The sequence below is a fragment of the Naasia sp. SYSU D00057 genome (genome assembly GCF_017916505.1).
Taxonomy (GTDB): Bacteria; Actinomycetota; Actinomycetes; order Actinomycetales; family Microbacteriaceae; genus Naasia.
The window spans coordinates 1-56103 of sequence record NZ_JAFMSZ010000002.1; the positions used below are offsets into that span (position 1 = coordinate 1).

The window sequence follows — 56103 nt, forward strand, 5'->3', positions numbered from 1 at the left end:
TTCCTCCACCGCGTCGAGCGCAGCGGGGAGGGAGGGACCGGAGACCACGGGTCCGTGGTTGCTGAGGAGCAGGGCGCGATGGTCGGCGGCCACCTGCTCGGCCAAGGGCTCCAGAGAAGAATCCCCAGGCGCGTGGAACGGGATCAGGGGCAGCCGGCCGATGCGCATGACGAAGTAGGCGGTGAGCGGCGGCAGCGCGTTCTGCGGGTCGAGCCCGTCGAGGCACGAGACGGCAGCGGCATGCGTGGAGTGCGTGTGCACGACGGCGCGGTCGCCCGGCCGGGCGCGCAGCATGGCGGCGTGGAGGAACGCCTCCTTGGACGGCTTCGGGCCGTCGACGTGCCGGCCGCGGACATCGATGGTCGAGATGTCGTCCTCGGCGAGACTCCCGAGGCTGCCGCCCGTGGGAGTTACGAGGATGCTGTCGCCGTCGCGCACGCTGACGTTCCCGGTGCTGCCATGGGTGAGACCACGGGAGAAGAGCGAGTGTGCGGCCTCGACCATCGCCTCCCGCGGGTCGCGGACCCTCATGCGCGCACCTCCTGGTCGGACGGGATGGAGACCGCGCGCACGAGGAGCTCGGGGTCCCCGAAGTTGCCGGACTTCAGCAGCAAGGCGAGCCCGTCCGGTGTGTAGATCCACGGGACGCCGGGCGCGGCCTCCGCGCCGATCACTCCCCCGGTCGCGCCGAGGGCGCCGACGACCGCGCCGGAGGTCTCGCCGCCGGCGACGACGAGCCGACGGACGCCGCGTGCGACGAGCCCTGTCGCAATCCGACCGGCCGCGTCCTCGAGAATTCGTGATGCGGCGTCCACACCGAGTTCGTCCTGCACCCGGCGCAGCTGTTGAGGTGGGACGGAGGAGTAGATCAGCGGCGGAGTGCTGCGCTCGGCCGAGTCGTACCAGGCGAGGGCGCGGCGAGCGAGCTCCGCCGCATCGGGCACTCCGGCGGCGTCGAGGAAGTAGGAGTCATGCGACGAGAGCATGACGGCGACCTGCTCGAGTGTCCGGTACGAGCAGCTCCCGGCCAGCACGACGGCCGGCACCTGCCCCACCGGATCCGGGGCAAGGGTCTCCGGGACGGCGCGACCGGCGGCGGCGAGCGCCCGCCCCAGCCCCCCAGCCAGTCCGGCGCCACCACCGATGAGGACGTGGTCGACGACTGCGCCGCCGATGGCGACGAGGTCGGCGGCCTCGATCGCGTCGATCACCGCATACCGGTCCCCGATGTCAGCGTGGCGCGCCAACTCCGCGGCCACGGCGTACGGTCCCCGACGCACCACGTCGTGAGCGATCAGGCCGACGCTGCCGCTCGTCTGCGGTTCGAGCACACGAGGGATGAACGAGTCGGTCATCGGTGTGAGCGGATGGTGGCGCATCGGCGACTCCGACAGCAGCACTGGCCCGACGAAGAGGTACCCCAGGTACTGGGTCCGCCCGTGCTCGGGCGAGGCGGGGACCATCGCGACGAGTCCCGCCGCGAATCGCTCCGCGAGCGCGTCGGCCACCGGGCCGATATTGCCGTCGGGGCGGGAGTCGAAGGTGGAGCAGTACTTGAAGTAGAACTGCCGGGCGCCGTGAGTCTCCAGCCAGTCGGCCGCCGCGAGCGACTGATCCACCGCGTCCGCTGTTGGGATCGTCCTCGTCTTGAGGCCGACGACGACGGCATCGTGCTCGGGCAGGTCGAGGTCACCGGACGGGAGCCCGAAGAGCACCACCGTTCTGAGTCCCGCCCGCCGGAAGGCGACCGCAACGTCGGTCGCACCAGTGAAGTCGTCCGCGATCGCGCCGATCACGAGCGGAGCCGTTCCCCGAGCAGACTGGCGGCCTTGCCGGGCCCTGTCAGGACCGGGAGGCCGAGGCGCTGCTCCAAGAGCTGCGCTGCCGGTGCGAGCGAGTACTGGGCGAAGATGACAGCGTCCGCGGACCCGACGGTGTGCTCGACAGCGTCGGCGATGGCCGACGCCGCACCGGCCGCGTCGCCCGCCCGGCTCGGTGCGAGGGCGGCGGGTGCGAACACCGGGTGGATCTCGAGCCCGTCCGCCGCGTCGCCGAGGTGCTCACGCAGGCGAGTGGTCGAGTCGGCGAGGGCCAGTTCGACCGAGGAGACGAGGTAGATCGACGAGTAGCCGCCCGTCCGCACCGCCTCGAAGGCTGCGTCGTCCGGTCCGAGAACCGGGATTGTCGCGCCGGCCGCAATGTCGCGGGCGACGAAGCCGTAGAGCGAGCATGTGAGCAGCACGGCGTCGGCGCCCTCGCGGATGGCGTGGTCGATGAGCCGGCGCATGCGCGCGTCCAGCTCACCGGTCACCCCGCCGGCCTCGTTCGCGTCGTCGATCAGCCGGTCATCGAGAATGTTCCACACACGCGCGTCCGGCATGGCTTCCTCGAGTGCGGCGACGGCGGGCGGGATCGCCGCGGGGACGGCGCTCACGAGGGCGACGAGGGGACCGGTTCGCATCTTGGCTCAGGCTCCCTGGGCGGCGGGGACACCGGATCGCGTGGCGGCGACGACGGCGTCGGTGAACTCGGTCGTGCTGGCCGACCCGCCCATGTCCTTCGTCGCGGTCCCCTCGACGACGGTCCGCTCGACGGCGTCCTCGACGATGTCGGCGGCGGCGAGGATCGCGTCGTCCTGGAACTTGGCGCCGAGCCAGCGCAGCAGCATCGCCGACGAGAGGATCATTGCGATCGGGTTGGCGATGTTGCGTCCCGCGATGTCGGGGGCGCTGCCGTGCGACGCTTGCGCCATCGCGTGCGTGTCCGAGGAGTTGATCGACGGGGCGATGCCGAGAGATCCGGCCACCTCGCCCGCCAGGTCGGAGAGGATGTCGCCGAACATGTTCTCCGTGACGATGACGTCGAAGCGGTTCGCGCGGCGCACCAGGTGCACGGTGGCGGCGTCGATGTGGAAGTCGTTGACCTCCACGTCCGGGTATTGCTGGGCCACCTCGCGGGTGACGTCGCGGAACAGGCCGGTGGTCAGTCGTAGCACGTTGGCCTTGTGCACGATGGTCACCTTCTTCGACCGCGTGCGCGCCAGCTTGAACGCCTCGTGCGCAATGCGCTCGGTGGCCTTGCGGGTGATGATGCCGTGGGCGATCGCGACGTCCGGGGTCGGCATGAACTCGCCAGTGCCGGCGAACGTGTTGCGGTCGGCGTAGAACCCCTCGGTGTTCTCGCGCACGATGACGAGGTCCGTGCCTGGCACGATCGCGTTTCCGCCCGGGAACGCCTTCGCGGGGCGGATGTTGGCGTACAGCTGGAAGTGCTTGCGGATGGTGCCGCTGGGGTTGAGCTTCGACTTGTGTGGCTCCGGGTAGGAGGCGCTGTCGTGCGGGCCGAGGAGCCAGGCGTCGACGTTGTCGAGGGCTTCGAGGGTCGCCGACGGAACGGCGTCGCCGTACTCGTCGATCGCGGCGCGGCCGAGCGGCAGCTCGGTCCACTCGATCGGGGACGCGCCCGCTGCCGCGACCGCGGCGTCGAGGATGGCGACGGCGGACGGGACGATCTCGGGTCCGATGCCGTCGCCCAGGAGGACGCCGAGGCGGTACTGGTTGGTGGTCACAGGGGTTTTCCTCTCGTGGTGGCTTCGCTGATCAGACCGTGACGGCCATGAGCTCTTCGACGTCCTCGGGGACGACGTCGGTTCGGGGGTAGAGGCGGACCGCGTCCTCGGGGAGGGCCACGTTGACCGGGCCGGTGAACCCGCCGCGGTAGTGGTCGACGAGGAGGGTGCGCTTGCCGAAGCGGACGGTGTACTCGACGCGGGAGCCGACGTACGCCGTGGCGAGGATGTCGCCGGGCAGGAGGACCGACGCGTCCGGGGCGGCCGCCGAGGCGTCCACGAGAGTGGCGCGCTCGGGACGGAACGCGACGGTGACGGCGTCGCCGGCCGCGAAGCCGCGATCGGCGTGCACCTCGAACTCGGCGGTGGCGTCCTCCACTACGACCCGTGCCTTTCCTTCAACGACTGAGCGGATGGTGCCGTCGATGAAGTTGGATCGTCCGATGAACGCGGCTACCTCGGCGGTGGCGGGGCGCTCGTAGATGTCCTCGGGAGAGCCCACCTGCAGCAGATGACCGGACGACATGACCGCGATGCGGTCGCTCATCGCCAGCGCCTCCTCCTGGTCGTGGGTGACGTAGATGGTGGTGATGCCGAGCTCCGACTGCAGCCGCTTGAGCCACACCCGGGCCTGCTCGCGGAGCTTCGCGTCGAGGTTCGACAGCGGCTCGTCGAGCAGCAGGACGCGCGGCGAGTACACGAGCGCGCGGGCGAGGGCCACGCGCTGCTGCTGGCCTCCGGAGAGCTGGTGCGGGTAGCGGTCCGCCAGGTGTGCCATGCCGACCTTGTCGAGCGCGTCGTGGATCAGCGTCTGCTGCTCGCCCTTGGGCACCTTGCGCAGCTTGAGCGGCATCGCCAGGTTCTGCGCCAGCGTCATGTGCGGCCACAGCGCGTAGGACTGGAACACCATCCCGAGGTTGCGCGCCTCCGGCGGGACGAACTTGTTCCGCTCGCCGTCGAAGAACGTTTCCTCTCCGATTGAGATCACCCCCGAGGTGGGCTTCTCCAGGCCGGCGAGGCAGGACAGCGTGGTGGACTTGCCGCAGCCGCTGGGGCCGAGGAGGGTGAAGAACTCCCCGTCCTTGATGGTCAGGCTGACTTCGTGCAGCACGGTGTTGCCGCCGAATTCCTTCTTCAATTGCGAGACGACGACGTCAGGCATCGATCTTGTTTCCCTTCATGAGCAGGCCGGCGACACCGACGAAGACGGCGGTGATGACGATCTGGATGGTGGCGAGAGCGGCGACGGAACCCGAGTTGCCCTGGACCCAGAGCTCGAGCATCGTCGTGCCGATGACATTGGTCTTGGCGGACCCCAGGAAGATCGCGGGCGAGTACTCCTTGAGCATCGTGACGAACGAGAGCACCAGGGCGGCACCGAATGCGGGGGTGATGAGCCGCGAGAGGATGCGGGTGAAGGTCCGCAGCCAGTCCGCGCCGGAGACGCGGGCGGCGTTGTCGAGCTCCTCCCCCACCTGCATCACCGCCGGTGAGATGGACCCGAAGGCGCTCGGCAGCGCGCGGAGGCCGAAACCGATGATGATCGCGGCCAGGGTGCCCTGGACAATGGCGCCGAGCCCGAACGGCGCGAACGCGAACGCCCAGAACAGGCCGATTCCGATGATGAGTCCGGGCATCGCCTGCGGGGCGAGGGCCAGGTACTCGATCAGCTTGCGGTAGCGGAATGTCGAGCGGCGGGCAACGACCACGGCGATCGTGGCAAGAACGCTGACGAGCACGGCGCCTACGGCTGCGACGATCAGGCTGTTGCGGATCGAGGCGAGGTAGACCGGGAACTCCCAGATGCGCTGGTAGTTCGCGAGGGTGAGTGCGTTGAACGGGTTGGCCAGCGGGGTGAAGAAGGCCGTGAAGGACCGGAACACGAGTCCACCGATGGGGATGACCGCACCGAAGAGGAGGTAGATCACGATGAAGACCACGGCCGGCCACTTGATCCAGCCGAGGTCGAGCAGTCGCGGCCGCGTTGCCTTGCCACGCACGGAGACGAACCGCTTCGCCTCCCGCAGCAGCTTCCCCTGAATGACCACGAGGAGAACGGTGACGAGCAGGATGATCGTCGACGCGGCGCCGAGGATGCCGTAGTCCGGGTTGATGGACTGCAGGCCGTTCTTGTAGAGGAACGTCGCGAAGACGGTGATGCCGACCGGCTGGCCGTACAGCAGCGGCACACTCAGCGTCTCAACGGACATCGAGAACACGAGAATCGAGCTGTAGACCACCGGCGGCCGCAGCATGGGGACCACCACGCTGCGCAAAATCTGGAACGGGCCGGCGCCGACGGTCTGCGCCGCGCCCTCCAGGCTCGCGTCCGCATTGCGCAGTGCGTTAGCGCAGAAGAGGTAGGCAATTGGGGCCAGGGCAACCGCCTCGGTCAAAGCCATGCCGGGGATCGTGTAGAGGTCCCAGGGCACTGTGCCTACGGCGGAGCGAACCCACGTGCTGACGAAGCCGGCGGGCCCGTACATCGTGATCCAGCCGAAGCCGAGGATCAGGGAGGAGATGAAGAAGGGCCACTGCATGCCGACGCCGAAGATGCGCCGGCCGGGGATGTCGGTGCGGACCACGACGATCGCCATGGGAACGGCGATGAGGATGGTGAGTATCGTCGTCAGGCCGGCGAACGCCAGTGTGGTCAGGGCGACCATGCCGAAGTCCGCCTCGGTGAACAGCCGGACGAAGTTGTCGAGGGTGAAGACGCCGCCCGACTCGTAGAGCGGCCGATCCGAGAGCGCCTGGATCAGCGTGGGAACCACCGGGGCGAGGACGAGCACCGCGAGGACGATGATCGTGGCCCAGTAGAGCCAGCTGCTGCGGTCCGCGCCGAGGAGGCTGCGATAGCGAGGGGCGGGATACTGCTCGGGGCCGTTGGGGGCGGCGTCCGCGCCGCGGGGCCGGGTCAGCACGTTCGTCATGACGCGCTCCCTCCGGTCCGGCTGGGCTTCGACATGTCATCTCTCCTTCGAGTGCAGTGCTGGGTTCGTGGGTGGGCGGGAGGGCCCTGTGGTCAGACGGTGGGAGTAGGCGAACCTGGGACGCCCAGCCGGAAGGCGGCCTTTGCGCCGAGGCTCGCGCCGATGTGCTTCCGCATCGTCTCGGCGGCGAGCTCGCCGTCGCCGGCGATGATGCTGTCGAGCAGGAGCTGGTGCTCCGAAGCGCGCTCATCGCGCTCCGGCTGGTCGCGCGGCACCTGGAGGCCGACGAGGCGGTAGCGGTCCGCCTTGTCCCAAAGGCCGTCGAGCGTCGCGGCGAGGATGTCGTTGTGCGCCGCGAGATAGATCGCGCGGTGGAAGCGCCGGTGCGCGATCAGCTGCGAGAGCGCGGGGTCGTTCGGCAGCGGCACCATCCCGGTCGCCGCCGCGCGGAGTTCGGCGATGTCCTCCCGGGTGCGGCGCTGCGCCGCGAGGGACGCGGCCAGCGGGTCGAGCGCGAGGCGGATCTCGACGAGATCCCTGGCCTCCTCCGAGGAGAGGTCGGTGACCCGCGCGTCCCGGTGTGACTGCAGCTCGACGAGCCCCTCAGTGGACAGCCGGCGCAGCGCCTCGCGCAAGGGGGTGGTGCTGATGCCCAGCTCCTTCGCGAGGGTCGCCTGGTTGAGCACCTGACCTGGGCCGTACTGATGGGCCAGGATCCGGTCGCGCACGAGCCCGTAGGCGAACTGGCTCTTGGTCGAGTAGGACTCTGCGGTCGTCATTGTCAGCACCTCCGCGATGGACTGTAACAGCATCGAGGCGAGGTTATAACCTCCGATTTCCGTGCGCCGCGCGACGCAGGCGGCTACACCCGCCCGGCTGCCTTAGAAACATGCGGAAGTTCCCTCCCGTCGCGCAGTGAAAACTTCTTGAGGGCTGCAGGTGTCACATCTTCGTTATAACCTTCCCTGCAACGCGGCGATGATCCGTCTCCGCGTCGCCACCGCCGTCGTCGGCGAGAGAAGGAGCGATGATGCCTCAGCCCACCGCGGACCTGTACGACGAGTTCGGGGAGGAGCTCCAGTCCGTCTGGACGCAGTTCCGCTCGTTCGGCGGAGTCGCCGACTTCTCCGGTCCCGTGCGAACCGTCCGCTGCTTTGAGGACAACGCCCTGCTGAAGGAGGTCGTCTCCACCCCCGGTGACGGAGCGGTTCTGGTCATCGACGGAGGCGGCTCGCTCGAGCGGGCGCTCATGGGCGACCAGATCGCTCTCCTCGCCGCGCAGAACGGCTGGGCCGGCGTCGTAATCAACGGCGCCATCCGCGACCAGGTCGCCATCTCCCGCATCGAGCTCGGCGTGAAGGCGCTGGGCACGAACCCGCGCAAGAGCACCAAGGAGCGCACCGGCGAGGTCGACGTGGAGGTGGAGTTCAGCGGCGTCCGATTCCGCCCGGGCGCCACGCTCTACAGCGACCTCGACGGCATCTTGGTCGAACGGTGATGTTCCGAGCGATCAACCCCGCAACCGGGGAAGCGCTCGGCGAGTACCCCGCGCACACCCGCGAGGAGGTCGATCGCGCGCTCGACGCCGCCGTCGCGGCACAGCGAGCATGGCGCCGCACGTCCCCGACGAGCCGGGCAGCGCTATTGAGGGCGGTAGCCAACCGGCTTCGCGACGGGCACGAGCAGTACGCGCAAACGATCACCTTGGAGATGGGCAAGCCGATTGGCGAGGCTCGCGCCGAAGTCGAGAAGAGCGCCGTCACCCTGGACTACTACGCGGAGAACGCGGAAGCGTTCCTGGCATTCGAGGCGATCGAGTCTTCGGCATCCGAAAGCGGCGTCAGCTACGAACCACTCGGGGCCGTTCTTGCGATCATGCCGTGGAACTACCCGTTCTGGCAGTTCTTCCGCTTCGCGGCACCCGCCCTCGCGGCCGGCAACGCGGCCATCCTCAAGCACGCGGCGAACGTGCCGGGGTGCGCACTGCTTGTGGAGCAGATCATCCGCGACGCCGGCGCGCCCGAAGGACTCGTCTCCTCTCTGCTGATCGACTCCGCCGAGGTGGCGGGGCTCATCGCTGACGAGCGCATCGCCGCCGTCACACTCACGGGATCTACTGAAGTCGGCAGGATCGTGGCAGGCCAGGCCGGGCGGCACCTCAAAAAGCAGGTCCTCGAGCTGGGCGGCTCGGACCCGTTCCTCGTGCTGGCCGACGCCGACCTGGAGGCAGCGACGACGGTCGCCGTCAAATCCCGGTTCACCGCGAATGGCCAGAGCTGCGTGAACGCGAAGCGCTTCCTCGTCGTCGAGGAGGTCGCTGACCGCTTCGTCGAGCTGTTCGCCGAGAAGGCCGCCGCCCTGAAGCTGGGCGACCCACTGGAGGAGTCGACGACGATCGGCCCTCTCGCGCGCGCCAACCTCCGGGATGCCCTGCACGACCAGGTGCGCCGTACCGTCGACGGGGGCGCGACTGTGGTGCTGGGCGGCGAGCCCATCGACGGTCCGGGCTACTTCTATCCGCCGACGATCCTCGACCATGTGACCCGCGACGGCGTCGCGTTCACAGAAGAGACGTTCGGCCCCGTCGCCAGCATCACTCGAGTGCGGGATACCGAAGAGGCGATTGAGCTCGCCAACGCCACCGAGTACGGTCTCGGCGCTGCCGTATGGACCGCGGACCTCGACGAGGCACGGCGCATTGTCCCGCGCATCGACGCGGGCGCCGTGTTCGTCAACGGCATGGTGGCCTCGGACGCGCGCCTCCCCTTCGGCGGCATCAAGAACTCCGGCTACGGGCGCGAGCTGAGCGTCTTCGGCCTCCGCGAATTCGTCAACATCAAGACCGTCTGGATCGGACCTGCACGATGAGCACCACCGACACGCAACGGCCCCGGATTTTCCGGCCGGACGAGCTTCCGGCGAACGACCGCGGCAACGGTGCGAGGACCATCCCCCTCGTCACCGCCGCGCGCGGAGGAACGACCTACCTCAACGGGATCACCGAATTTGGGCCGGGCTCGTCCATCGCGCACCACACGCACAACGTCGCGGAGTCCGTGATGGTCATCGAGGGCGACGCGATGGTCGACATCGACGGGGTCGAGACGCGTCTCCGCACCTTCGACACGACGTTCGTCCCGGCGAACATCCCGCATCATTTCACGAACGCGTCCGCGACCGCGTCTATGCGGATCTTCTGGACCTACGGCTCTCTCGACGCGACACGGACCATCGTTTCGACCGGGAAGCACGGTCGCGTCGACGACGAGAAGGCCTCACGCGACCACGAAGTGAAACCGGTTCGCGAGATCGCGCAGTTCGACGTCCTGCCGGGCCACGGGGCCGACTTCGAGGAGGCGGTGCGCACGGCCGTCCCGCTGTTCCAAGCCGCACGCGGCTCCCGGACGCTCACGCTCGAGAAGTCCGAGGAACAGCCGCAGCGCTACACGCTCCTGGTGGGCTGGGAGACGGTGGAGGACCATATGGTGCACTTCAGGGAGTCGGACGCCTTCCTAGAGTGGCGCGCGCTCATCGGTCCGCACCTCGCCGCACCCCCGCAAGTGGAACACGTCCGCAACGTCCTCACGGGTTTCTAGCCGGCGTACCCGGCGCGGTGGTTGGCGGGGAACTGGCGCAAATTCTGCGACAGTTGCCCGCCGACCAGGGCAGTCTGCGTGGAACCGGTTTCCGACGGGCATGGAGGCTCTCTGCGAGTGAACGTGGACGACGCTCCCTCCCTATAGGTCGTGGGCGAGCGCCGCCAGAACGCTCTCGTACTCGTCCACGCCGCGCGTCAGGAGCTGGAGCAGCGCCGCCTCCCGGACCTCGCCTTCGGGATCTGTGGCAAGGATGTGAAGGTTGAGCGTCGAAACAAGCGGGTGTCCCGCGGCAGCCGCCCGCACGGCCGACGAGAAGTGCGACACGCTGACCTGGAGCATCGCGTGGAACCGCGTCAGCGGCCGGTACTTGGCCTGCGCCTTCGCGAAGTCCCGAGCCGGGTCGAACTGCGTCTGATAGGTGAAGCGTTGCGCCCCATCGTTGGTGTGCGCCCAGAACGAGATCGCGGAGGTACTGCAGCAATTTCTTGGAGAGGAACCCTCGGTCCGCCGTGATCATCGAGAGTTCTTCTCGATGGCGTCGCTGGCGGCGCGCACTTGCCCTTCGAGGGTCGCCATCAGACGATCCGCTCGTGGCAGCGAAGGCCACAGGGGCTGGCTGCTCTAGTCCATCCCCTGGACAGAGAGAATGACAGAAGGCCCGAAACCATGCGGTTCCGGGCCTTCTTTTTCGTTGCGGGGACAGGATTTGAACCTGCGACCTCTGGGTTATGAGCCCAGCGAGCTACCGAGCTGCTCCACCCCGCGGCACGTCTTCTACTTTACCAGACTCAACGAGCAGGTCTGACCGCCGCGGGCGAGGACGGGCCGGAACGGCACTTCCGGGCCACCTAGGAGGCCCGGATCCGCCGATCCGGCCCGGATTCCTCAGGCTGCCGTGGTCGCCCGGTCGACGAGGGCGTAGTCGTCGTCGGTCAGCTCGAGGGTCGCCGCCGGCAGCCAGCCGTCGATCTGCTCCGGGCTTCGGGCGCCGACGATGGCGCCGGTGACGCCGCGGAAGCCGAGCGTCCAGGCGGCGGCAGCGGCGGCAGCGCTGACCCCGTGGCGCTCCCCCACCTCGCCGAGTGCGGCCGCCACGGCGAGGTTGCGGTCGAGGTTCTCGGTGAACTCGGGGCTGCGGCGGCGCCAGTCGTTCTCCGCCAGCGCGTCGAAGCGCTCGCGGCTGAACGCACCGGTGAGCAGCCCGGAGCCCATCGGGCTGTAGACGATGACGCCGGTCTCGTGGTCGGCGCACCAGGGCAGCAGCTCGTCGGCGGTCGCCCGGCGGATCGCCGAGAACGGCGGCTGGAGGGAGTCGACGTGGCCGATCGCCTCCGCTCGCTCGAGCTCCGGCACACCGTGGTTGCTGAGGCCGATCGCGCGCACCTTGCCGCTCTCCCGGAGCTCGACGAACGTCTGCCAGTACTCCTCGACCGGGGTGCCGTCCTCCGGCGGCCAGTGCAGCTGGTACAGGTCGATGCGGTCGACGCCGAGGCGGCGGAGGGAGTCCTCGACGCCCTGCCGGATCGCGGCGGCATCGCCGACGCGGCGCGAGGCGGCGCGGCGGTTCTGCTCGTCCCAGACGAGCCCGCCCTTCGTGAAGACGAACGGCCGGTCCGTCTCGGGCAGCTCGCGGAGAGCGCGGCCGACGACCTCCTCGGAGTGGCCGGTGCCGTAGATGGCGGCGGTGTCGATCCAGTTGACGCCCTGCGCGATCGCGTGGTGGATGGTCGCGACCGACACGTCGTCGTCCTGCGGCCCCCAGCTGTTGGCGCCCTCCATGCCGCCGAGCGCCCACGCGCCGAAGCCGACGCGCGTGATGTCCAGGTCGGTGCGGCCGAGTCGGCGGGTGGGCAGCGAGGTCTTCATCGCGGTCACTCCCCGGACAGCTCGGCGACGTCCTCGGCGGTCAGCTCGAGGTCGGGGGCCTGGGCGGAGTCGCGGATGCTCTCCGGGCGCGAGGCGCCGGGGATCGGGATCACGACCGGCGCGAGCGCGAGCTCCCAGGCGAGGCAGACGCGCTGCGGGCTCACGTCGTACTTGCGGGCGATCCGCTGGAACGCGGCGAAGCTCGTGCCGAGGCCGCCGGCGCGGGCGATGCCGCCGAGCGGGCTCCAGGGCAGGAACGCGATGCCGAGCTCGGCGCACAGCTCGAGCTCCGGCTCGCTGCTGCGGAAGGCGGGCGAGAACTGGTTCTGCACCGAGACCAGGCGGCCGCCGAGGATCTCCTGCGACAGCCGGATGCGCTCCGGGTTCGCGTTCGAGATGCCGGCCATCCGGATGACGCCCTCGTCGAGCAGGTCGCGGATCGCGCCGACCGAGTCCTCGTAGGGCACCTCCGGGTCGGGGCGGTGGAACTGGTACAGCCCGATCGCGTCGACGCCGAGGCGCTGTGCGGACGCCTTCGCCGCCTTCTTGAGGTAGTCCGGGCGGCCGTTGAGCGTCCAGGACCCGTCGCCCGGGCGGAGATGTCCGCCCTTCGTCGCGACGAGGACGCCCGAGGTGTCGCCGCCGTAGCTGCGCAGCGCCTTCGCGATCAGCTCCTCGTTGTGGCCGACCTCGTCCGCCTTCAGGTGGTACGAGTCGGCGGTGTCGATCAGCGTGATCCCCGCGTCGAGCGCGGCGTGGATCGTCGCGATCGACCGCTCCTCGTCGGGCCTGCCCTCGATCGACATCGGCATCCCGCCGAGTCCGATCGCTCCGAGCTCGGTGTCGCCGATCCGTCGCTGCTGCATGCGTGAGTCCTCCCCGTTGTGACCGTTCGACGCTACCCGGCGAGGTCGCAGCGAGTTGAGGGGTCGCGCAGTGGAGGACGGCGGGATATGGGAGCGGGCCGATTCGGCTCATCCGGGTCTCCTAGGTGACCCGGATGAGCCGAACCGGCCCGGATGGATGTTCCGATCAGCCGCCGGAGGCGGCGAGGGCGCGCTCCACCGCGTCCTGGAGGCGGGCGTCGGCCTCGGCCGCCGCCACCAGGTCGTTGCTGCGGTACGCGGCCTCGCGATCCTGGAGCGCCTGGTTGGCGTCCTCCAGGGCCTGCTGCAGCTCCGGGTTGTCGCTCGGCGTCGTCGGCGTGGTCGGCGCCTCGTCCGTCGGCTCCTCGGCCGGGGTGTCGGTGCCGCCGTCCGTCGCCGGCTCGTCGGTCTCGGGCGGCACGTCGGTGTCGCCGGCGTCCGCACCGGAGTCGCCTCCGAACAGCTGGTCGAGCGCCTGGTCGAGGGTGTCCTCGAATGCGATCTGGTCGCCGAAGGAGACGAGCACCTTGCGCAGCAGCGGGAACGCCGTCTCACCGCTCGACCGGACGTAGACCGGCTGCACGTAGAGCAGCCCGCCGCCGACCGGGAGGGTCAGCAGGTTGCCGCGGTCGATGGAGGTGTCACCGCGGGTGAGCAGCGCCAGCTGGTTCGCCACGTCGGTGTCCGAGTTGAACGCGTTCTGCACCTGGCCGGGGCCCGGCACGTTGTTCGGCAGCGTCAGCAGCCGCAGCGCGCCGTAGCCTTCGGCGACCTCGCCCTTCGTGGCGCCGGCATCCGAGTCGACGGCCAGGTAGCCGGTGAGGATGCTCCGGCTCTCGGCGCCCTGCCGGTTCGGGATGAACGTCGAGTACAGCGTGTACGACGGGCCGTCCGACTCCGGGATCTGCATCGTCAGGTAGTACGGCGGCTGCAGGGTCGGGTTGGAGGCCGGCGAGGTCGGGTCGTTCGGCGCGCGCCAGGCGTTGTCGCGCTGGTACCAGGAGCCGGCGTCCTCGACGTGGTACTGGCCGAGCACCGAGCGCTGCACCTTGAACAGGTCGGCCGGGTAGCGGACGTGGCTCATCAGCTCCGCCGACATCTCCGTCATCGGCCGCAGCTCGTTCGGGAACACCTTCTGCCAGGACTGGATGATCGGGTCGTCCTGATCCCACGCGTAGAGGGTGACCTCGCCGCTGTACGCGTCGACCGTCGCCTTCACCGCGTTGCGGATGTAGTTGATGTCGTCGACGGCATACGCCGGGGCCGGCGTGTACGTGTCGGCGATCGACTCGCTCAGGCTTCGCGTGCTCGAGTACGGGTACGACGACGAGGTCGTGTAGCCGTCGATGATCCACTGGATCCGGCCGTCCACGACCGCCGGATAGGCGTCCGAGTCGAGCGTCAGATACGGGGCGACCTTCTCGACGCGGGTCTTCGGGTCGCGGTCGTAGAGGATCTGCGACTCGTTGTTCACCGCGTTGGAGAGGAACACCTGCTCCGACTGGAACTTGAGGGCGTAGATGAGGCGGGTGAACCAGTTGTTCAGCTGCGGCCCGCCGTCGCCGTCGAAGGTCGTGTAGACCTGGTTGGCGTCGCTCTCGGCGTCGCCGCCGCCCGACGGATAGTCGAGCTCGATCGGCTCGGTGCCCTCCGGAGCGCCGACGATCGAGTAGGCGGGCGAGTTCTCGCCGAAGTAGATGCGCGGCTCGTAGTCGCCGAGGTTGTTGCTCGTCGGGATGCCCGACTCGAGGAACACCGGCTGGCCGTCGGCGGAGCGCTGGTTGCCGTAGGCGGCGACCACGCCGTAGCCGTGCGTGTAGACGACGGTGCGGTTGTACCAGGTCTGCCCGTCCCCGAGCCCGTCCTGGTTGAGCTCGCGGACCGCGACGACCGTGTCCTGCGTCTGCCCGTCGATCTCGTAGCGGTCGACGTCCAGGTCGCGGGCGAACGCGTAGTACTGCCGGAACTGCTGCAGCTGGCCGAACGACGGCGACACGATCGCGGGGTCGAGGATGCGGATGTTCGCGGTCGTCTCCGCGTCGGCGCGCAGGGCGCCCGGCTCCGCCTCGGTGGTCGCCTCGTACGGGATCTCCTGGACGTCGTCGACGCCGTAGGCGACGCGCGTCTGGTCGATGTTCTTCTGGATGTAGGGCCGCTCGAGGCTCAGCTCGCTCGGGTCCACCTGGAAGCGCTGGACGACCCACGGGTAGATCGAGCCGGCGACGAGGCTCGTGATGATGAGCAGGACCGTGCCGATGACGGGGAGCCGCCAGCGGCCGATGATCGCCGTCACGATGAAGAGCAGCGCGACGAGCCCCGCCACGATCGAGATGATCACGCGGGCCGGGATGGTGCCGTTCACGTCGGCGTAGCTCGCGCCGGTGATGAGGCTGCCGGTCTGGCTCAGGGTCAGGAACTGGTCCAGGTAGATGCTGACCGCCTGCAGCGCCAGGTAGATGGCGGCGGTGACGGCGATCTGGACGCGGGCGGCCTTCGCGAGCCGCACCTCACGCCCGGTGACCCGGAGGGCGCCGTAGAGGTAGGTGGTCGCGATGCCCGCGATGCCGGCGACCAGGACGACCGCCGAGGCGAAGCCGACGAGCCCGTGCAGGAAGGGCAGGTCGAACAGGTAGAAGGAGATGTTGAGGCCGAACTGCGGGTCGGGCTCGGCATCCGACGGGGTGCGGTTGAGGTAGAGCAGAACCGTCTGCCAGCGGGTCGCCGCGGAGACCCCCGCGAACAGGCCGAGGACGCCGGGGACGGCGAGCATCGCGAGCCGGCGCAGCGGCTCGATCACCTGCTGGTAGCGGTCGAGCTGCGAGTTGAGGCGCGCGTAGATCGGGCGGAACCGATACGCGAGGTAGATCGACAGGAAGACCGGGACGGCCATCCCGAGGAACCCCGCGAAGAAGAGTCCGATCCCCCAGCCCCACTGCGTGAGCAGGACGTTGAGGAAGCCGAGCTGGTCGAACCAGAGGATGTCGGCGTAGAGCCCGGCGAAGATGAAGAAGAGGATGAGGAGGCCCGCGACGATGCCCGCGGTGATCGCGAGGGTTGCGCGGTTCCTCCGGCGTGGTGCGGCGGCTGTGGTCGTCACGGTGCAGAGCCTACCGGGCGGTGCATGTGGGCAATCCGGACGTCCGCTGACCGTCCGCGATGGCCTCCACCGCGGCGAGCGCGTCACTGAGCGTCCCGACCGCGACGACGTTCATGCCGTCCGGGACATGTCCGACGACCGCGTCGCAGTTGGCCTCCGGCGCGAGGAACCAGTCGGCCCCTGCCGCCTGCGCGCCGTACAGCTTCTGCCGGATGCCGCCGATGGCGCCGACAGTGCCCTCCGCGTCGATGGTGCCCGTGCCGGCGATGCGCTCGCCGCCCGTCAGCGAGCCCGGCGTCAGCTTGTCGTAGATGCCGAGCGCGAACGCCATCCCGGCGCTGGGGCCGCCGACGTTCGGCAGCTCGATCTCGACGTCGAACGGGAACTCGTAGGCCACTCCGACTCCGACGCCGACGACGGTCTGCCCCTGCTGAGTGGTCGGCGTCACCTCGATCGTGCGCTCCTCGCCGTCGCGGACGATGCCGATCACGGCGGGAGCGTCGGTGCCGTTCGCCGCGATGGCCTCGCGCACCTCGGTGAGGTTCGCGACCTCGGACCCGTTGATCGAGACGACCTCGTCGCCCTGCTCGAGCAGGCCCTCCGCGGGAGCCCCCTCGACGACGCCCTCGACGGTGAGGGTGCGCGGGATGTCGTAGCCGAGCTCGGTGAGGGCCGCGGCGACGGCCTCCTGCTGCGAGTTCTGCATCTGCAGCCTGCTCTGCTCGTCCCGCTCCTCGGAGGAGACGCCGGCGGGGAACGCCGCCTCCAGCGGCTTCACCGACTTCCGCGGGTCGAACCAGGCGAGCGCGGTGCGGATCAGGTCGGGGGTGCCGCGGGGCGAGCCGACCACCGTGACGGTGGTGAGGTCGAGACTGCCGTCAGTCGGGTACGTCTCCGCGCCGTCGATGCGGATCAGCGGCTCGCCGTCCGCCCCCTGGCTGCCGAGGGTGTCGTAGACCGGGCCCGGCTGCTCGATGACGTAGCCGGACGGGCTGAGCCCGAGGAGCACCACGAGGGTCAGCGCGATCGTGAGCAGGGTCCAGCCGATGCTGCTCCGGTCGGCGGGACGACGCGGCTCCGGACGGCGGGCGGCCCGGGGACGCTGGACGGTCGGGGTGGTCACGGACATCCGATCTCGGCGCGCGGCTCACGCGAGGCTGACGCGCTGTTCGCGCGAGGCTGACAGGGGCGGGGCCCTCGCGGACCTTCCGGCCCCGGCTCCCGCACTACCGTAGATCCTGCGTGAGTGCCGCTGGGAAGGCGCCCCGAGGCGGGCGCCGACGGAAGGAGCCTCGATGGCCGCGGACGATCAGGAGCCCGAGGACGAGCTGCGCGAGATGCTGCGCGAGCTGCTCTCCGGCGGAGCGGGCGTCGACCCCGCCAAGCTGGCGGCATCGGCCGGCCTGCCGGCCGACCCGGCGAGCATGGCCCGCCTCTTCGCCCAGCTGCAGGGCGCGCTGAGCGGCTCCGACGACGGCATCAACTGGCAGGTCGCCACCGACCAGGCGAAGGCGGTCGCGTCGCGCACCAGCTTCACGCCGACCGACCAGCAGCGCCGTGACCTCGACCAGGCGATGCACCTCGCCGCGCTGTGGCTCGAGGAGGCGACCAGCGTCGCCGATCTGCCCGAGGCACCGAAGCTGATGACGCGCGTGCAGTGGATCGAGCAGACGATGCCGTTCTGGAGCCAGCTGGCCGAGCCGGTCGCCTCGAGCATCGCCGACGCCCTCACCTCCGTGCTGAAGGAGCAGGCGCCCGAGGAGGTCGCGGGCATGCTGCAGCACGCCGGGCGTCTCGTCCGCGGCATCGGCGGCACGCTCTTCGCGGTGCAGCTCGGCCAGGTGGTCGGCGCGCTGAGCGCCGAGGTGGTGTCCGGCGGCGACGTCGGCATCCCGCTGCTCGAGGACCGCGCCGCCGTGCTGCCGCAGAACCTGCAGGCGTTCGGCGAGGGCCTCGACATCCCGGCCGATCAGATCGCGCTGTACCTATCGGTGCGCGAGATCGCGCACGCCCGGCTGTTCCGGCACGCCCGATGGCTGCGCATGCAGCTCGTCTCCTCCATCACCGAGTTCGCGCGCGGCATCCGCATCGACACCAGCCGCGTCGAGGAGCTCGCCGCCAACTTCGACCCGAACGACCCCGAGAACCTGCGCGAGGCGCTCTCGAGCGGCGCCCTCATCCCGCCGAAGACACCCGCCCAGCAGGCGGCGCTCCAGCGGCTCGAGACGATGCTCGCGCTCGTCGAGGGCTGGGTCGACGTCGTCACCGCGCACGCGACAGCCCGGCTGCCGAAGTCCGACGCGATCGCGGAGACGGTGCGCCGTCGCCGTGCCGCGGGCGGGCCGGCGGAGCGCGCCTTCGCGACCCTCGTCGGCCTCGAGCTGCGACCTCGCCGGCTCCGCGAGGCGGCCGCGATGTGGCAGATCGTCGGCGACTCCCTCGGACCGGAGAGGCGCGACGAGCTGTGGTCGCACCCCGACCTGCTGCCCACCTCGGCGGACATCGACGACCCGGATGCGCTCGTGAAGCGCCTGCAGGAGCCGCCGGCCGCCGACGACGTGGACCAGGCCATCGAGGACCTCCTCCGCGACGACGACTCGGACCGTCCCACCGAGGGGTAGGGCCGGCCGGCGCGGATCAGGAGATCCCCGTCACGAGACGGCGTGTCGTCCTGAATCGCGTGCGAAACGGCTGATCCTTCCTGATCGGCGCCATTCTCCTGATCCGCGCAGGTGGCGTCGTCCGCACTTTCGCCCTGGGGAGGGACGGCGCCGCCCTGGGGACAACAGTCACGCGTTCGTGAGGCGGCGGGCACCATGCCCGCCATGGTTCTCCGCATCGACCCCCGGCTCACCCTCGTCTGGCGCTCTCCCACCGACCTGCAGGTCGGCGCCGACCGGCCCGACCGCGTCCTCGCCGGCGTCACCCCGGCCGAGGAGCAGCTGGTGCGGGCACTCCGGATCGGCACCACGCGCGGCGGGCTCGACGTCGTCGCCGGCGAGTGCGGGCTGGCCGGGCACGACGTCGATCGGCTGCTCGCCCGGCTCGGCGACGCAGTGGTCGCGACCGCTCCACAGGGCGCCCCGCTCGCCGTCGCACTGGAGACCGGCGGCCTCGCCGGCCCCGCCGCGCGCATCGCCGCCGCGCTCGGCTCGGCCGGGGTGCGCCTCGCCGCGGCAGGCGAGCGGCCGGCCCTCGCGGTGCTGCTCGCGGGGCACGTCGTCCGCCCGGAGGCGGCGGCGCGCTGGCTCGGGCGCGACGTGCCGCACCTCGCTGTCGTGTTCGGCGACGAGGAGGTCGAGCTCGGCCCGATGGTGCTGCCCGGCCGCACCTCGTGCCTCGCCTGCGCCGCCCGGCACCGGGTCGCGGAGGACGCCGCCTGGGGTGTGATCGCCACGCAGCTCCTCGACGGACGGCATCCGGCGGCGGCAGCGGGTGACGCGGTGCTCGTGCACGAGGCCGCCGTCCGGCTGCTCCGCGTGGCGGACGCCGTCCGCGCCGGAAGCCGCACCGGGCTCGAGGAGCGGTCGCTGCGCCTCGGCCGGCGGGGGCTGATCAGCGAGCGGCGGTGGCCGCCGTCTCCCGGATGCTCGTGCCGAGCTCTTCCAGGAACCGGGACGGCTCCCGGGTCGACGCGCGGTGCGGACCGGCCGAGGCCCAGGACAGCCGCAGCGCGGATCGCGCCCGGGTGATGCCCACGTAGAGCAGCCGGCGCTCCTCCTCGATCGCGCCCGGAGTCTTCGCGTAGCTGATCGGCAGGTACCCCTCCGAGAGCCCCGCGAGGTAGACGCGCTCCCACTCGAGGCCCTTCGCCGAGTGCACCGTGGCGAGGGTGACCGCATCGACGGTCGGCTCGTGCTGCGCGGCCTGACGCTCGGCGAGATCCTCGACGAACTGGGCGAGCGTCGTCCCGGCCGGCGCCTCCTCGGCGAGGCCCATCAGGGTGTCGAGCGACTCCCACCGGTCGCGGACGGCGCCTCGGGTCTCGGGCGGCTGCTGCGACCAGCCGAGCGACCGGAGCACGTCGCTCACCGTCTTGAAGAGCGGGTCCGAGGACATCGTGAGGGCGGCGGCGCGGAGCATCATCATCGCCTCCTTCACCTCCCGCTTCTCGAAGAACCGCTCGGAGCCGCGCACCGCGCAGGCGATGCCCCGTTCCGCGAACGCCGCCTCGAACGCGGCTGACTGGGAGTTGATGCGGTAGAGCACCGCGATGTCGCGGAGCCGCTCGCCCGCGGCGGCACGGACCGCGACGTCGTCGGCGATGGACCGCGCCTCCGCCTGCTCGGTCGGATACGACAGGGCGGCGACCGCCGGCTCCGCCCCGTCGGCGGGATGCGCCGCGGCGACGAGGGACAGGGCGCCCGGCCGGTCGCGCATGAGGCGATTCGCGGCGGCGACCACGCCCGGGACGGACCGGTAGTTCCGCTCCAGGCGGATGACGGACGCGTCGGGATAGCGGGAGCCGAAGTCGAGCAGGTAATCGGCCCGGGCGCCGGCGAAGGAGTAGATGGTCTGGCTGGCGTCACCGACGACGCACACGTCGCGCCGGTCGCCCATCCATGCGGCGAGCAGCTGCTGCTGCAGCGGGGAGACGTCCTGGTACTCGTCCACGACGAAGAACCGGTACTGCTCGCGCACGTGCTGCGCGACGCGCGGCTCCTCCTCGATCATGCCGATCGTCGCGAGCAGCACGTCCTCGAAGTCGAGCTGCCGTCGCGCGTCCTTGAGCTCCTCGTACTGGCGCTGGATGGCCGTCGCCCGGCGAGGGTCGAGCCCGTTCGGCAGCGCGCGGTCGACGGCACGCTGCTCGTACTGCTCGAGGGAGAGGCCGCTCACCTTGCGCCACTCGATCTCGGCCGCGATGTCGCGCAGCGCGGCGGTGTCGACCGCGACGCCGACGCCCTCCGCGGCCTGCGCGAGGAGGCGCGCCTTGCTGTCGAGCACGCGGGGCAGGGTGCCGCCGACGACCTGGGGCCAGAAGTAGCTGAGCTGCGAGAGCGCCGCGGCGTGGAACGTGCGCGCCTGCACTCCCGCCGCGCCGAGCACGCGGAGGCGGCTGCGCAGCTCGCCCGCGGCGCGGCTCGTGAAGGTGAGCGCCATGACGCGGCTCGGCGGGTACACCCCGGACGCGACGCCGTACGCGATGCGGTGGGTGATCGCCCGGGTCTTGCCGGTGCCGGCACCCGCGAGGAGGCAGACGGGCCCGAGGAGGGTCTCGGCGGCGACGCGCTGCTCCGGATCGAGCCCGTCGAGGAGGTCCTCCGCGGTCACCGGGCCGCTCCCGCGCGACGCGGAAGGATCAGGGAGCGTCGAGGGGTCCGCCGTACCACTGCTCGATGATCGCACGGGCGATGGACGTCCGGCTGGGGATGCCGATGGTGCGCGTGCCGTCGGCGAGGTCCTCGCGGCTGAACCACCGGAGGTCGATGAGCTCGACCCCGTCCGGCACGGGGTCGGGGCTCGTCGCCGGGTCCACCTTCGCCCGGAAGCCGATCATGATCGACGCGGGGAACGGCCACGGCTGGGAGCCGACGTAGACGGGGTCGATGACGGTGAGCCCCGACTCCTCCTTGATCTCGCGGACCACGGCGGCCTCGAGCGACTCGCCCGGCTCGACGAAGCCGGCGAGGATCGAGTACCGATCGCCGCCCCACAGCGCGTTGGCGCCGAGCAGCAGCCGGTCGTGCTCGTCTGTGACGCCGACGATGATCGCGGGGTCGGTACGCGGGAAGACGTGGTGCCCGCCCGACTCCTCGGTCTCCCCCTCGGGGTGACGCACCCAGCCGCCCTGCGCCGGGAGGGTGGGCACCCCCGTGCGCGGGGAGAAGCCGTGGGAGGCGTGCCAGTTCGTGATCGCGAGCGCCTGCGTGAACAGTCCCGCATCGAGCGAGTCGAGGTCGGCGCCCAGGCGGCGCAGGTCGCCCCAGCGGTCCCGGTCCGCCTGCAGCGCCTCGGCGGCGGCTTCGTCGAGGACGGCCGCGACGATCGGTGACCCCGCGCTGTCGCCCTCGAGCGCGCGGCCGAGGTAGACGACGAGGTCGGCGGCCGGCAGCGCCGACAGCGGCAGCAGCTCGAGGTGCGGGCGGCTCCCGTCGGCGAGCAGCGCGGCCCCGCGGGAGAGCACCACGGCACGGGTGCGGGGGTCGGCGCGGAGCTCGTCGAGGAGCCCCGGACGCGACCGTGTGAGGTAGTCGCGGTCGACGGAGGACCGGGAGAGCGCCAGCTGCGAGGTGAGCGATTCGTGCATCGACCTGGGCATTCTGCGTGGCGATCGGCTGGGGAGGAGGGGGACAGACCTACCCTCTTCGGTATGGCCCGATCCCACCTCACTCTAGCCGCGCTGGCCACCTCCGCCGTGGCAGGGCTCGACGTCGCGGCGGCTCAGCCCTTCACGTCGAACCGGCACGGTGACTTCGACACGGCGCTGCTCACCGCACGGGACGGCAGCCACTACCTGGTGCGCGTCCCGAACTCGGATGCGGCCGAGGCCGCCCAGACCGCCGAGCTGTCGGCCCTCACCGCCCTCAGCTCCGGCGCCCGCACCCGGCTCCCCTTCGCCCTGACCTCCTTCGTCGGCCAGACGATGCTCCGCTCCCGCGACGGCCGCGCGGCCCGCCGCGCCACCGTCTACGAGTTCGTCTACGGCCGCCGCGTGCGCCTCGAGCGCCTCTTCCCCGGCGTGCTGCCGGAGTCGATCGGCGGGGCGATCGCCGCCATCCACACCCTTCCGACCAGCTTCGTCATCGACGCCGGGCTGCCCGTCGTCACCGCGATCGACAGCCTCCGCTCGGTCGTCGGCGTCATGGACCGTGCCGCCGCCACCTCCCTCGTCCCCGCGCCGCTGCTGTCGCGGTGGGAGAGCGCCACCGACGACACCGCCCTGTGGCAGTACCAGCCGAGCGTCATCCACGGCGCCATGAACGCGGACGCCCTGCTGCAGAGCGAGGACCGCGTGGTCGGCGTGCTCGGCTGGTCGGACCTGCGGGTCGGCGACCCGGCGCGCGACCTGTCCTGGATCCTCTCCGCGCCGAGCCCCGACACGGTGGACCAGGTGCTCGACGCCTACGCCGAGGCCCGGCCCGGATCGGACGTGAACGAACTGCGCCGCCGCGCCATGCTCTACGCCGAGCTCGAGCTCGCCAAGTGGCTGCTCTTCGGCTTCGACACGAAGGACAGCGGCGTGGTCGACGACGCCGTCGCCATGCTCGACGTCCTCGTGCAGAGCGTGCAGGGCCACACGGCGGGCGCGCTCGCGCACGAGACGGGTCCGATCCTCGACGTCGACGAGGTCGAGCGGATGCTCGACCAGCGGCCTCAGGTGGCGCTCGACCAGCGCTCCCGCAACTCGCTCTCGGAGTAGAGCCGCTCGGGCCGGATCACCTCGTCATCGGCGACGAAGTAGAAGGCCGCGTCGATCGACTCCGGCTCGACCCCGCGCCACTTCGCGTAGGCGAGCCGGTACAGCGCGAGCTGGAACTGCTTCTGCTCGAGGTCGGCCGCGTCCTTCGGAGCCTTGCCGGTCTTCCAGTCGACGATCTCCCAGCGGCCGTCGCGCTCGAACACCGCGTCGATCTTGCAGATGACCACGCGGTCGACGAACGGCAGGTGGATCTCGAGCTCGACCGCCTCCGGCTTCAGTTCCGCCCACTCGGAGCGCTCGAAGGTGCGGCGCAGCTCGTCGAAGTCCTCGCTCTCGACGAGGTCCTCGAGGTCGAGGTCCCGGTCGCCGGGCAGGGCGTCGACCAGCTCGTCGAGTCCGCCGAGCCCGTACCGCTGCTCCACCCAGGAGTGGAACATCGTGCCGAGCCGCGTCTGCCGGTACGGCCGCTGCGGCATGGGCCGGCGCAGGTTCGCGGCGACCGCGGCCGGATCGGTCACGTAGTCCTTGAACGCGGACGCGGAGATGCGGACGGGCAGCTCGACGAGCTCCGCGTCGAGCCGGCGCATCTCGCGCTCCGCGAGGAGGAGGTCGATCCGCTCGCCCCACGGCGTCGGCGCCGCCGGGTCCGCCGCGCGCACCGCCTCGGCCGCGGCGAGCACGCGCGGCGCCCTGGCACCGAGCGGGTCGCTCGGCCACGGCACGTGCGTGACCAGGTCGTCGAGCGGGTTCTCCTCGTCCTGCGGCGCCTCGGGCAGGGCGTCGGGCGGCAGGAGCCCGGCGTCCTGCAGGTCGCGCAGGTACTGTCCCGGGCCGCGCGGCTTGCGCTGCGTCCACCAGAAGGAGCCGGTCAGGAGCAGCGCCCGCTTGGCGCGGGTGACCGCGACGTAGGCCAGCCGGCGCTGCTCGTCGGCGAACGCGTCGGCGACCGCCGAGCAGTAGCCGCCGTACGCCTCGTCGAACTCCTTGCCCGACTCCAGGGTGCGCCACGGCAGGGACGGCAGGTCCGGCGCGTCGCCGCGGAACTCGTACGGCAGCTCCCCGAACGCGAGCCAGCCCTGCTTGCTGCGGGGCGGCGCCGGGAGCTCGCCCTCGACCATGCGGGGCACGGCGACGGCGTCCCACTCGAGGCCCTTCGCGCCGTGGATGGTGAGCACCTGGACGGTGCCCGGCTCCGCGTCCTCGGTGCGCGGGCTGAGGTTCTCGCGCTCCTCGGCGAGCTCGAGCCAGGACAGGAAGGAGCCGAGCCCGCTCGACGCGTCGCCCGCGACGAAGTCCGCGACCAGCTCCGTGAAGCCGTCGAGACCGGCCCGTCCGATGGGCGCCGACTCGTTGGCGGCGACCTCGACGTCGAGCAGCATCTCCTGCTGGACGAGCGCGACGAGGTCGAGGAGGTCGAGGCCCACCCGGCTGCGCAGCGAGGCCAGTTCCCGGCCGAGCGCGCGGAGCCGCCGGACGCCCTCCGCGCTGAATGCCGTCAGCTGCCCGTGGCCCTCGGGCGCGGTGGCGACGAAGTCGAGCGCGTCGACGATCGACATCCCCTCGTCCGCGACGGTGGACGCGCGGAGCACGTCGCGGACCCCCTCGGCGAGCTGCTGCTGGCCGGAGTCGCGGGCGGAGAGCCAGGAGGCGAGGTCGCGCAGCGCCTTGACGTCGCGGACCCCGATGCGCCAGCGGGCGCCGGTGAGGAGACGCAGCAGGTACGGACCGGCAGTCGGGTCGTGCAGCACCCGGAGGGTCGCGACGAGGTCCACGACGGCCGGATCCTCGAGCAGCCCGCCGACGCCGAGGACGTGGAAGGGCACGCCCTGGTCCGCGAGCGCGCGCGTGAACACGGCGACCTTCTTGAGCGAGCGGCACAGGAGGGCGGCGGTCGGCGGCTCGCCGTCGCGGCGCTCGTCGAGCTTCTCGGCGAACCAGCGGGCGACCTCGCCCGCCTCCTCGAGCACGGTCTCACGGAACTCGACGGTCAGCTCTCCGTCACCGGACCCGGGACGGCGCTCGAGCCTCTCCACGGGAATGGGCGATGCCGCGGACAGCGGGGCGACGAGGGCGTTCGCCGCGTCGAGCACCCGGCCGGGGTTCCGCCAGCTCGTCGACAGCGCGAACGTGCGCGTCTCGGCGCCGCCGCCGAAGTCGCGGCCGAAGCGGGCGAGGTTGCTCGCGCTGGCCCCGCGCCAGCCGTAGATGGACTGGTGCGGGTCGCCGACCGCCATCACCGCGCTGCCGCGGAACAGCTCGCCGAGCAGCCGGGTCTGGACGACGCTCGTGTCCTGGTACTCGTCGAGGAGCACGACCCGGTAGCGGGCACGGTACGCGTCGGCGACGCCCGGCACGCGGCGGACGATCTCGAGGGCGAGCGCGATCTGGTCGGAGAACTCGATGAGCCCGCGCCGCACCTTCTGCCGCGCGTACTCCTCGGCGAGCGCGAGCAGCGGCGGGAGGGTGCCGACGATCGCGAGCGCGTCGCGCAGCGACTTGTACTGCTGCTTGGCGCGCGGGCTGCCGTAGGGCAGCTCCTCGAGCCGGGCGAAGTCGTCGATCATGCGGCGCACGTCCGCGCCGTCGACGATGTTGTCGGCCATGGCGCGGCTCAGCGCGAGCACGCCCTCGGTGACGCGGTCCACCGACTTCTCGAGCCCGATCAGCCGCTCGTCGTCGCTGCCGACCACGACCCGGCGGGCGAGCTGCCAGGCCGACGCCTCGCCGAGAACGAGCGCGTCCGGCTCCCGGCCGATCGAGAGCGCGTGCTCACGGAAGAGGGTGCTGGCGAAGGAGTTGTAGGTGGCGATGGTGGCGGCGTCGAACGGGTCGGACTCGGCGGGCGCGTACGGCGTCGCCGACAGTCCCGCGATGCGGCGCCCGACGCGCTCGTTCAGCTCGCCGGCCGCCTTGCGGGTGAAGGTGAGGCCGAGGATCTCGCTCGGCTCCGCGGCCCGGTTGGCGAGCAGGTAGACGACCCGGTTCGCCATCGTCTCGGTCTTGCCGCTGCCGGCGCCCGCGAGGACGAGGGCCGGCGTGAGCGGCGCCTCGATGACGGCCTTCTGCTGGTCGGTGGGCTCGGGCAGGCCGAGCGCCGCCGCGATCTGCGCCGCGGTGGTCATGCGGACACCGCCGGCACGAGGTGGATGCGGTACGCGTACTTCGCGTAGGGGTCGCGGTCGTCGAGCCCGTCGACGCCGGGGAAGAGGGTGCCGGCCATCGTCTCGGCCGCCTTCTTCACGCGCTCCCGGAACGCCTCCAGCGCCTCGTCGGGAAGGGCGTCCTGCGCCGCCTCCCGGTAGAGGCGCCCGGCGACGCCGTCCGCGACGAACAGCAGCTTCGCGCCGCCCGCACTCGCCTCGGGAGGCAGCGACTCCAGCGCTCCGTGCGCGGCGGCGAGCTGGTACAGGCCCAGCTGCGCGTGGCCCGGCAGCTCGTCCTTCGTCGGCCAGCGCCGCCCCGTCTTGAGGTCGACGATCACGACGGCGCCGTCGGCGGTGAGCTCGACGCGGTCGATGGTGCCGCGGACGACGGCGGGACCGATCTCGAACTCGAACCCGGACTCGGCGCCGAGCAGCCGGTGCCCGTCCTTCTCGAAGCCGGCGAGGTAGTCGGCGAGCCCCTCGGCGAGGCGGAACGTGCGCCGCCGCTCGTACTCCTCCAGCCACGGCGACTCGAACGAGAACTCGCTCCACCGCTCGTCGACCGCCGCCATGACGGCCTTCGCCGAGAGGTCGGCGCCCGGCGTCAGGGACAGCTTCTCCATGGCGGCGTGCAGCACAGTGCCGATGCTCGCGGCGATGCCGGACGGGCTCGCCGCCATCACGTCGACGAACCAGCCGAGCGGGGACTTCTCGACCGTCGCGAGCCGGGACGGCGACACGGAGACCCGGGTGTCGGGGTCGTCGAGGTCGGCGAGCGGGGCCTCGGTGCTCGGCGGCAGCACGCCGTACCAGGACGCCGGATCCGCGCCCGGCACCTCCTCGTTCCGCAGGCGGGCGAGCGCGGACGCCGCCGCGGGGGCCCCGGTCGCGGCCAGCTCGCGACGCAGGGCGCCGACGAGGCCGCGGAGGGTCAGCGGGAGGCGGTCGCCGCCACGGTCCGGCGGCACGTCCGGCAGCAGCCGGAGGAGGGAGGACGGCTGCTCGTCCGAGTTGGCGACACAGGTGAGCAGGAGGTGCCGGCGGGCGCGCGACACGGCGAGCGCGAACATCCGCAGCTCGTCGTCGAGCACCGCCTTGCGCGCGTCGACGTCCTGGCTGGGCACCCCCTCGAGCGCGTCGGCCAGGCGGCCCGGGTGCAGCAGGGTGCCCCGGAGGCGGAGGTTGGGCCAGACACCCTCCTGCAGTGCGGACACCGCGACCACGTCGTACTCCGCGCCGAGCACGGCGGTCGGCGCGCAGACGAGCACCGAATCCTGCCGTGACCGCGGCGCGAGCGTGTCCTCGGGCAGGTCGGCGCCGAGCACCTCGGCGAGGAAGTCGGTGGCCGGCTGGCCGGGCGAGCGCTCCACGAAGCGCTGGGCGGATGTGAAGAGGGCGACCACCGAGTCGAGGTGGCGGTTCGCCTCGTCCGCGAGCACGCCGCTGCCCGCCGACTGCGCGCCCCAGGTGCGGGCGAGCCCGCTGCGCTCCCAGGCGAGCCAGAGCAGCTCCTCGATGGAGGCGCCGGCGGCGTGCGCGTCCTTCAGCCGGCTGAGGGTGTCGGCCAGGTGCCCGGCGCGACGGGCGGGGGCGGCGTCGATCGTGACGAAGCGGCCCGGCCCGGACATCGCCTCGACGAGCAGCTCCTCGGCGGGCCGCGCTCCCCCGCCGGCGAGCTCCTCGTGCCGGAGGGCGAGCCGCAGGCGGCGAAGGCCCACCGGGTCGAGCCCGCCGAGCGGGCCGAGGAGCAGCCCGGCGAGCGTTGCGGCGTCGAACGGCAGGGTGCCTACTGCGACGGCGACCGCATCGACGAGGTGCCGCGCGGCCCACTCCTCACGGAGCGGGCGCGCGGCGAGGCTCGTCCGGGTCGGCACCTCGGCGACCGCGAGGCCGCGGGCGAAGGACGGGACGAGCCTGCCGGAGCGGACGATGACCGCCATGCGGCTCCACGGCACGTCGTGGCGGACGTGCAGCTCCCGCAGTCGGTGGGCGAGGCGCGCGATCTCCTCGGGCCGGCCGGGGGCCTCGATGCGGAGAACCGCGGGCGGATCGGTGGGCTCCGGCGGCTCCGCGAGGGGCCGGTAGCGGTGCGTGCCGAAGCCGGCGGCGCCGATGCGCGCCGTCACGGAGGCGGTCACGTGCCGGAGCGCGGGCTGCGCGCGGTGGTCGGTGCCGAGCAGCAGCGTCGTGACCGAGGGCAGGCGCAGCACCTCGCGAAGGCGCGACAGCAGGTCGGAGCGGCCGCCGCGGAACGCGGTGCTCGCGATGTCCGGGTCGCCGAAGGCGACGACCGCCGTTCCGCGCGCCGCCCAGGCCGCGACGAGCTCCGCGGTGCCGCTGCCGAGCTCCTGCGCGTCGTCGATGAGCACGAGCCGCGGGCGGTAGCTCGCCTCGCCGGCGAGGACCAGGGCGGTGGCCTCGGCCAGCAGCTCCCCGGAGTCGTAGGAGGAGGAGCGGAAGCTGTCGACCACCCGCTGGTACTCCTCCGCGAACTGCGCGGCGGCGCGCCACTCGGGCACGCCCTCTCGCGCGCCGAGGGAGGCGAGCGCGGCGGGCGACAGGTTCGCCTCGGTGGCGCGCGCCATCAGCTCGCGCAGCTCGGTGCGGAACGCGGGCAGCCGCCGCACGTCGGCGTCGAGCGCCTCGGGCCAGTCCGGGCCGCCGCCCTCGGCGTGCCCCTCGAGGAGCGCCGCGATGATCGAGTCCTGCTCGGCGCCGGTCAGCAGGCGGGGAGCGTCGTCGCCGCTGCGGGCGGCCTCCGCGCGCACGATCTCGAACGCGACCGATGCGGCAGTTCGCGCGACGGGCCCGCCGGTCGGCACGCCGAGGCGCAGCGCGATCCGGTCGCGCAGCCGGGACGCGGCCTGCCGGGCGGGCGAGAGGACGAGCACCTCGGACGGGCTCCAGCCTTCGGCGACGCGGGCGGCGACGAGCTCGACGAGAGTCGTCGTCTTGCCGGACCCGGGAGGGCCGACGACGACCGCGCTCTCCTCCTCGCCGAGCGCGAGCACGGCGCGCTGGGCGTCGTCGAGGGCGACGCCGCCGACCCCCTCGATCGTCGCTGCGAAACCCCGGATCCCCACGGCGTCCACGGTAACCGCGTGCGCCGACAGTGAACGTGAGGCGGGCGGGCGCGGCCCCTGCCGTAGGTTGGGAGGAAAGCAAACGCGGAGGAGAGTCAGCGTGGAGATTCGCATCGGCATCGTCAACAGCGCCCGGGAGCTCACCTTCGAGTCGTCCCAGCCGGCCTCGGAGATCGAGGCGACGGTGAGCGACGCCCTCGAGAGCGGCGCCAAGTTCATCCGGCTCGTCGACGAGGGCGGCAAGGTCTACCTCGTCCCCGCGGCCACCCTCGCCTACATCGAGGTCGGGTCGGAGAAGGCCCGCCGCGTCGGCTTCGTCGCCTGACGCCTCGATGGAGCTGCTCTTCGTCTGCCTGGGCGGGGTGATCCTCGGCTTCCTGGCCCGGTACACACTCCCGCATCGGAACACGACCGGGGTGCTGCTGATCCCGTCGATCGGCGCCGCCGTGTCGGCGATCCTCTGGGTCGCCCTCACCTGGGCGGGCCTGCCGTGGGACGGCGGAGCCATCTGGTGGATCACCCTCACGGCCACCGCCCTCGTGTGCGCCGCGGCGACGATCCTGCTCGGCCGGGCGCGCGAGCGGCACGACGACGCCCGCCTCGCGTCGCTGATGCGCACGCGGTAGAGGGTCCGCCCCTCCCTCAACAGGCATTCCTGCCGCCGACAGGCAGAAATGGCCGGATTATGCCTGTTGGTCGGATTTCTGCCTGTTGAAGGACAGAGCTACGCGGTGAGGCCCAGGCGGTCCATGCGGCGAGTGTGCTCCGCCATCAGCTCGGTGAGCACCGGCTCGATCCGGTGCTCCGCGGTGCGCTCGGTGGGCGGGAGGGCGGAGCGCGCCACGAGCAGCGTGTCGCCGACCAGGCGCCGGCCCCACACCGCGAGGCGGGACGCGAGCTTCGGGTCCGCCTCCATGCCGGCCGCGAGCAGGGCGACGATCGCGTCCGTGCCGCTGTCGCCGGCGATGACGGCCGACACCTTCGCGCCGCCGTCCTCGATGCCGGCCGCGAGCCGGGAGAAGAAGTCGTCGAGCAGCCCGGACGTGAGGTAGATGCTCGCGAGCGCCTCGTACCAGTCGGCACCCGCGACGAGCTCGTAGAACGCGTCGATGCCCGGGCGGTACTCCGCCATGGCGTCGGCGGGGGACACCCCTCGGCGCTCGAGCTCGGCGAACAGGGCGCGGTGCTTCGCGAGGACCAGCCCGGCCGCGGCCGACAGAGCGGCCTTCGCGTGCAGGTCGGGGGCAGCCCCGGCGGCGCGGGAGAGCGCCTCGAACGCGCCGAGCTGCAGGTACGCGGCCTGGGCGATCACGGCGCGGGGCTCCGGGCGGATCGCCTCGATGCTCACCCGCTCGACGGGCAGCGACGCGGTGCGCTTGCGCGACCGAGGAGACTCGGCACCGCTGCCGTGGCGTCCGAGCCAGGAGATCACAGGCCAAGCTTAGGGCGAGCCGCGAGCCGCCCCGAACGGGCGCCAGCGCCCGGAATCCGGGGAACCGGTAGAATGGGCGGGTTCCGCGCGCGACTGCCGGGACGGACGGGCGCCTCGACGGGCGCGAATCAACTGACAGGCGCACCTTCTTCGTGACTTTCACCGATCTCGGCATCGACCAGGACATGGTCGATGCCCTCGCATCCAAGGGCATCATCGAGCCCTTCCCCATCCAGCAGCAGACGATCCCCCTGGGACTCTCCGGCCAGGACATCATCGGCCAGGCCAAGACGGGAACCGGCAAGACCTTCGGCTTCGGCCTCCCCATCGTCCAGCGGCTCGGCCTCGACCCGGCGCCCGGCGTGCAGGTCCTCGTCGTCGTCCCGACGCGCGAGCTCGCCGTCCAGGTGACCGAGGACCTCGAGCTCGCCACCTCGAACCGCTCCACCACGGTCGTCTCGATCTACGGCGGCAAGGCGTACGAGGGGCAGATCGAGCAGCTCAAGGCCGGCGCGCAGATCGTCGTCGGCACCCCGGGCCGCCTGCTCGACCTCGCCGGCCAGCGGCTGCTGTCGCTCGCGAACGTGCGCGAGATGGTGCTCGACGAGGCGGACAAGATGCTCGACCTCGGCTTCCTGCCGGACATCGAGAAGCTGTTCGCGCAGACGCCCGCCACGCGCCACACCATGCTCTTCTCGGCCACCATGCCGGGCCCGATCGTCGCGCTCGCCCGCCGGTTCATGAACCGGCCCGTGCACATCCGGGCGACCGACCCCGACGAGGGCATCACCCAGGCGAACATCAAGCACCTCGTCTACCGGGCGCACTCGCTCGACAAGGACGAGGTCATCGCCCGCATCCTGCAGGCCGAGGGCCGCGGCAAGACGGTCATCTTCACGCGCACCAAGCGTGCCGCGGCCAAGCTCGTCGAGGAGCTCGGCGACCGCGGCTTCAAGGCGGCCGCCGTGCACGGCGACCTCAGCCAGGAGCAGCGCGAGCGCGCCATGGCCGCGTTCAAGGCGGGCAAGAAGGACGTGCTCATCGCCACCGACGTCGCCGCGCGCGGCATCGACGTGCTCGACGTCACCCACGTCATCAACCACACGATCCCGGACGACGCCGAGTCGTACCTGCACCGCGTCGGCCGCACCGGCCGTGCCGGCAAGACGGGCATCGCGGTGACGTTCGTGGACTGGGAGGACCTGCACAAGTGGTCCCTCATCAACCGCGCTCTCGACTTCGGGCAGCCGGAGCCGACGGAGACGTACTCGTCCTCCCCGCACCTGTTCGAGGACCTCGACATCCCCGCCGGCACCAAGGGCAGGCTCGCCCGCACACCGGCCGCCGCCCCGGCGCACACGGAGTCGGGCGACGCGCCCGCAAGCGAGCAGGGCGCTGGCGAGAAGCCGGCGCGCAGCCGCTCCCGCCGCCGCACCCGCAGCAGCGGCCAGCCGAGCGGCCCGCAGCACGAGGCGCACGCCGAGCACGCGCCCGGCTCGGGCACCCACGACGGAAGCGGCGCCCCGCGCCGCCGCCGTCGCCGCGGCGGCTCCCGCCCGGCCGCGCCGTCCGCCTGAGCTGGGCCGGCCGTTCGAGAACCCCGGCGGCCCCCGCTCCGTGACCTCTCTCCCGACAGCACCGTCCGTCTGACTCATCCCCGACGAGAAGGCTCATGATCAACGACGATCACCCCCGTGCGGAGCATCCGCGTCCGCAGTTCGTCCGGAGCCGCTGGCTCAACCTCAACGGGTGGTGGGACTTCCAGCTCGACCAGGGCGACTCGGGACTGGAGCGCGGCCTCGTGGCGGCGCCGCTGACCGAGCGGGTCCTGGTCCCCTTCGCCCCCGAGTCCGAGGCGTCCGGCATCGGCAATCCCGACTACCTCCAGGCGGTCTGGTACCGGCGCACGGTCACGGTGCCCGCCGACTGGGACGGCCGCGTCCTGCTCCACTTCGGCGCGGTCGACTATGACACCACCGTGTGGGTGAACGGGGTCGAGGCCGGCAGGCACCGCGGCGGCTTCAGCTCGTTCACGGTCGACCTCGGCATCCGCGCTCCGGGCACCGTCCTCACCATCACGGTGCGGGCGCGCGACCTGCGCGAGCAGACGCAGGCGCGCGGGAAGCAGGCGCGCCAGTTCCTCAACAACGGCTGCTTTTACACCCGCACCACCGGCATCTGGCAGACGGTCTGGATCGAGTCGGTGCCGGAGACGCACCTGCGCCGGGTCGCGACGACGCCGCGCCTCGCGGACGGCGTGTTCTCGTTCCGGGCGGTCGTCAGCCGCAACCGGCCCGGCTGGCGCTTCCGCGCGACCGTCCTCTCCGGCGGCCGCCCGGTCGCGGAGGCGGAGACGCGGGCCGACCTCGACCTCTCCCCCACCCTCGAGGTGCGCCTCCCCGAGGACGCCGTCCGGACCTGGTCGCCCGAGGATCCGCACCTCTACGACGTCGTGTTCGAGCTCGTCGACGCCCACGGGGAGACCGTCGACGAGGTGACGAGCTACGCCGGCCTCCGGTCCGTGTCGATCGACGGACAGGCGCTGCTGCTCAACGGCGAACCCGTCTTCCAGCGGCTCGTGCTCGACCAGGGCTACTGGCCGGAGACGCTGATGACCGCCCCGTCCGACGAGGCGCTGCGGCGGGACATCGAGCTGGCCCTCGAGGCGGGCTTCAACGGCGCCCGCCTCCATCAGAAGGCGTTCGAGGAGCGCTACCTCTACCACGCGGACCGCGCGGGCTTCCTCGTCTGGGGCGAGTACGGCGACTGGGGCGTGAACGGGCTCGGCCCCACCGGCCACAATCAGCAGCCGACGTCCGCGTTCGTCGGCGAGTGGCTCGAGATCCTGCAGCGGGATGTCAGCCACCCCGCCATCATCGGCTGGTGCCCGCTCAACGAGACGGCGCAGAAGCGGCACGACCGCACGACCGTGCTCGACGACGTGACGCACGCGATGTTCCTCGCGACGAAGCTCGTCGATCCGAGCCGGCCGGTGATCGACGCGTCCGGCTACAGCCACCGGGAGCCCACCGACGTCTACGACTCCCACTCGTACAAGCAGGACCCGGCCGAGTTCGCGGTTCAGCAGTCCGGGCTCGCGTCCGGCGCGCCGTTCGTCAACACCGGCGACCCGGTCGGCGACGACGAGGAGCGCGAGGAGTGGTCCCTGCCCTACGCCGGGCAGCCCTACTTCGTGTCCGAGTTCGGCGGCATCTGGTGGAATCCGGCCCTCGCACCCGATCCGGAGGCGGGCGACGACATCCTCGACTCCTGGGGCTACGGCGACCGGGTCGCGAACCTCGAGGAGTTCTACGCGCGCTTCGAGGGCCTCGTCGGCGTCCTGCTCGACGACCCCCGCATGTTCGGCTACTGCTACACGCAGCTCACCGACGTCTTCCAGGAGGAGAACGGCGTCTACGCCTTCGACCGCTCCGCGAAGTTCGACGTGGCGCGCATCCGCGCGATCCAGCAGCGGCAGTCCGCCTACGAGCAGACGGTCCCGTCCGGGCGGCAGCGCGCCGCGGCCGACTAGGGGCGGCTAGCCGAGGACGGGCGCCCAGCCGGACGCCGCGGCCACGAGGCGCTCGACCACCTCGGGCGCTGTGGTGTTCTCGCCGAGCCGGTTGAGCTTGCCGGTGCCGTGGTAGTCGCTCGATCCCGTCACGGCGAGGTCGTACTTCGCGGCGAGCTCGAGCAGCCGCTTCGCGCCGGCCCGGCTGTTGTCGCGGTGGTGCACCTCGAGGCCGAACAGGCCGGCATCCACCAGCCGGCGCAGGTAGTCCTCGGGCAGGATGCGGTCGGAGCTGACGGCGGGGTGGGCGATCACCGGGACGCCGCCCGCGGCGCGCACCAGTCGGACTCCCTCGAGCGGCTCGGGCGCGTAGTGCGGCTCGTAGTACCCGGCGCGCCAGTGCAGGATCGTCGCGAACGCCTCGCCGCGGTCCTGGACGTGCCCCTTCGCGACGAGTGCGTCGGCGATGTGCGGACGCCCGATGGTGGCGTCCGGCGTCGTCTGGGCGAGCACGTCGTCCCACTCGAGCTCGTAGTCGTGCCCGATGCGGGCGACCATCGTCTCCGCCCGGGTGATCCGGTCGTGCCGGATGCGCTCCGTCTCGGCGAGGATGCCCGCGTCGGCCGGGTCGAACAGGTAGCCGAGCAGGTGCACGCTCTGCCAGCCGTGGCGCGTGCTCAGCTCCATGCCGGGAAGCAGGGAGACGCCGTGCTCGCGGGCCGCCGCGGAGGCGGACTCCCAGCCGGCCGTCGAGTCGTGGTCGGTGAGGGCGATGCCGGCGAGACCGGCGGCCGCCGCGGACGCGACCAGGTCGGCGGGGACCTCCGTGCCGTCGGAGACGCTCGAGTGCGTGTGCAGATCGAACGGTCCGCGCACCTGCATGCCTCCATGCTAGGACCGCGGCAGGATGAGGGCGGACGGCAGGAGGACCCGTGGCTGAGCGCAGCGAGCGGCTGGAGTTCGGCACCTTCCTCACGCCGGCGGCCGCCGATCCCGCGGGCACCGTCGCGCTCGCCGTCGCCTCCGAGCGGGCGGGACTCGATCTCGTGACCTTCCAGGACCACCCGTACCAGCCGCGGTTCCTCGACACGTGGACGCTCCTGTCCTACGTCGGCGCCCGCACCGAGCGGGTGCGGCTGGCGGCGAACGTGCACAGCCTGCCGCTGCGCCCGCCCGCCGTGCTGGCCCGCGCCGCCGCCTCCCTCGACCTGCTGACGGGCGGCCGGTTCGCGCTCGCGCTCGGGGCGGGCGCGTTCTGGGACGCGATCGCCGCGATGGGCGGCGAGCGCCGCGAGCCCGGCGAGGCGGTGCGTGCCCTGGACGAGGCGATCGGCCTGATCCGCGACCTGTGGGACACCGGCGAGCGCGGCGGGGTCTTCCGCGACGGGGAGTTCTATGCCGTGCACGGCGCGAAGCGGGGGCCGGCGCCCGCACATCCGATCCCGATCTGGGTCGGCGCGCTCGGTCCCCGGATGCTGCGGCTGATCGGGCGGACCGCCGACGGCTGGCTGCCCTCGCTCGCCCGCCTCGAGTCACTCGACGCCCTGGCCACGGCCCACTCGATCATCGACGAGGCCGCGGCGGACGCGGGACGCGCCCCGTCCGCGATCCGGCGGCTGCTCAACGTGCCCGACGACACCGCTGAGCCCGAGGTGCTCGCCGCGCTCGCGCTCGAGCACCGCGTGGAGACGTTCATCCTCGTGAGCGACGACGCCGTCCGGATCGAGCGGTTCGGCCGGGAGTTGGCGCCCGCGACGCGGGCGCTCGTCGCCGCAGAGCGCTAGCGGGCGGTCGGCCGCCCCGCCTCCAGGCTGCGTGGGGGCGCCTCGGCTACGGTGAAGCGGATGATCCGTCGAGCGCTGGCAGCCCTGATCCTGCTCGCGCTCACCGGGGCGCTCGTCGCGATCGTCTGGCCGCAGCTGTTCACGCTGCAGCGCACCACGCCGGTCGCGCAGGCGGTGTCGCTGCGCGGAGCGGCCGTGATCCTCGGCCTCGTCGCGGCCGTGCTCGGCACCGTGCTGGCGCTGCTGATCCGGCCGGGGCGCCGATTCCTCGCGATGGTCGCTGTGCTGCTCCTCGGCTTCACGGGCATCCAGGTGACCGTGCTCTCCACGCGCGGCATCGCGGGCACCGGATTCGAGACCGACTCCGAGGCCACGCTCACCGTGCTCAGCTGGAACACGCTCGGCGACGCGCCCGGCGTGGAGGCGATCGCCGACCTCGTGCTCGAGCGCCGGCCCGACATCGTCGCGCTGCCGGAGACGACCGAGGAGACCGCGAAGCAGGTGGCGGCGGCCGCGCAGGCGGCGGGCCTGCCGCTGGTGTCCTACACGGTCGCGTACGACCAGATCTCGAAGGCCCGCTCCACGTCGCTGCTGATCAGCGCCGACCTCGGCTCCTACGTGATCGGGTCGGGTGCCTCCAACACGGCGGTCCTGCCGAGCGTCGTGGCGGTGCCCGCCGGTGGCGGCCCGAAGATCGTCGCCGCGCACGCCGTCGCCCCGACCACGGCGTACACGCCGGAGTGGCGGAGCGACCTCGCGTGGCTCGCCGCACAGTGCGCGAGCGAGGACGTCATCCTGGCGGGCGACTTCAACGCCACCCTCGACCACTTCAGTGGCCTGCAGGCGGCGCCCGGCGCCGATCTCGGCCAGTGCCGCGATGCGGGGCGCCTCGGCGGCGGCGGGGCGATCGGCACCTGGCCGACGTCGCTGCCCGCCCTGGTGGGCACGCCCATCGATCACGTGCTCGCGACGCCGAGCTGGCGCGTCAGCGGCTACCGGGTGATCACCGACCGCGACGGCGCCGGCAGCGACCACCGCCCGGTCCTCGTCCAGCTCACCCGCGCCGGCTGACCACGCTGCGGCGATCCCCCTCCGGGAACCATCTCGGCGGTTGAGAAGGCTCTCGCAACCAGGGGCGAGAATGGACGCATGAACGACGACACCGAGCGCGTGGCCGAGCCGGACCTCGAGGCGCCGGAGGCGGCGGGTCCCGTCGACGCCGCACCCGAGCAGACCACCGACGCGGCGGCCCCGCGCGCGACGTCGAACCGGGCGGCGCCCTGGCCGGAGTCGTTCGCCGCGTACATCGGCAGCGGCTGGGCCGACCGTGCCCTCGTCACTCCCCCGCAGCGCGAGCAGGCGCCCTACGCGGCCGCGCGCCGCAAGCGCCTCTCCGAGCTCTTCCCGGGTCAGCGGCTCGTCATCCGCGCGGGCGGCCGCAAGGTGCGCTCGAACGACACCGACTACCCGTTCCGCGCCGACTCCGCCTTCTCCTGGCTGACCGGCTGGGGTGCCGACGCCGAGCCGGACGCTCTGCTCGTGCTCGAGCCCGCGGGCGACGGCCACACCTCGACGCTCTACTTCCGCCCGGCAGCGGGCCGCGACTCCGACGAGTTCTACGCCAATCCCGAGATCGGCGAGTTCTGGATCGGCCCGCGCCCGACGCTCGAGCACGTGGCCGCCGACCTCGGCCTCGCCACCCGGCCGCTCGCGGAGTTCGACGCGGCGGACGACGACGTCGACGCCGACACCTCCGAGGAGCTCGCGCGCACGCTCAGCGAGTTCCGCCTCGTGAAGGACGAGTACGAGATCGGGCAGATGCGCCTCGCCGTCGAGGCGACCGCGCTGGGCTTCGACGACATCGTCGCCGACCTGCCGCGCATCCAGCGGCACGACCGCGGTGAGCGGGTCGTCGAGGGCGTCTTCTACACGCGAGCCCGCATGGACGGCAACGCGGTCGGCTACGACACCATCGCCGCGTCGGGCCCGCACGCGTGCATCCTGCACTGGACCCGCAACGACGGCCCCGTGGTGCCCGGCGACCTCATGCTCGTCGACGCCGGCGTCGAGCTGTCGAGCCTCTACACCGCCGACATCACCCGGACCCTGCCCGTCGACGGCCGCTTCACGCCGACCCAGCGGAAGATCTACGAGGCGGTCCGGGAGGCGGCCGACGCCGCGTTCGCGATCGCGCGCCCCGGCATCCGGTTCCTCGACATGCACGAGGCCGCGATGGCCGTCATCGCTCGGAAGACGGCGGAGTGGGGCCTGCTGCCCGGCACCGCGGAGGAGGCGATGAAGCCGGAGAACCAGCAGCACCGCCGCTACATGGTGCACGGCACGAGCCACCACCTCGGCATCGACGTGCACGACTGCGCGAAGGCGCGGCGGGAGCTCTACCGCGAGGGCCTGCTCGAGCCCGGCATGGTGTTCACGATCGAGCCGGGCCTGTACTTCCAGCCCGATGACCTCACGGTGCCCGAGGACTTCCGCGGCATCGGCGTCCGCATCGAGGACGACGTGCTCGTGACCGAGACCGGCGTCGAGAACCTGTCGGCCGGCATCCCCCGCACGGCCGACGAGGTCGAGGCCTGGATCGCCCGCCTCACCGCCCGCTGACGCACTCCCCCTTCCTCCTTCGCGCCAGTTGCCACTTTCCGCCCTCATTCCGCAGTTCTGAGGGCGGGAAGTGGCATCTCGGCGGGGGAAGGCTGCACGGCATACGGTGGGACGCATGGCATTGCGCATCGGAGGGCACGTCGACCAGGCCGACCCGGTGGCGGAGGCCGCGGCACGACAGGCGACGCTCAGCCAGTTCTTCCTCGGCGACCCGCAGAGCTACAAGGGCCCCGTCGTGCAGTACGCGGACGGGCCGACCGCCCTCCGCGAGGCAGCTGCCGCTGCCGGCGTCGACCTCTACGTGCACGCGCCCTACCTGATCAACGTCGCGTCGACGAACAACCGGATCCGGATCCCGGGCCGCAAGCTGCTCCAGCAGCACCTCGACGCCGCTGCGGAGATCGGCGCGAAGGGCCTCATCGTGCACGCCGGCCACCTGGGCAAGGACGAGGACGCGTCCGACGGGTTCGAGAACTGGCGGAAGTGCGTCGATCGGCTCGACATGCCGGTCCCGCTCCTGATCGAGAACACCGCGGGAGGCGACAACGCGATGGCGCGCCGTCTCGAGGCAATCGCGCGGCTCTGGGACGCGTTGGAGGGGGCCGCGGGCGGCGACACGGTCGGCTTCTGCCTCGACACCTGCCATGCGCACGCCGGCGGCAACGACCTCGGCACCATCGTCGAGCGGGTCCGCGCGATCACCGGCCGCATCGACCTCGTGCACCTCAACGACAGCCGCGACGACTTCGACTCCGGCGCCGACCGGCACACGAACCTCGGGTCCGGGCACATCGACGGCGCGGACCTCGCCGCGGTCGTGCGTGCGGCGGATGCGCCCGTCGTCGTCGAGACTCCCGGCGGCGTCGAGTCGCAGGCCGCGGACATCGCCTGGCTGCGCGAGAGGCTCGGCTAGGCGACCCAGCCCCTAGATCGTGGGCGGCAGGTTCGGCGGCTGCGTGTCGCCGGTCGAGGCCATCGGGCCGCTCCCGCCGAGGATCGACTGGGCCCGGACGGCGCTGTCGGACTGCACGACGAGTGTGTAGTTCGAGGCGATCACCGCGCGGGTCGAGGTGAAGTCGCGCACCCGCCGGGTCACCGCGTAGCTCGCGATGCCGAACAGCATGCCGAAGCCGGCACCGATGATGGCGGCGGCGAGGCCGACGCCGAGGACGCCCGGGCTGGCCGGCGAGAAGAGCACCAGCACGACGCCGATGAAGAGGCCCATCCAGAGCCCGGACAGCGCGCCCGCGCCGGCGGCCTTCGCATAGGTGAGGCGGCCGGTGACGTGCTCGACGCTCTTGAGGTCGTTGCCGACGATGGAGACGTCCTTCACTGAGAAGTCCGCCTTCACGAGCCGGTCCACCGCCTGCTGCGCCTGGGTGTACGTCTCGTAGGTGCCGACGACCTCTCCGCGCGGGAGGGCGGGCTCGACCTGCTGGCGGCCGCTGAACGGAGAAGGTGTGGTCATGCCCTCATTCTGGCCGACTCCCGTTCCCGGCACATGGGAGCGACGGGGGAAATCCGGAAAGAGTCGCGCCCTCCCGGCGGGTTCCGTGTGCCGTGCCGGCGGCCGGGGCGAGCGCGCTCGGCGGCAGGCCGACCGGCAGGAATTCACCCGATCGTTCCCGCCCGTCGGTGGACCGGCCGACGCCGCGGACGCACATCCCGCCGCTTTCGCCCCTCGGCGCCCCGCTCGGCGAAAAGTCCTGACGAATGGCGCGATCCGCCCGGCGATCGGCCGCCGGGAGGCCGGGTAGATTTGATGCGTGAGTGCGACCAGGGTCTTCGTGGCCCGACTGGTCGGCTGCGCGGTGTTCGATCCGCTCGGCGACCGCGTCGGGAGGGTGCGCGACGTCATCGTCGTGTACCGCCGATCCGACCCGCCGCGGGTCGTCGGTCTCGTCGTCGAGATCCCCGGCAAGCGCCGCGTGTTCCTCTCGATCGGCCGCGTCACGAGCATCGGCTCCGGCCAGATCATCACGACCGGCCTCATCAACCTCCGCCGGTTCCAGCAGCGGGCCAGCGAGACACGGGTCATCGCGGAGATGCTCGGCCGCCGCGTGATGCTGGCCGACGGCTCCGGCGAGGCGACCATCGAGGACGTCGCGATCGAGGAGGTCGGCGCCGGCGAGTGGGAGGTCGGCCAGCTCTTCGTGCGGAAGCCGAAGACGAGCCCGAGCCCGTTCGCGAAGGGCGCGACCCTGTTCGTGCGGTGGGACGAGGTGCGCGAGCGCGTCGCGAAGGGCCAGAGCCAGTCGGCGACGCAGCTCATCCAGAGCTACTCGGACCTGAACCCCGCCGACCTCGCCAACACGCTGCTCGACCTGCCGGAGCAGCGCCGGCTCGAGGTCGCCGAGGAGCTGCCCGACGAGCGCCTCGCGGACGTGCTCGAGGAGATGCCCGAGACCGAGCAGGTGCAGATCATCGCCCGGCTCGACGACGACCGCGCCGCCGACGTGCTCGACGCCATGCAGCCGGACGACGCCGCCGACCTCATCGGCATGCTCTCCGACGAGCGCGGCGAGGCGCTGCTCGACCTGATGGAGCCGGAGGAGGCGGACGACGTCCGCAAGCTCCTCGAGTACGAGCCCGACACGGCGGGCGGTCTCATGACGCCCGAGCCGATCATCCTGTCGGCCGACGCGACCGTCGCCGAGGGGCTCGCCCTCATCCGCCGCCACGAGCTCGCACCCGCGCTCGGGGCCGCGGTGTTCGTCACGCTTCCGCCGTACGAGCCGCCCACCGGCCGCTTCCTCGGCGTCGTCCACTTCCAGCGGATGCTGCGCTACCCGCCGCACGAGCGGCTCGGCACCCTGCTCGACCAGACCCTCGAGCCGGTGCGCGACGACACGTCCGCCGCCGAGGTGTCGCGCATCCTCGCCACGTACAACCTGGTCAGCGTGCCGGTCGTCGACAAGAACCACCGGCTCGTCGGCGTCGTCACGGTCGACGACGTGCTCGACCACCTGCTCCCGGACGACTGGCGGAACCCCGACGCCGCCCGGCCCGCCCGGTCTCGTGCCATCCCCGCCCGCCGCGGCTCCGCCGTCGCGGCCGCCGTCCGTGGAAGGAGGTCCGGCAATGGCCCGTCCCGCTGAGCCGCAGGAGCGCGACCGCCAGCGCGAGCCCCGGCTCGACGCGCCCAAAGGGCTGCGCTCGTCCGTCCTCCCCCTCCGCGGCCGCGGCGCGCAGCGCACCAGCCGCGACCGCTTCGGGCGCTTCACCGAGTGGGTCGCCCGCGCGATGGGCACCCCGGTGTTCCTGTTCGGCCTCACGCTGTTCGTGCTCGCCTGGATGGTCTACAACACCTACGCGCCCGAGGAGTGGCGCTTCGACTCGGCCGCGATCGGCTTCACCGCGCTCACCCTCATCCTGTCGCTGCAGGCGTCGTATGCGGCCCCGCTGATCCTGCTCGCGCAGAACCGGCAGGACGACCGCGACCGGGTGCAGATCGAGCAGGACCGGCAGCGCGCCGAGCGGAACCTCGCCGACACCGAGTACCTGGCCCGCGAGGTCGTCGCCCTGCGCCTGCTCGTGCGCGACATGGCGTCGAAAGACTTCATCCGAGCCGAGCTGCGCAGCCTGCTCGAGGAGCTCGAGAAGCGGGACGGCGAGGCGCCCGCCGACAGCGAGCCGCGCCGCACGCCCGGATCGAGATCGGCATGAGCGGCGGACTGATCGACGAGGCCGAGGTCGCGAACGGCGTCCTGCTCAGCCTGCACAAGGTGATCGACCCGGAGATCCGGAAGCCGATCCCCGACCTCGACATGATCGGCGGTGTCGCCGTCGACCCGGACGGCCACGCGACGGTCGACCTGCGCCTGACCATCGTCGGATGCCCTGCCGCCGACCGCATCGAGCGGGACGTCCGCGAGGCCACCCTGTCGACGCCCGGCGTCACCGCGGTCACCGTCGACACGTCGGTGATGTCGCCGGAGCAGCGCCGCGCGCTGACCCTCAAGCTCCGCGGAGCGCGCGCCCGCGGCGCGCAGTTCGGCCGCGACTCGCTCACGCGCGTGATCGCCGTCACGAGCGGCAAGGGCGGCGTCGGCAAGAGCACGATCACCGCGAACCTCGCGGTCGCCCTCGCGGCCCGCGGGCTCTCCGTCGGCATCGTCGACGCCGACGTGCACGGCTTCTCGATCCCGGGGCTGCTCGGCATCCCCGCCGACGCGACGCCGACCCGGGTCGACCAGATGATGCTGCCGCCCGTCGCCTACGGCGTGAAGGCGATCTCGATCGGCATGTTCCTGCCGCCCGAGCAGCGCGGCGGGGCGGTCGCCTGGCGCGGCCCGATGCTGCACCGGACCGTGGCGCAGTTCCTCACCGACGTCTTCTTCGGCGAGCTCGACATCCTCTTGCTCGACCTGCCGCCCGGCACCGGCGACGTCGCCATCTCGGTCGGTCAGCTGCTGCCGAACGCCGAGGTGATCGTCGTCACGACGCCGCAGCCGGCCGCCGCGGAGGTGGCGGAGCGCTCCGGGCTCCTCGCCCGGCAGACGGGTCAGCGGCTGCTCGGCGTGATCGAGAACATGGCGGGACTCGTCCAGCCGGACGGCACGGTGCTCGACCTGTTCGGTTCCGGCGGCGGCGCGGAGACGGCGGAGCGCCTGTCCGCCGGCCAGGAGCAGCCGGTGCCGCTTCTCGGCTCGGTGCCCCTGAGCGTCGACCTGCGGGTCGGGGGCGACGCAGGCACCCCGATCGTGCTCGCCCGCCCCGAGGACCCGGCGGCGGTCGCGATCACCGGCATCGCCTCCCGCCTCGCGGTGCGCAGCACGAGTCTCGCGGGCCGCGGCCTGCCCCTCTCCCCCCGCTGAGCCCGGCGGCCGGCAGCACTCGCGGCATCGGGCAGCCGGAGACCGCGCCGGATGTCGCTGCGGTTGCGGAACCGCCCTACGCGGAGCGGGTGGGGATGTGGCGGTAGCCGTCGCGGGCCGTCACGACGACGGTCGACACCGCGCCGATCGCGGAGATGATGCCGAAGGCGCTGAGGACGAGGAGCGAGACGGACACGGGAGGCCTTTCCACTGGCCACGCCGGACTTTCCGGCGGGAACAGGTCCATCGAATCCCATCCGTGGCATTTAGCACAATCGAATAGTTCTCTACTTACCGTGAAGTAGAACTGCACGGTACGCTGTCGCCATGGACGTCCGCCGACTGGAGCTCCTGCGCGAGCTCGCGGAGCGCGGCAGCATCACCGCGGTCGCCCGCGCCACCCACCGCACGCCGTCCGCGGTGTCGCAGCAGCTGAAGGTGCTCGAGCGCGAGATCGGCCTGCCGCTGACGGAGCGGCAGGGCCGCGGGATCGTGCTCAACGACGCCGGCAAGACCCTCGCGCGGACGGCGACGGACATCGCGGTCGCCATCGAGCGGGCCGAGGCGGTGTGGGAGGCGTTCGTGCAGGCGCCGGCCGGCGAGGTCACCATCGCGACGTTCCCGACGGCCGGGCAGATGTTCGTGCCGGGGCTCCTCGCCGCGGCGGCCGCGCATCCGGGGCTGTCACTCCTCGTGACCGACCGGGATCCGCCGCTCAACGACTTCCCCCGCCTCACCAACGACTTCGACGTCGTCCTCGCGCACTCCCCCGGCCGCCCGCACGGCTGGCGGGACGCGGGCCTCGCTGTGGAGGAGCTGCTCGTCGAGCCCCTCGACGTCGCCCTCCCGCCGGACCATCCCCTGACGGCCCGGGAGGTGCTCACGCCGGCCGACCTGGTCGACGAGACCTGGATCGGCGTGCCGGTCACCTTCCCGTTCCAGCACGTCCTCACCGAGATCGAGCGGGTGACCGGCCGACCGCCCAAGGTCGCCCAGCGCTTCAGCGACACCCGGATCACGGAGGCGGTCGTCGCCCGCGGCGGCGGCGTCGCGATCCTCCCCCGCTTCACCGCCCACTCCGCGCCGATCGCGCTCCGTCCGCTCATCGGGGTTCCCTCCGAGCGGCACATCTCCGCTTTGACGCGGAGGGACCGCCTGGAGCGCCCCTCGGTGCGCCTCGTCATCGAGCTGCTGCGCGGCGAGGCGGCCGCGGTCGAGCGCTAGACCGGCTCGACGATCCCGGCCAGCAGGCGGACCAGCAGCCGCTCCGTGTACTCGGGCGGTAGGCCCTCCACGAGCGCGAGCAGGGGCGCCAGCCGCTCCGGCAGCGGGCCGGCGAGCACGGCGGTCACGTCACCGCCGAGCGCGGAGATCGCCTCCGCCGCGGTGACCGGAGGCAGGCCGCGCACCTCGTCCGCCGCCTGCACCATGGCGCGGGTCAGCTCCGGCAGCACCTGCTCGGTGACCGGCGTGACCGTGAGGTGCGTCGTGTGCGGGAGCCGCGATCCGTCGGCCTGCACGAGCCCCGGCTGCAGCTGGAGCTGCCAGCCGAGCCCGCGGATGGCGTCGGCCCAGTGGTGCGGGTCGACCCGCGCGTCGGCCTCGACGCCCTCGTCGGCGGCGACGGCGAAGAGCGGCCCGACCGGCTCCCCCACGACCCGCAGCCCCTCGATCGCGTCCACCGCCTCGCGGAGTGCGGCCGTCGCCGCGAGCGTGCGGACGGCGAGGTCGCCCAGCCCGTCGACGCCGAGGGCCTGCACGATCGCCCATGCGGCGGCGGCTGGTCCCGCCGAGCGCGAGCCGAGCAGGGTCGGGTTGACGACCGGATAGCCCGGCCAGCGGGTCGTCGCGAAGTACTGCGCGTGCAGCCGCTCGCGTCCGCGGTGCAGCAGGACGCTCGCGCCCTTGGGTGCGTAGCCGTACTTGTGCAGGTCGACCGACAGGCTCGTGACTCCGGGCACGCGCAGGTCCCAGGCCGGGAGGCTGTCGGCGAAGGGCAGGACCAGCCCGCCGATGCACGCGTCGACGTGCAGCGGGATCCCCGCCTCGACGCACCCGGCAGCGACCTCGGCGACCGGGTCGAGGGAGGCGAACGGGTAGGACGGGGCCGAGACCACGGCGAGCGCGACATCGGGACCGAGCCGCACGAGGAGCGCCCCCGCGTCCACGGCGCCGGACGCCGGCACCGGGACGAGGTCGAGCTCGAGCCCGAAGTAGGCGGCCGCCTTGAAGAACGCGGCGTGCACGGTGGACGGGGCGACGAGACGCGGGGTGCCCTCGCCGCCGCCGGCGCGCCAGAGGTCGCGCGCGGTCTTCACGGCGAGCAGGCAGCTCTCGGTGCCGCCCGTGGTCACGCTGCCGACGACCTCCTCGGCCCCGCCGAGCAGGTCGCGGGCGAACCCGACGAGGTCCCGCTCGATCGCGGCCACGGAGCCGAAGGTGGTCGGGTCCAGCCCGTTCACCGGCTGCATGATCCGGATCGCCTGAGCGGCGAGCTCGTCCAGCTCGGCGGAGCCCGAGTCGTAGACGTAGCTGAGCACCCGCCCGCCGTGCGTCGGCGCGTCCGCAGCCCGGTAGGTCCGCAGCCGGTCGAGGACCGATCGGGAGGCGTCGCCGAGCTCCGTCACGCCGGGGCTCCTTCCCGCACCGTCTCGGCGCGCTCGATGTCGTTCCGCCGCAGCCCGTAGCGCGACAGCGGCAGGAGGCTCAGCAGGACGACGGCCGCGGGCACGATGCTGAAGCTCAGCACGATGCCGAGGACCGCCGACGGCGACTGCTCGACCGCCACGCCCGCGACCCGCTCCGCGTAGCCGGTCACCGCGAGCACGAGCGTCAGCGCGGTCGAGCCCAGTGCCATGCCCGTGGTCTCGCCCGCCGTCCAGACGCCGCCGAACGCGCCCGCCGCATCCTCGCCGCTCGTGCGGGCGTCGTGCGAGATGACGTCGGGAAGCATCGCCATCGGCAGCGACTGCATGCCGGCGTACGCAGCGCCGGCCACCGCGACCGGGACGTATGCCCACTCGCCCGGCGCCACGGCCAGCAGCACGAGCGCCGCCACGGCGACGGCGAACACGACGCTCGCGATCGCGAAGGCGCGCTCCTTCCCGATCCGGCGCGAGACGGCCGCCCAGACCGGCGCGAACACCAGGGCGGGCGCGATGAGGGAGAGGAACACGAACGTCACCGCGTCCTCCGAGCGCAGCACCCACGTCGCGACGTACTGGGCGCCGGCGAGCATCATGCCCGTCGCGAGCCCCTGCAGGGCGAACGCCGCGAGGAGCGCGCGGAAGGGCGCGCTCCGCCGCAGCACCGCCCAGCCCTCTCGGTAGCCGGCGGCGAGGCCCCGCCGCTGTACGGGCGCCCGCGGGCCGCGCGGCACGACGACGGTGGACGCGAGCATCCCGACGCCGAGCAGGACTCCCGCCACGACGGCCATTCCGAGGTAGCCGGTGCGCGGGTCGTCCGCCAGCCCGCGCAGGACCGGACCGCCCGCCCCGAACAGCACGATCGCGAAGGTGAGCACGACGACCCGCCAGGTCAGCAGTCGGGTGCGCGCGTCGTACCCGGCGGTGAGCTCGGCGGGCAGCGCGATGTAGGGCACCTGGAAGAGGCTGAACGCGGTCGCGGCCCCGAGGAAGGCGACCAGCACCCACGCCGCCGCGGGGAGGCCGGTGAGGCCGCCGGGAACCGCGAAGGTCAGCGCGAAGAGGACGGGGATCGCCGCGCCGCCCACCAGCATGAGCCGGCGGCGCGACCCGGTGCGCGCGCGGTCGCTGTCGCTCAGCGCGCCGATCACCGGGTCGATGAGGATGTCCCAGACCTTCGCGACCGTGACGAGCACGCCGGCCGCGATCGCCGCGACGCCGAGCGAGTCGGTCAGGTAGTAGACGAGGACGAGGCCGGGCAGCGTGCCGAACCCGCCGGTGGCGAGGGAGCCGATCGCGTAGCCCGCGACGGTGCGCCGCGGGAGCCCGCCGTCGCGAGGGGAACGGCGGACGTCGGCGACCATTGCCGCAGTGTATCGGCGCTAGGTCGCCTCGGCGTCGAAGGGTGCTGGGCCGCCCGCGGGGGCTGCTGCGCGCGGAGCGGGGCGCCGGACGGGCGCCGCGACGGCCGCCGCGGCCGGTGCCGCGGTCTCCTCGACGAGCGCCTCCCGGATGATGCGGCGCGGGTCGTACTGGCGCGGATCCAGCTTCTTCCAGTCGACGTCGTCGAACTCGGGGCCCATCTCCTCGCGCATGCGGTCCTTGGCGTTGTCGGTGAACGACTTCACCGACTTCACGAGGCGGGCGAGCTGGGCCGCGTAGCGGGGCAGCCGGTCGGGGCCGACGAGCACCACCGCGAGCACCCCGATGAGGAGGAGCTTCTCGAAGGTGAGCCCCAGGAACATGCGACCACCCTAACCGCCGTCGCCGGGGCCGAGCTTCGCCGCCCGCCGCACGGAGCCTGGGGATTGCGGGGAGAGCCTCCCGGATCGCCATAGGCTGGGACCCGTATGTCCGAGAAGGAAGCCAACTGGAAGTACGCCGACGACTACGTCGCCGAGCCGGAGGCGATCGCGCGCGCCCGCGAGCACTCCCTCGAGCTCGGCGTCGAGCCCGTCTCCCCCGCCGTGGGCTCCCAGCTCGCGGTGCTCGCCGCCGCGCTGAAGGCGCGCTCGATCGTCGAGATCGGGACCGGCACCGGCGTCTCCGGCCTCTGGCTGCTGACGGGCGCGCCGACGGCCACCCTCACGTCCATCGACTCCGAGCCCGACCACCAGTCCGCGGCGCGACTCGCATTCGCCGAGGCGGGAATCGGGCTCAGCCGGCTGCGGCTCATCTCGGGACGGGCTCAGGATGTGCTGCCGCGCATGAACGAGGAGTCATACGACCTCGTCCTGGTGGACGCCGACCCGAAGCACGTCATCGAGTTCGTCGAGCACGGCCTGCGGCTGGTGCGCCGGGGCGGCCTGGTGCTCGTCGCGCACGCGCTCTGGCACGGCGACGTCGCCAACCCGGTCCGCAGGGACCAGGTCTCCACCGCGTTCCGCACCCTGCTCGAGGAGATCGGCGGGTCGAACGCGGTGCTCAGCACGCTCTCACCGGCAGGAGACGGGCTCCTCCAGCTGGTTCGGCTCTAGCGTTCGGCTCTGGCCCCTGCGCTCAGCCGCAGAGGCTGCCGGCCCGCGTCCTCGATGGGCGGCGGGCCGGGACCTCGGCGTCAGTTCGCGCCGACGACCGCTCCGAGCGCGTCGTGCAGCTCCCGGGCCTCGGCGTCGTTCACGGAGACGACCAGACGGCCTCCACCCTCGAGCGGAACACGCACGATGATGAGACGGCCTTCCTTGACGGCCTCCATCGGCCCGTCCCCGGTCCTCGGCTTCATTGCGGCCATGGAGCTTCCCCTTTCAAAGGTTGCGGCTTCCATTATCCCGTAGCGCGCCGACATGCGCCAAAAAACACGTGCCGGTCAGGGCACGGACCACCAGGAGCTGACCGGTCCCCAGGTCGCCCAGAGCCAGGCGAACTGGAGCACGAGCGACACCAGGACGGCGCCGATCCGGTAGGCCGTCGACTTCGGCTGGGCGAGCGCGCCGGCGAGGGGGAACATCGGGATGAGGAGCCGGAACGTGCTCGACTGCGGGAAGAAGACGGCGAACAGGTACGACGCATACGCCGCGAGCCATACGCGCATCTCGACGCCGAGGCGGCGCACCGCGGGGAGGAACAGCACGATCGCGAACGCGGCCACGATGAGCCCGACGACGATCCAGCCGAGCGGCGTGCCGAAGTAGAGACCGAACGCCTGGAACCAGGGCGCGAACGGCACGAGGTGCTGATGGCCGATGAGCGGGGCCCGCCAGGCCAGCTCGGTGTCGGTGTAGGCGCTGAGGGAGCCGGTCGCGATCCAGGCCGCGATGGGCCAGGCGAGGCCGAGGATGCCGCTGAAGACCGCCAGTCCGCCGCTGATCCAGCGCTCGCGCACCGGGAATGGCTCCTTCTCGCGCTGCACGAGCCGGACGATCCAGTACAGGGAGAGGGCGAACGCGAACGCGAGCCCGGACGGGCGGGTGAGCGCCATCACCGCCGTCACCGGGAACAGCCAGCCCCATTTGCGGCGGAGGAGCAGATAGAGCGCGAGGGCGAGCAGGAACGTGTGCATCGCCTCGGCGTATGCCATCTGGAAGATGAACGACAGCGGCGACACCGAGAAGAGGACGACTCCGAAGAAGGCCTGGTCCTCGTCCAGCCGCAGCCGGAACAGCTTGAAGACCATGAGCGCCGCGGCGAAGCCGAACAGCAGCGAGACGAGGAACGCCGCGACCGGCCACCAGGCGCCCGTGAGCGCGGCGAGGATGGAGACGAAGTACGGGTAGACGGGCATGAACGCCCACTGGTTCTCGGCGACGTAGCCCGCCGCGTCGAGCGGCAGCTCGGTCGGATAGCCGACCGCGGCGATGTACCAGTACCAGTAGCCGTCCCAGAGGGCGCTGTAGGAGAAGAAGTCGGGGTTCGCGCCCGCGCGGGACTGCGGGGTCAGCTGGGTCGCGGTGAGCGCCAGCGCGATGGTGGTGAGGACGCGCGCGCCCGCGTACACGAGCACCACCCGGACCCACCACGGCGCACGGCGCCAGAGGGAGGGGTCCGGCGGAGCGGCGGGGACGGCGGTCGCGGAGGTCAGCTCGAGGCTCCCGTCAGCCAGGCTCGCAGCCCGCGCTCACAGTCGGTGATCTGCTGCAGCGGCACGTTCTCGTCGTCCGCGTGCGCCTTCAGCGGGTCACCCGGGCCGTAGTTGACGGCCGGCATGCCGAGCCGTGAGAAGCGGGCGACGTCCGTCCAGCCGTACTTCGGCATCGGCGTGCCGCCGACGGCGTCGACGAAGTGCTGCGCGATCGGGGCGTCGAGCCCGGGACGGGCGCCCGCCGCGAGGTCGACGATCCGCACGTCGTAGCCCTCGAACAGCTCGGTGATGTGGGCGACGGCCTCCTCGGCGCTGCGGCTCGGCGCGAAGCGGTAGTTGATGTGCACCATGCACTCGTCCGGGATGACGTTGCCGGCGATCCCGCCCGTGATTCCGACGGCGCTGAGGCCCTCGCGGTAGACGAGGCCGTCGACCTCCACCTGGCGGGCCTCGTAGGCCGCGAGCCGGTCGAGGATCGGAGCGGCCTTGTGGATCGCGTTCTCGCCCACCCAGGAGCGGGCGGAGTGCGAGCGCTTGCCGTAGGTGCGGATCTCCGCGCGGAGGTTGCCGTTGCAGCCTCCCTCGATCTGCGAGCGGGTCGGCTCGCCGAGGATCGCGAAGTCGCCGGCCAGCAGCTCGGGATGCGACTGGGAGAGCCGGTTGAGGCCGTTCTTCGCCTCCGACACCTCCTCGTGGTCGTACCAGATCCACGTGACGTCGGCGATGGGGTCGGTCAGCTCCGCCGCCAGCTTGAGCTGCACGGCGACGCCCGCCTTCATGTCGACGGTGCCGCGACCCCAGAGCACGTCGACGCCGTCGATCGTCGCGAACCGGGTGGGCAGGTTCGCGTTCAGCGGCACCGTGTCGATGTGCCCCGCGATCACGACCCGCTGGTCGCGGCCGAGCCGGGTGCGGGCGACGATCGTGTCGCCGTGCCGCGAGACCGTGAGATGCGGGAGGACGGACACCGCGTCCTCGATGAGGTCGGCCAGCGCCCCCTCATTGTCGGACACCGACTCGATGTCGCAGATCGTGCGGGTGAGTTCGATCGACGATGCGGTCAGGTCGAGCGGCATGGATTCACCCTACCGAGCGCCCGGCGCCCTCCCCCGGCGGCCCGCCCTCCTCGCCTCGATACCCTGGAGCCATGCCGAGAGAAGCGCGGAACGCCTGGGGATACGGACTCGCGACGGTCGCGTCGGACGGGACGGTGCTCGACACCTGGTTCCCGGAGCCGAGGCTCGGGGCCTTCCCCGCCGGCCGCGACCGCTGGATCGCGCCCAAGGAGCTGCAGCAGCACGCGGTTCCGGATCCTCGTCGAGACGTGCGGGTCGAGACCATCACGGTCGAGATCGACCTCGACCGCGCGCCCGCGTCCACTCCGGACGCGTACCTGCGCCTGCACCTGCTGTCGCACCTGCTGGCGGCGCCCAACACGCTGAACCTCGACGGCATCTTCGCCCAGCTGCCGAACGTGGCGTGGACCTCCGCCGGCCCCGTGCACCCCGACGCGGTGACGCGTCTGCGCCGTTCCCTCCTGCGCGAGGGCATCCAGGTGCAGGGCGTCGACCGCTTCCCGCGGCTGACGGACTACGTGCTTCCCGACCGCGTCCGCATCGCCGACGCGTCCCGCGTCCGGCTCGGCGCGCACCTCGCGCCCGGCACGGTCGTGATGCACGAGGGATTCGTCAACTTCAACGCCGGCACGCTCGGCACCTCGATGGTGGAGGGACGCATCTCGCAGGGCGTCGTCGTGGGCGACGGGTCCGACGTGGGCGGCGGCGCATCCATCATGGGCACCCTGTCGGGCGGCGGCACCGAGCGCGTCGTCATCGGCGCGCGGGCCCTGCTCGGCGCGAACGCGGGCGTCGGCATCTCGATCGGCGACGACTCCGTCGTCGAGGCCGGCCTCTATGTCACCGCCGGCACCAAGGTGGTGCTCGTGGGCTCCGCCCCGAACGCCGACGGCACGCTGCAGACGGTGAAGGCCCGGGAGCTGTCCGGGGTGCCGAACCTGCTGTTCCGCCGCAACTCCCTCACCGGCGCGGTCGAGGCGGTCCCCCGCAGCGGCCAGGGCATCGAGCTCAACGCCCAGCTCCACTCCGCATAGCTCGCGGCCTCGCCGCGAGCACCCGCTGGTTGAGGAGCGACCGCAGGGAGCGTCTCGAAACCTCGTGACGTGCCTTCGCACGCAACCAGCGTGGCCCGGCTCGTGGGCCGCCTGCCGGATTTCGACACGCCGACTTCGGCGGCTCCTCAATCACCGAGCCCAGCGGCCTTACCGCTGGATGTGGCGCTCCGCCGGGCCGACGTAGAGCTGCTGGGGGCGCCCGATCTTCGTGGCCGGGTCGTCGTTCATCTCGCGCCAGTGGGCGATCCAGCCGGGGAGCCGGCCGATCGCGAAGAGCACTGTGAACATGCGGGCCGGGAAGCCCATCGCCTTGTAGATGACGCCCGTGTAGAAGTCGACGTTCGGGTAGAGCTTGCGCTCGATGAAGTAGTCGTCGGCGAGCGCGATCTGCTCGAGCTCGCGGGCCATGTCGAGCAGCGGGTCGTGCACGCCGAGCGCCTCGAGCACCTCATCGGCGCTCTCCTTGACGAGCTTCGCGCGCGGGTCGTAGCTCTTGTAGACGCGGTGCCCGAACCCCATGAGGCGGACACCCTCCTCCTTCTTCTTGACCCGCTCGACGAACTTCGCGACGCCCTCGCCGGAGTCGCGGATCTGGCCGAGCATCTTGAGGACGGCCTCGTTCGCACCGCCGTGCAGCGGCCCGTAGAGCGCGTTGATGCCGGCGGAGACCGACGCGAAGATGTTCGCCTCCGTCGAGCCCACCAGGCGGACGGTGGAGGTGGAGGCGTTCTGCTCGTGGTCCTCGTGCAGGATGAGCAGCCGGTCGAGCGCCTTCGACAGCACCGGGTTCACCTCGTACGGCTCCGCCATCGTGCCGAAGTTGAGGCGCAGGAAGTTGTCGACGAAGCTCAGCGAGTTGTCCGGGTAGAGGAACGCCTGGCCGAGGCTCTTCTTGTGCGCGTAGGCGGCGATCACGGGCAGCTTCGCGAGGAGGCGGATCGTCGAGATCTCGACCTGCTCCGGGTCGTGCACGTTGAGGGAGTCCTCGTAGTACGTCGACAGGGCGGAGACGGCGCTGGAGAGGATCGACATCGGGTGCGCCGTGTGCGGCAGCGCGGCGAAGAAGCGCTTGATGTCCTCGTGCAGCAGTGTGTGCCGGCGGATCTTCTCGTCGAACTCGGCGAGCTGGTCGGCGGTCGGCATCTCGCCGTAGATGAGGAGCCAGGCGACCTCGAGGTAGGTGGACTGCTGCGCCAGCTCCTCGATCGGATAGCCGCGGTAGCGGAGGATGCCCTGCTCGCCGTCGATGAAGGTGATCGCGGAGCGGGTCGAGGCGGTGTTGACGAAGCCCTGGTCGAGAGCGGTGTAGCCCGTTTTCCGCGTGAGGGTCGAGACGTCGATGCTCGAGGCGCCGTCGACGCTCGGGATCACCGGGAACTCGGCGGTTCCTCCCGGGAACGTCAGCGTCGCCTTCTGTGCTTCACCGGTGCCGTCGACAGCGCCCACGGGTCCTCCTCCGACTCCTAGCAGGGGGAATCCCGCCGCATCGTGGGCAGCGGGACGTATCGCTTCAGCCTAGGCGGTCCCGACCGGTCGGTCACATCGAGCCGGAAGGGCGGCCGGATCAGGCGTTCGCGGCCTGCGGCGGCAGCGCCGACACGACCGGGTGGTCCTTCGGGATGACGCCGACCTTCGCCGCGCCGCCCGGGGATCCGATGTCCTCGAAGAACTCGACGTTCGCCTTGTAGTAGTCCGCCCACCGGTCCGGGAGGTCGTCCTCGTAGTAGATCGCCTCGACGGGGCAGACCGGCTCGCAGGCCCCGCAGTCGACGCATTCGTCGGGGTGGATGTAGAGCATCCGATCGCCCTCGTAGATGCAGTCGACGGGGCACTCGTCGATGCAGGCGCGGTCCTTGACATCGACGCACGGAAGCGCGATCACGTAGGTCACTGGATGCTGTCCTCTCCCCCAGCAGTATTCCACCGAACGCCGGCAGGCTCCGAATCGCGGCGCTGGGGCAGGCGGGGCCAGCCGAGGATCACCGCGATGAGCACGGCCGGGACGATCGTCCAGGCGAGGCCCGCTGGGTTGGCGGGCAGCAGCGCGGACCCGCTGGGGCCCGGCATCGCGAGCAGGCCGATCGCCGTGATCACCCCGGCGGAGGCGAGCCCCGCGTGCAGCCGCGAGTCGAGCACGAGGCGCAGTCCGGCGATGAGGCAGCCGACCGCGACGAGCGCCGCGATCAGCCCGATCGGGACGCGCAGGCCGAGGAGAGACCATGCCGACTGGTGCGCGAAGGTGCCGATCCCGCCGGTGATCAGCCCGATCACCGCGCACGCGACGAGGGCTCCGATGCGGGTGGCGAGCGAGGGCTGGTCGGGGTCGGGGAGCACGCGGCATTGTACGTCCGCTGCCTGGGCGGCGCTTCCCAACGCGGTGGTCAGCCCTGGCTGCCGCTCGACTGCTTCGGGGTCACGGTGTAGTTCGCGACCCAGCCATCGCCGTCCTGCGTCAGCACGACGGCGACGCCCCAGTTCGCCCCGTCGTACACGGCTCCGCCCTGGGCGTCCGGGGCGGTGCCGGCGACGAGCGTGAAGCCGGCCGCCTCGAGGTCGGCGCGGATCTGCTCTCCCGCCGCCTGGTCCGAGACCCGGACGGTGACGTTGAAAGCCCTGCCCGCGCCGTCGCCGACCCCAACGCCGTAGGCGATCTCGCCGTCGTAGAGCGGCACCTCGGCCGGGAACCCCTCGGGCACGCTGCCGCCACCGAGCTCGACGCCTCCGCCCGTCCCCTGCTCGATCAGCGTCTCGACGGGGTTCCCGACACAGCCGGTCAGCGCGGGCGCGGCGAGGGCGGCGAGGAGCAGGACGGGGACGAGGCGGCGGCGCATGCCTTCGAGGGTAGCGGCGGGCCCTGCGCGAACCCGGAGGCCCGCCTCGCCTAGCCCGCCGCGATACTGGCGATCTGGATGAGGTTTCCGCACGTGTCGTCGAGCGTCGCCGTCGTCATCGGACCCTGCGTCACGGGCGGCTGGACGAAGCGCACGCCGAGACCGCTGAGGCGCTCGTACTCGGCGTGCACGTCCTCCACCCCGAAGCTCGTGAACGGGATGCCGTCCTCGACGAGCGCAGCCTTGAACGGCCCGACGGCCGGATGGTCGGAGGGCTCCAGCAGCAGCTCGACGGCGTCCGGCGCCTCCGGGGACACGACGGTGAGCCAGCGATGCTCACCGAGCGGGATGTCCGTCTTCGGCAGGAAGCCCAGCTTGCCCGCATAGAACTCGAGCGCCTTCTGCTGGTCGTCCACGAAGACGCTGGCGGCGGTGATCCTCATCGTTCCTCCTTGATCGGCGGCGCGAGGCGATCGATCCAGTCGCGCACGCCGCCGAGCGCGGAAGGGTCGAGGTGATGCAGGGTGGTGCGGCCGTCGGCACGGGTGGTCAGCAGCCCGGCGTCCTCGAGCACCGCGAGGTGCTTCGAGACGGCCTGGCGGCTCATCCCCCGACCGGCGGTGGTGAGGCGCACGCACAGCTCGAAGAGCGTCTGATCGTTGCGCAGGGCGAGCTGCTCCAGCAGCAGGCGGCGCACCGGATCGGCGATCGCCCGGAACACCTCCTCGTCCATGGGGACACCATAGGCAACCATGCGGTTGCCTATCAAGAGCGGGTGGAGTTCTCTCGACCACGGA

General features: G+C 72.0%; 50 protein-coding genes and 1 tRNA gene. 19 read left to right on the forward strand and 32 right to left on the reverse strand.

The genetic code is table 11. The features are described 5' to 3' along the window. The 7 genes from J3P36_RS07240 to J3P36_RS07270 form a co-directional block, all read right to left on the reverse strand. Positions 1–531, reverse strand: a 531-nt coding sequence (locus J3P36_RS07240; protein WP_210506724.1) for a class II aldolase/adducin family protein, incomplete at its 3' end; no start/stop codon positions are given. Beyond that, positions 528–1796 (reverse strand): 3-oxo-tetronate kinase, encoded by a 1269-nt coding sequence (gene otnK / locus J3P36_RS16755; RefSeq protein WP_210506726.1) that lies wholly within the window; start codon positions 1794–1796, stop codon positions 528–530. The genes J3P36_RS07240 and otnK, both read right to left, overlap by 4 nt. Next, entirely contained in the window at positions 1793–2461 is a 669-nt protein-coding gene (locus tag J3P36_RS07250) for an aspartate/glutamate racemase family protein (RefSeq protein WP_210506728.1), read from the reverse strand. The genes otnK and J3P36_RS07250 overlap by 4 nt, the downstream gene beginning before the upstream one ends. Before the next feature lie 6 nt (positions 2462–2467). Then, positions 2468–3568, reverse strand: a complete 1101-nt coding sequence (locus J3P36_RS07255; RefSeq protein WP_210506730.1) for an isocitrate/isopropylmalate dehydrogenase family protein — start codon at positions 3566–3568, stop codon at positions 2468–2470. 31 nt (positions 3569–3599) lie between these two features. Further along, positions 3600–4730, reverse strand: a complete 1131-nt coding sequence (locus J3P36_RS07260; protein ID WP_210506732.1) for an ABC transporter ATP-binding protein — start codon at positions 4728–4730, stop codon at positions 3600–3602. Beyond that, complete coding sequence (locus tag J3P36_RS07265; RefSeq protein WP_210506734.1) at positions 4723–6501, reverse strand: iron ABC transporter permease; 1779 nt, start codon at positions 6499–6501, stop codon at positions 4723–4725. Before J3P36_RS07265 ends, J3P36_RS07260 begins: the two co-directional genes overlap by 8 nt. A 92-nt stretch (positions 6502–6593) precedes the next feature. Then, on the reverse strand, positions 6594–7313 hold the full coding sequence (locus J3P36_RS07270) for a GntR family transcriptional regulator (protein WP_246854461.1): 720 nt from the start codon (positions 7311–7313) through the stop codon (positions 6594–6596). A 218-nt stretch (positions 7314–7531) separates the two neighbouring features. Here J3P36_RS07270 and rraA point away from each other — a divergent pair, with 218 nt between their 5' ends. Genes rraA through J3P36_RS16290 form a run of 3 tightly spaced genes read left to right on the forward strand, consistent with a single transcriptional unit; the run spans position 7532 to position 10097 of the window. Then, complete coding sequence (gene rraA / locus J3P36_RS07275; protein WP_210506736.1) at positions 7532–7999, forward strand: ribonuclease E activity regulator RraA; 468 nt, start codon at positions 7532–7534, stop codon at positions 7997–7999. Further along, a complete protein-coding gene (locus J3P36_RS07280) occupies positions 7999–9369 on the forward strand; it encodes an NAD-dependent succinate-semialdehyde dehydrogenase (RefSeq protein WP_210506738.1) in 1371 nt (456 codons plus the stop codon). Before rraA ends, J3P36_RS07280 begins: the two co-directional genes overlap by 1 nt. Further along, positions 9366–10097, forward strand: coding sequence for a cupin domain-containing protein (locus tag J3P36_RS16290; protein ID WP_246854462.1), 732 nt, complete (start codon positions 9366–9368; stop codon positions 10095–10097). Before J3P36_RS07280 ends, J3P36_RS16290 begins: the two co-directional genes overlap by 4 nt. 141 nt (positions 10098–10238) lie before the next feature. On the opposite strand, the gene J3P36_RS07290 is transcribed toward J3P36_RS16290, so the two are convergent. The 6 genes from J3P36_RS07290 to J3P36_RS07315 all read right to left on the reverse strand — a co-directional run bounded on the left by J3P36_RS07290 (position 10239) and on the right by J3P36_RS07315 (position 17052). Further along, positions 10239–10439 (reverse strand): hypothetical protein, encoded by a 201-nt coding sequence (locus tag J3P36_RS07290; RefSeq protein WP_210506740.1) that lies wholly within the window; start codon positions 10437–10439, stop codon positions 10239–10241. Positions 10440–10791: 352 nt separating this feature from the next. Then, positions 10792–10865 (reverse strand) — tRNA-Met (locus J3P36_RS07295). Between the two features lie 120 nt (positions 10866–10985). Further along, a complete protein-coding gene (locus J3P36_RS07300) occupies positions 10986–11966 on the reverse strand; it encodes an aldo/keto reductase (protein ID WP_246854485.1) in 981 nt (326 codons plus the stop codon). Between the two features lie 5 nt (positions 11967–11971). After that, entirely contained in the window at positions 11972–12832 is an 861-nt protein-coding gene (locus tag J3P36_RS07305; RefSeq protein ID WP_210506744.1) for an aldo/keto reductase, read from the reverse strand. Between the two features lie 166 nt (positions 12833–12998). After that, entirely contained in the window at positions 12999–15929 is a 2931-nt protein-coding gene (locus tag J3P36_RS07310; RefSeq protein WP_210506746.1) for a UPF0182 family protein, read from the reverse strand. A 10-nt stretch (positions 15930–15939) separates the two neighbouring features. Then, on the reverse strand, positions 15940–17052 hold the full coding sequence (locus tag J3P36_RS07315; RefSeq protein WP_307806989.1) for a S16 family serine protease: 1113 nt from the start codon (positions 17050–17052) through the stop codon (positions 15940–15942). Between the two features lie 172 nt (positions 17053–17224). Between J3P36_RS07315 and J3P36_RS07320 the strand changes: the two genes are divergently transcribed. Next, entirely contained in the window at positions 17225–18550 is a 1326-nt protein-coding gene (locus J3P36_RS07320) for a zinc-dependent metalloprotease (protein ID WP_210506750.1), read from the forward strand. Positions 18551–19484: 934 nt separating this feature from the next. Here J3P36_RS07320 and J3P36_RS07325 read toward each other — a convergent pair. Beyond that, positions 19485–21203 (reverse strand): ATP-dependent helicase, encoded by a 1719-nt coding sequence (locus tag J3P36_RS07325; RefSeq protein ID WP_307806990.1) that lies wholly within the window; start codon positions 21201–21203, stop codon positions 19485–19487. Positions 21204–21231: 28 nt separating this feature from the next. Next, the gene (gene nudC / locus J3P36_RS07330) at positions 21232–22179 is read right to left on the reverse strand and encodes an NAD(+) diphosphatase (protein WP_210506754.1); all 948 of its coding nucleotides are present in this window, start codon (positions 22177–22179) and stop codon (positions 21232–21234) included. Positions 22180–22242: 63 nt separating this feature from the next. Here nudC and J3P36_RS07335 point away from each other — a divergent pair, with 63 nt between their 5' ends. Beyond that, positions 22243–23292, forward strand: a complete 1050-nt coding sequence (locus J3P36_RS07335) for a phosphotransferase (RefSeq protein ID WP_210506756.1) — start codon at positions 22243–22245, stop codon at positions 23290–23292. Here the strand turns inward: J3P36_RS07335 and J3P36_RS07340 are convergent. Both J3P36_RS07340 and J3P36_RS07345 read right to left on the reverse strand, forming a co-directional pair. Beyond that, positions 23247–26414 (reverse strand): ATP-dependent DNA helicase, encoded by a 3168-nt coding sequence (locus J3P36_RS07340; RefSeq protein ID WP_210506758.1) that lies wholly within the window; start codon positions 26412–26414, stop codon positions 23247–23249. The two genes, J3P36_RS07335 and J3P36_RS07340, sit on opposite strands and share 46 nt — an antisense overlap. Then, positions 26411–29518, reverse strand: coding sequence for an ATP-dependent DNA helicase (locus J3P36_RS07345; protein ID WP_210506760.1), 3108 nt, complete (start codon positions 29516–29518; stop codon positions 26411–26413). Before J3P36_RS07345 ends, J3P36_RS07340 begins: the two co-directional genes overlap by 4 nt. Positions 29519–29618: 100 nt before the next feature. Between J3P36_RS07345 and J3P36_RS07350 the strand changes: the two genes are divergently transcribed. Together J3P36_RS07350 and J3P36_RS07355 are read left to right on the forward strand one after the other, a co-directional pair. Beyond that, the gene (locus J3P36_RS07350; RefSeq protein ID WP_210506761.1) at positions 29619–29843 is read left to right on the forward strand and encodes a DUF3107 domain-containing protein; all 225 of its coding nucleotides are present in this window, start codon (positions 29619–29621) and stop codon (positions 29841–29843) included. A gap of 7 nt (positions 29844–29850) precedes the next feature. Next, the gene (locus tag J3P36_RS07355) at positions 29851–30144 is read left to right on the forward strand and encodes a hypothetical protein (protein WP_210506763.1); all 294 of its coding nucleotides are present in this window, start codon (positions 29851–29853) and stop codon (positions 30142–30144) included. Between the two features lie 98 nt (positions 30145–30242). Here J3P36_RS07355 and J3P36_RS07360 read toward each other — a convergent pair whose 3' ends face one another. Next, positions 30243–30950 (reverse strand): ferritin-like fold-containing protein, encoded by a 708-nt coding sequence (locus J3P36_RS07360; protein ID WP_307806991.1) that lies wholly within the window; start codon positions 30948–30950, stop codon positions 30243–30245. A gap of 152 nt (positions 30951–31102) precedes the next feature. Between J3P36_RS07360 and J3P36_RS07365 the strand changes: the two genes are divergently transcribed. Continuing rightward, a complete protein-coding gene (locus tag J3P36_RS07365; RefSeq protein ID WP_210506765.1) occupies positions 31103–32527 on the forward strand; it encodes a DEAD/DEAH box helicase in 1425 nt (474 codons plus the stop codon). Between the two features lie 95 nt (positions 32528–32622). Further along, a complete protein-coding gene (locus J3P36_RS07370; RefSeq protein ID WP_210506767.1) occupies positions 32623–34482 on the forward strand; it encodes a glycoside hydrolase family 2 protein in 1860 nt (619 codons plus the stop codon). A 6-nt stretch (positions 34483–34488) separates the two neighbouring features. On the opposite strand, the gene J3P36_RS07375 is transcribed toward J3P36_RS07370, so the two are convergent. Next, entirely contained in the window at positions 34489–35343 is an 855-nt protein-coding gene (locus J3P36_RS07375; protein WP_210506769.1) for a PHP domain-containing protein, read from the reverse strand. A 50-nt stretch (positions 35344–35393) separates the two neighbouring features. On the opposite strand from J3P36_RS07375, the gene J3P36_RS07380 reads away from it, so the two are divergent. The 4 genes from J3P36_RS07380 (at position 35394) to J3P36_RS07395 (ending at position 39777) form a co-directional block, all read left to right on the forward strand. Then, a complete protein-coding gene (locus J3P36_RS07380) occupies positions 35394–36245 on the forward strand; it encodes an LLM class flavin-dependent oxidoreductase (protein WP_210506771.1) in 852 nt (283 codons plus the stop codon). Between the two features lie 60 nt (positions 36246–36305). Next, complete coding sequence (locus J3P36_RS07385) at positions 36306–37316, forward strand: endonuclease/exonuclease/phosphatase family protein (protein WP_210506773.1); 1011 nt, start codon at positions 36306–36308, stop codon at positions 37314–37316. Positions 37317–37394: 78 nt separating this feature from the next. Then, a complete protein-coding gene (locus J3P36_RS07390; RefSeq protein WP_210506775.1) occupies positions 37395–38864 on the forward strand; it encodes an aminopeptidase P family protein in 1470 nt (489 codons plus the stop codon). Positions 38865–38979: 115 nt separating this feature from the next. After that, positions 38980–39777 carry a deoxyribonuclease IV gene (locus J3P36_RS07395; RefSeq protein WP_210506777.1) on the forward strand — a complete coding sequence of 266 codons (798 nt, stop codon included), beginning with the start codon at positions 38980–38982 and terminating at the stop codon, positions 39775–39777. Between the two features lie 12 nt (positions 39778–39789). Here the strand turns inward: J3P36_RS07395 and J3P36_RS07400 are convergent, their stop codons facing one another. Continuing rightward, positions 39790–40332: a general stress protein gene (locus J3P36_RS07400; protein WP_210506779.1), complete on the reverse strand. Its 543-nt coding sequence runs from the start codon at positions 40330–40332 to the stop codon at positions 39790–39792. Between the two features lie 298 nt (positions 40333–40630). Here J3P36_RS07400 and J3P36_RS07405 point away from each other — a divergent pair, with 298 nt between their 5' ends. From J3P36_RS07405 to J3P36_RS07420, 4 genes are all read left to right on the forward strand, one after another. After that, positions 40631–41962 (forward strand): magnesium transporter MgtE N-terminal domain-containing protein, encoded by a 1332-nt coding sequence (locus J3P36_RS07405; RefSeq protein WP_210506781.1) that lies wholly within the window; start codon positions 40631–40633, stop codon positions 41960–41962. Beyond that, complete coding sequence (locus J3P36_RS07410) at positions 41946–42530, forward strand: DUF1003 domain-containing protein (RefSeq protein WP_210506783.1); 585 nt, start codon at positions 41946–41948, stop codon at positions 42528–42530. The genes J3P36_RS07405 and J3P36_RS07410 overlap by 17 nt, the downstream gene beginning before the upstream one ends. Continuing rightward, positions 42527–43681 (forward strand): Mrp/NBP35 family ATP-binding protein, encoded by a 1155-nt coding sequence (locus J3P36_RS07415; RefSeq protein ID WP_210506785.1) that lies wholly within the window; start codon positions 42527–42529, stop codon positions 43679–43681. Before J3P36_RS07410 ends, J3P36_RS07415 begins: the two co-directional genes overlap by 4 nt. A 327-nt stretch (positions 43682–44008) precedes the next feature. Continuing rightward, positions 44009–44905 carry a LysR family transcriptional regulator gene (locus tag J3P36_RS07420; protein WP_210506787.1) on the forward strand — a complete coding sequence of 299 codons (897 nt, stop codon included), beginning with the start codon at positions 44009–44011 and terminating at the stop codon, positions 44903–44905. Here the strand turns inward: J3P36_RS07420 and J3P36_RS07425 are convergent. The 3 genes from J3P36_RS07425 to J3P36_RS07435 are packed head-to-tail and all read right to left on the reverse strand — an operon-like array spanning position 44902 to position 48071. Continuing rightward, positions 44902–46308: an aspartate aminotransferase family protein gene (locus tag J3P36_RS07425; RefSeq protein ID WP_210506789.1), complete on the reverse strand. Its 1407-nt coding sequence runs from the start codon at positions 46306–46308 to the stop codon at positions 44902–44904. The two genes, J3P36_RS07420 and J3P36_RS07425, sit on opposite strands and share 4 nt — an antisense overlap. Beyond that, a complete protein-coding gene (locus J3P36_RS07430) occupies positions 46305–47690 on the reverse strand; it encodes an MFS transporter (RefSeq protein ID WP_210506791.1) in 1386 nt (461 codons plus the stop codon). Before J3P36_RS07430 ends, J3P36_RS07425 begins: the two co-directional genes overlap by 4 nt. Positions 47691–47708: 18 nt before the next feature. After that, a complete protein-coding gene (locus J3P36_RS07435; protein WP_210506793.1) occupies positions 47709–48071 on the reverse strand; it encodes a Sec-independent protein translocase TatB in 363 nt (120 codons plus the stop codon). A 105-nt stretch (positions 48072–48176) separates the two neighbouring features. Here J3P36_RS07435 and J3P36_RS07440 point away from each other — a divergent pair, with 105 nt between their 5' ends. Continuing rightward, positions 48177–48803, forward strand: coding sequence for an O-methyltransferase (locus J3P36_RS07440; RefSeq protein ID WP_210506795.1), 627 nt, complete (start codon positions 48177–48179; stop codon positions 48801–48803). Positions 48804–48883: 80 nt separating this feature from the next. Here J3P36_RS07440 and J3P36_RS07445 read toward each other — a convergent pair whose 3' ends face one another. The 3 genes from J3P36_RS07445 to dapE all read right to left on the reverse strand — a co-directional run bounded on the left by J3P36_RS07445 (position 48884) and on the right by dapE (position 51420). Further along, on the reverse strand, positions 48884–49057 hold the full coding sequence (locus tag J3P36_RS07445) for a DUF3117 domain-containing protein (protein WP_210506797.1): 174 nt from the start codon (positions 49055–49057) through the stop codon (positions 48884–48886). A 75-nt stretch (positions 49058–49132) separates the two neighbouring features. Then, a complete protein-coding gene (locus J3P36_RS07450) occupies positions 49133–50269 on the reverse strand; it encodes a glycosyltransferase family 39 protein (protein WP_307806992.1) in 1137 nt (378 codons plus the stop codon). 71 nt (positions 50270–50340) lie between these two features. Continuing rightward, positions 50341–51420 (reverse strand): succinyl-diaminopimelate desuccinylase, encoded by a 1080-nt coding sequence (dapE, locus tag J3P36_RS07455; protein WP_210506799.1) that lies wholly within the window; start codon positions 51418–51420, stop codon positions 50341–50343. A gap of 71 nt (positions 51421–51491) precedes the next feature. Between dapE and dapD the strand changes: the two genes are divergently transcribed. Continuing rightward, positions 51492–52454 carry a 2,3,4,5-tetrahydropyridine-2,6-dicarboxylate N-succinyltransferase gene (dapD, locus tag J3P36_RS07460; RefSeq protein ID WP_210506801.1) on the forward strand — a complete coding sequence of 321 codons (963 nt, stop codon included), beginning with the start codon at positions 51492–51494 and terminating at the stop codon, positions 52452–52454. Between the two features lie 168 nt (positions 52455–52622). Here the strand turns inward: dapD and J3P36_RS07465 are convergent, their stop codons facing one another. From J3P36_RS07465 to J3P36_RS07490, 6 genes are all read right to left on the reverse strand, one after another. After that, positions 52623–53921 (reverse strand): citrate synthase, encoded by a 1299-nt coding sequence (locus tag J3P36_RS07465; RefSeq protein WP_210506803.1) that lies wholly within the window; start codon positions 53919–53921, stop codon positions 52623–52625. Positions 53922–54039: 118 nt separating this feature from the next. Continuing rightward, positions 54040–54366, reverse strand: coding sequence for a ferredoxin (fdxA, locus tag J3P36_RS07470; protein WP_210506805.1), 327 nt, complete (start codon positions 54364–54366; stop codon positions 54040–54042). Beyond that, positions 54363–54809, reverse strand: coding sequence for a DUF6113 family protein (locus J3P36_RS07475; protein ID WP_210506807.1), 447 nt, complete (start codon positions 54807–54809; stop codon positions 54363–54365). Before J3P36_RS07475 ends, fdxA begins: the two co-directional genes overlap by 4 nt. Positions 54810–54856: 47 nt before the next feature. Next, on the reverse strand, positions 54857–55306 hold the full coding sequence (locus tag J3P36_RS07480; protein ID WP_210506809.1) for a hypothetical protein: 450 nt from the start codon (positions 55304–55306) through the stop codon (positions 54857–54859). 50 nt (positions 55307–55356) lie between these two features. Beyond that, positions 55357–55749 (reverse strand): VOC family protein, encoded by a 393-nt coding sequence (locus tag J3P36_RS07485; protein ID WP_210506811.1) that lies wholly within the window; start codon positions 55747–55749, stop codon positions 55357–55359. Further along, positions 55746–56039: a helix-turn-helix transcriptional regulator gene (locus tag J3P36_RS07490; protein ID WP_210506813.1), complete on the reverse strand. Its 294-nt coding sequence runs from the start codon at positions 56037–56039 to the stop codon at positions 55746–55748. Before J3P36_RS07490 ends, J3P36_RS07485 begins: the two co-directional genes overlap by 4 nt. Positions 56040–56103 lie beyond the last annotated feature (64 nt).

Bases quoted from the DNA above. Each gene is read 5' to 3' on its own strand.
- J3P36_RS07370 (WP_210506767.1), top strand. From the start codon at position 32,623: ATGATCAACGACGATCACCCCCGTGCGGAGCATCCGCGTCCGCAGTTC.
- J3P36_RS07335 (WP_210506756.1), top strand. From the start codon at position 22,243: ATGGCCCGATCCCACCTCACTCTAGCCGCGCTGGCCACCTCCGCCGTG.
- J3P36_RS07265 (WP_210506734.1), bottom strand. From the start codon at position 6,501: ATGACGAACGTGCTGACCCGGCCCCGCGGCGCGGACGCCGCCCCCAAC.
- J3P36_RS07355 (WP_210506763.1), top strand. From the start codon at position 29,851: ATGGAGCTGCTCTTCGTCTGCCTGGGCGGGGTGATCCTCGGCTTCCTG.
- J3P36_RS07410 (WP_210506783.1), top strand. From the start codon at position 41,946: ATGGCCCGTCCCGCTGAGCCGCAGGAGCGCGACCGCCAGCGCGAGCCC.
- J3P36_RS07435 (WP_210506793.1), bottom strand. From the start codon at position 48,071: ATGTTCCTGGGGCTCACCTTCGAGAAGCTCCTCCTCATCGGGGTGCTC.
- J3P36_RS07445 (WP_210506797.1), bottom strand. From the start codon at position 49,057: ATGGCCGCAATGAAGCCGAGGACCGGGGACGGGCCGATGGAGGCCGTC.
- J3P36_RS07300 (WP_246854485.1), bottom strand. From the start codon at position 11,966: ATGAAGACCTCGCTGCCCACCCGCCGACTCGGCCGCACCGACCTGGAC.
- J3P36_RS16290 (WP_246854462.1), top strand. From the start codon at position 9,366: ATGAGCACCACCGACACGCAACGGCCCCGGATTTTCCGGCCGGACGAG.
- J3P36_RS07290 (WP_210506740.1), bottom strand. From the start codon at position 10,439: ATGCTCCAGGTCAGCGTGTCGCACTTCTCGTCGGCCGTGCGGGCGGCT.
- J3P36_RS07490 (WP_210506813.1), bottom strand. From the start codon at position 56,039: ATGGACGAGGAGGTGTTCCGGGCGATCGCCGATCCGGTGCGCCGCCTG.
- J3P36_RS07485 (WP_210506811.1), bottom strand. From the start codon at position 55,749: ATGAGGATCACCGCCGCCAGCGTCTTCGTGGACGACCAGCAGAAGGCG.
- J3P36_RS07340 (WP_210506758.1), bottom strand. From the start codon at position 26,414: ATGACCACCGCGGCGCAGATCGCGGCGGCGCTCGGCCTGCCCGAGCCC.
- J3P36_RS07415 (WP_210506785.1), top strand. From the start codon at position 42,527: ATGAGCGGCGGACTGATCGACGAGGCCGAGGTCGCGAACGGCGTCCTG.
- J3P36_RS07390 (WP_210506775.1), top strand. From the start codon at position 37,395: ATGAACGACGACACCGAGCGCGTGGCCGAGCCGGACCTCGAGGCGCCG.
- J3P36_RS07320 (WP_210506750.1), top strand. From the start codon at position 17,225: ATGGCCGCGGACGATCAGGAGCCCGAGGACGAGCTGCGCGAGATGCTG.
- J3P36_RS07250 (WP_210506728.1), bottom strand. From the start codon at position 2,461: ATGCGAACCGGTCCCCTCGTCGCCCTCGTGAGCGCCGTCCCCGCGGCG.
- J3P36_RS07440 (WP_210506795.1), top strand. From the start codon at position 48,177: ATGTCCGAGAAGGAAGCCAACTGGAAGTACGCCGACGACTACGTCGCC.
- J3P36_RS07420 (WP_210506787.1), top strand. From the start codon at position 44,009: ATGGACGTCCGCCGACTGGAGCTCCTGCGCGAGCTCGCGGAGCGCGGC.
- J3P36_RS07280 (WP_210506738.1), top strand. From the start codon at position 7,999: ATGTTCCGAGCGATCAACCCCGCAACCGGGGAAGCGCTCGGCGAGTAC.
- J3P36_RS07385 (WP_210506773.1), top strand. From the start codon at position 36,306: ATGATCCGTCGAGCGCTGGCAGCCCTGATCCTGCTCGCGCTCACCGGG.
- J3P36_RS07270 (WP_246854461.1), bottom strand. From the start codon at position 7,313: ATGCTGTTACAGTCCATCGCGGAGGTGCTGACAATGACGACCGCAGAG.
- nudC (WP_210506754.1), bottom strand. From the start codon at position 22,179: ATGCACGAATCGCTCACCTCGCAGCTGGCGCTCTCCCGGTCCTCCGTC.
- dapE (WP_210506799.1), bottom strand. From the start codon at position 51,420: ATGCCGCTCGACCTGACCGCATCGTCGATCGAACTCACCCGCACGATC.
- J3P36_RS07260 (WP_210506732.1), bottom strand. From the start codon at position 4,730: ATGCCTGACGTCGTCGTCTCGCAATTGAAGAAGGAATTCGGCGGCAAC.
- J3P36_RS07430 (WP_210506791.1), bottom strand. From the start codon at position 47,690: ATGGTCGCCGACGTCCGCCGTTCCCCTCGCGACGGCGGGCTCCCGCGG.
- rraA (WP_210506736.1), top strand. From the start codon at position 7,532: ATGCCTCAGCCCACCGCGGACCTGTACGACGAGTTCGGGGAGGAGCTC.
- J3P36_RS07395 (WP_210506777.1), top strand. From the start codon at position 38,980: ATGGCATTGCGCATCGGAGGGCACGTCGACCAGGCCGACCCGGTGGCG.
- J3P36_RS07305 (WP_210506744.1), bottom strand. From the start codon at position 12,832: ATGCAGCAGCGACGGATCGGCGACACCGAGCTCGGAGCGATCGGACTC.
- J3P36_RS07375 (WP_210506769.1), bottom strand. From the start codon at position 35,343: ATGCAGGTGCGCGGACCGTTCGATCTGCACACGCACTCGAGCGTCTCC.
- dapD (WP_210506801.1), top strand. From the start codon at position 51,492: ATGCCGAGAGAAGCGCGGAACGCCTGGGGATACGGACTCGCGACGGTC.
- J3P36_RS07400 (WP_210506779.1), bottom strand. From the start codon at position 40,332: ATGACCACACCTTCTCCGTTCAGCGGCCGCCAGCAGGTCGAGCCCGCC.
- J3P36_RS07480 (WP_210506809.1), bottom strand. From the start codon at position 55,306: ATGCGCCGCCGCCTCGTCCCCGTCCTGCTCCTCGCCGCCCTCGCCGCG.